At 71.8% G+C, this 57243-nt stretch carries 56 protein-coding genes and 1 pseudogene (2 of these 57 cut by a window edge); 37 read left to right on the top strand and 20 right to left on the bottom strand.

What is annotated here, in order from left to right:
* Nucleotides 1-74, top strand: the final stretch of a protein-coding gene (locus tag O7608_RS21305) for a neutral zinc metallopeptidase (RefSeq protein ID WP_289206288.1). It extends 682 nt beyond the left edge of the window; only the last 74 of its 756 coding nucleotides appear in the window; its start codon lies beyond the left edge, outside the window; the stop codon is at nt 72-74.
* 169 nt (nt 75-243) lie between these two features.
* On the top strand, nt 244-912 hold the full coding sequence (locus O7608_RS21300) for an HAD family hydrolase (protein ID WP_289206287.1): 669 nt from the start codon (nt 244-246) through the stop codon (nt 910-912).
* 85 nt (nt 913-997) lie between these two features.
* Here the strand turns inward: O7608_RS21300 and O7608_RS21295 are convergent, their stop codons facing one another.
* The 5 genes from O7608_RS21295 to O7608_RS21275 form a co-directional block, all read right to left on the bottom strand.
* Nucleotides 998-3544 (bottom strand): ABC transporter permease, encoded by a 2547-nt coding sequence (locus O7608_RS21295; RefSeq protein ID WP_289206286.1) that lies wholly within the window; start codon nt 3542-3544, stop codon nt 998-1000.
* A complete protein-coding gene (locus tag O7608_RS21290) occupies nt 3544-4317 on the bottom strand; it encodes an ABC transporter ATP-binding protein (RefSeq protein ID WP_421356830.1) in 774 nt (257 codons plus the stop codon). Before O7608_RS21290 ends, O7608_RS21295 begins: the two co-directional genes overlap by 1 nt.
* A gap of 204 nt (nt 4318-4521) precedes the next feature.
* Complete coding sequence (locus tag O7608_RS21285) at nt 4522-5220, bottom strand: response regulator (RefSeq protein ID WP_289206284.1); 699 nt, start codon at nt 5218-5220, stop codon at nt 4522-4524.
* The gene (locus tag O7608_RS21280; protein ID WP_289206283.1) at nt 5217-6554 is read right to left on the bottom strand and encodes a sensor histidine kinase; all 1338 of its coding nucleotides are present in this window, start codon (nt 6552-6554) and stop codon (nt 5217-5219) included. The genes O7608_RS21285 and O7608_RS21280 overlap by 4 nt, the downstream gene beginning before the upstream one ends.
* A 28-nt stretch (nt 6555-6582) precedes the next feature.
* Nucleotides 6583-7548 (bottom strand): RecB family exonuclease, encoded by a 966-nt coding sequence (locus O7608_RS21275; protein WP_289206282.1) that lies wholly within the window; start codon nt 7546-7548, stop codon nt 6583-6585.
* Nucleotides 7549-7678: 130 nt separating this feature from the next.
* Here O7608_RS21275 and O7608_RS21270 point away from each other — a divergent pair, with 130 nt between their 5' ends.
* From O7608_RS21270 to O7608_RS21260, 3 genes are read left to right on the top strand one after another with little or no spacing between them, the layout of a single operon-like run.
* Entirely contained in the window at nt 7679-8863 is a 1185-nt protein-coding gene (locus O7608_RS21270) for a M50 family metallopeptidase (RefSeq protein WP_289210969.1), read from the top strand.
* On the top strand, nt 8860-9843 hold the full coding sequence (locus O7608_RS21265; RefSeq protein ID WP_421356828.1) for a tRNA (adenine-N1)-methyltransferase: 984 nt from the start codon (nt 8860-8862) through the stop codon (nt 9841-9843). The genes O7608_RS21270 and O7608_RS21265 overlap by 4 nt, the downstream gene beginning before the upstream one ends.
* A complete protein-coding gene (locus tag O7608_RS21260; protein ID WP_289206281.1) occupies nt 9840-10406 on the top strand; it encodes a hypothetical protein in 567 nt (188 codons plus the stop codon). The genes O7608_RS21265 and O7608_RS21260 overlap by 4 nt, the downstream gene beginning before the upstream one ends.
* Nucleotides 10407-10448: 42 nt before the next feature.
* Here the strand turns inward: O7608_RS21260 and O7608_RS21255 are convergent, their stop codons facing one another.
* Nucleotides 10449-10778 carry a ferredoxin gene (locus tag O7608_RS21255; protein ID WP_289206280.1) on the bottom strand — a complete coding sequence of 110 codons (330 nt, stop codon included), beginning with the start codon at nt 10776-10778 and terminating at the stop codon, nt 10449-10451.
* Nucleotides 10779-10981: 203 nt separating this feature from the next.
* Here O7608_RS21255 and arc point away from each other — a divergent pair, with 203 nt between their 5' ends.
* From arc to prcA, 5 genes are all read left to right on the top strand, one after another.
* The gene (gene arc, locus O7608_RS21250) at nt 10982-12763 is read left to right on the top strand and encodes a proteasome ATPase (RefSeq protein WP_282227413.1); all 1782 of its coding nucleotides are present in this window, start codon (nt 10982-10984) and stop codon (nt 12761-12763) included.
* A 191-nt stretch (nt 12764-12954) separates the two neighbouring features.
* Nucleotides 12955-14472 (top strand): depupylase/deamidase Dop, encoded by a 1518-nt coding sequence (gene dop, locus O7608_RS21245; RefSeq protein WP_353850453.1) that lies wholly within the window; start codon nt 12955-12957, stop codon nt 14470-14472.
* Between the two features lie 94 nt (nt 14473-14566).
* On the top strand, nt 14567-14782 hold the full coding sequence (locus tag O7608_RS21240) for a ubiquitin-like protein Pup (RefSeq protein WP_282227412.1): 216 nt from the start codon (nt 14567-14569) through the stop codon (nt 14780-14782).
* A gap of 139 nt (nt 14783-14921) precedes the next feature.
* Entirely contained in the window at nt 14922-15761 is an 840-nt protein-coding gene (gene prcB / locus O7608_RS21235) for a proteasome subunit beta (protein ID WP_289206279.1), read from the top strand.
* A gap of 65 nt (nt 15762-15826) precedes the next feature.
* A complete protein-coding gene (prcA, locus tag O7608_RS21230) occupies nt 15827-16678 on the top strand; it encodes a proteasome subunit alpha (protein ID WP_289206278.1) in 852 nt (283 codons plus the stop codon).
* A 60-nt stretch (nt 16679-16738) separates the two neighbouring features.
* On the opposite strand, the gene O7608_RS21225 is transcribed toward prcA, so the two are convergent.
* The 4 genes from O7608_RS21225 to O7608_RS21210 all read right to left on the bottom strand — a co-directional run bounded on the left by O7608_RS21225 (nt 16739) and on the right by O7608_RS21210 (nt 20424).
* Nucleotides 16739-17782, bottom strand: coding sequence for a glycosyltransferase family 2 protein (locus O7608_RS21225; RefSeq protein ID WP_289206277.1), 1044 nt, complete (start codon nt 17780-17782; stop codon nt 16739-16741).
* Nucleotides 17783-17875: 93 nt separating this feature from the next.
* Nucleotides 17876-18760, bottom strand: coding sequence for a dTDP-4-dehydrorhamnose reductase (gene rfbD, locus O7608_RS21220; protein ID WP_289206276.1), 885 nt, complete (start codon nt 18758-18760; stop codon nt 17876-17878).
* Nucleotides 18757-19743 carry a dTDP-glucose 4,6-dehydratase gene (rfbB, locus tag O7608_RS21215; RefSeq protein WP_289206275.1) on the bottom strand — a complete coding sequence of 329 codons (987 nt, stop codon included), beginning with the start codon at nt 19741-19743 and terminating at the stop codon, nt 18757-18759. Before rfbB ends, rfbD begins: the two co-directional genes overlap by 4 nt.
* A gap of 12 nt (nt 19744-19755) precedes the next feature.
* Entirely contained in the window at nt 19756-20424 is a 669-nt protein-coding gene (locus tag O7608_RS21210) for a class I SAM-dependent methyltransferase (protein WP_289206274.1), read from the bottom strand.
* Nucleotides 20425-20488: 64 nt separating this feature from the next.
* On the opposite strand from O7608_RS21210, the gene rfbA reads away from it, so the two are divergent.
* From rfbA to O7608_RS21190, 4 genes are all read left to right on the top strand, one after another.
* Nucleotides 20489-21400 carry a glucose-1-phosphate thymidylyltransferase RfbA gene (gene rfbA, locus O7608_RS21205; protein ID WP_289206273.1) on the top strand — a complete coding sequence of 304 codons (912 nt, stop codon included), beginning with the start codon at nt 20489-20491 and terminating at the stop codon, nt 21398-21400.
* Nucleotides 21397-22020, top strand: coding sequence for a dTDP-4-dehydrorhamnose 3,5-epimerase family protein (locus O7608_RS21200; protein ID WP_289206272.1), 624 nt, complete (start codon nt 21397-21399; stop codon nt 22018-22020). The genes rfbA and O7608_RS21200 overlap by 4 nt, the downstream gene beginning before the upstream one ends.
* A gap of 113 nt (nt 22021-22133) precedes the next feature.
* On the top strand, nt 22134-23492 hold the full coding sequence (gene pafA / locus O7608_RS21195; RefSeq protein WP_282227403.1) for a Pup--protein ligase: 1359 nt from the start codon (nt 22134-22136) through the stop codon (nt 23490-23492).
* 18 nt (nt 23493-23510) lie between these two features.
* Nucleotides 23511-23786: a hypothetical protein gene (locus O7608_RS21190; protein ID WP_289211149.1), complete on the top strand. Its 276-nt coding sequence runs from the start codon at nt 23511-23513 to the stop codon at nt 23784-23786.
* Here O7608_RS21190 and O7608_RS21185 read toward each other — a convergent pair.
* Complete coding sequence (locus O7608_RS21185) at nt 23779-24915, bottom strand: DUF3866 family protein (protein ID WP_289206271.1); 1137 nt, start codon at nt 24913-24915, stop codon at nt 23779-23781. The genes O7608_RS21190 and O7608_RS21185 overlap by 8 nt on opposite strands.
* A gap of 81 nt (nt 24916-24996) precedes the next feature.
* On the opposite strand from O7608_RS21185, the gene O7608_RS21180 reads away from it, so the two are divergent.
* The 6 genes from O7608_RS21180 (at nt 24997) to O7608_RS21155 (ending at nt 29674) form a co-directional block, all read left to right on the top strand.
* Nucleotides 24997-25992, top strand: a complete 996-nt coding sequence (locus O7608_RS21180; protein ID WP_289206270.1) for a helix-turn-helix transcriptional regulator — start codon at nt 24997-24999, stop codon at nt 25990-25992.
* Nucleotides 25989-27017, top strand: a complete 1029-nt coding sequence (locus tag O7608_RS21175; RefSeq protein WP_289206269.1) for a helix-turn-helix transcriptional regulator — start codon at nt 25989-25991, stop codon at nt 27015-27017. Before O7608_RS21180 ends, O7608_RS21175 begins: the two co-directional genes overlap by 4 nt.
* A 9-nt stretch (nt 27018-27026) precedes the next feature.
* Nucleotides 27027-27275 (top strand): hypothetical protein, encoded by a 249-nt coding sequence (locus O7608_RS21170; protein ID WP_289206268.1) that lies wholly within the window; start codon nt 27027-27029, stop codon nt 27273-27275.
* 204 nt (nt 27276-27479) lie between these two features.
* The gene (tatA, locus tag O7608_RS21165) at nt 27480-27782 is read left to right on the top strand and encodes a Sec-independent protein translocase subunit TatA (protein WP_289206267.1); all 303 of its coding nucleotides are present in this window, start codon (nt 27480-27482) and stop codon (nt 27780-27782) included.
* A gap of 18 nt (nt 27783-27800) precedes the next feature.
* A complete protein-coding gene (gene tatC / locus O7608_RS21160) occupies nt 27801-28751 on the top strand; it encodes a twin-arginine translocase subunit TatC (protein ID WP_289206266.1) in 951 nt (316 codons plus the stop codon).
* Nucleotides 28748-29674, top strand: coding sequence for a diacylglycerol kinase family protein (locus O7608_RS21155; RefSeq protein WP_289206265.1), 927 nt, complete (start codon nt 28748-28750; stop codon nt 29672-29674). The genes tatC and O7608_RS21155 overlap by 4 nt, the downstream gene beginning before the upstream one ends.
* A gap of 37 nt (nt 29675-29711) precedes the next feature.
* Here O7608_RS21155 and O7608_RS21150 read toward each other — a convergent pair whose 3' ends face one another.
* Together O7608_RS21150 and O7608_RS21145 are read right to left on the bottom strand one after the other, a co-directional pair.
* Nucleotides 29712-30458, bottom strand: a complete 747-nt coding sequence (locus O7608_RS21150) for an SAM-dependent methyltransferase (RefSeq protein ID WP_289206264.1) — start codon at nt 30456-30458, stop codon at nt 29712-29714.
* A 29-nt stretch (nt 30459-30487) separates the two neighbouring features.
* On the bottom strand, nt 30488-31231 hold the full coding sequence (locus O7608_RS21145; RefSeq protein WP_353850577.1) for an HAD family hydrolase: 744 nt from the start codon (nt 31229-31231) through the stop codon (nt 30488-30490).
* A gap of 133 nt (nt 31232-31364) precedes the next feature.
* On the opposite strand from O7608_RS21145, the gene O7608_RS21140 reads away from it, so the two are divergent.
* Nucleotides 31365-34145: a DEAD/DEAH box helicase gene (locus tag O7608_RS21140; RefSeq protein ID WP_289206263.1), complete on the top strand. Its 2781-nt coding sequence runs from the start codon at nt 31365-31367 to the stop codon at nt 34143-34145.
* A 181-nt stretch (nt 34146-34326) separates the two neighbouring features.
* The gene (locus O7608_RS21135; protein ID WP_289206262.1) at nt 34327-35226 is read left to right on the top strand and encodes an MHYT domain-containing protein; all 900 of its coding nucleotides are present in this window, start codon (nt 34327-34329) and stop codon (nt 35224-35226) included.
* Here the strand turns inward: O7608_RS21135 and O7608_RS21130 are convergent.
* On the bottom strand, nt 35197-36204 hold the full coding sequence (locus O7608_RS21130; RefSeq protein WP_289206261.1) for a 5'-3' exonuclease: 1008 nt from the start codon (nt 36202-36204) through the stop codon (nt 35197-35199). The two genes, O7608_RS21135 and O7608_RS21130, sit on opposite strands and share 30 nt — an antisense overlap.
* A gap of 82 nt (nt 36205-36286) precedes the next feature.
* On the opposite strand from O7608_RS21130, the gene O7608_RS21125 reads away from it, so the two are divergent.
* From O7608_RS21125 to O7608_RS21110, 4 genes are all read left to right on the top strand, one after another.
* On the top strand, nt 36287-37432 hold the full coding sequence (locus O7608_RS21125) for a DUF4037 domain-containing protein (RefSeq protein WP_289206260.1): 1146 nt from the start codon (nt 36287-36289) through the stop codon (nt 37430-37432).
* Between the two features lie 81 nt (nt 37433-37513).
* Complete coding sequence (locus tag O7608_RS21120; RefSeq protein ID WP_289206259.1) at nt 37514-38656, top strand: acyl-CoA dehydrogenase family protein; 1143 nt, start codon at nt 37514-37516, stop codon at nt 38654-38656.
* 75 nt (nt 38657-38731) lie between these two features.
* Nucleotides 38732-39175, top strand: a complete 444-nt coding sequence (locus tag O7608_RS21115; RefSeq protein WP_289206258.1) for an Lrp/AsnC family transcriptional regulator — start codon at nt 38732-38734, stop codon at nt 39173-39175.
* 194 nt (nt 39176-39369) lie between these two features.
* Nucleotides 39370-39564: a CsbD family protein gene (locus O7608_RS21110; RefSeq protein WP_289206257.1), complete on the top strand. Its 195-nt coding sequence runs from the start codon at nt 39370-39372 to the stop codon at nt 39562-39564.
* 85 nt (nt 39565-39649) lie between these two features.
* Here the strand turns inward: O7608_RS21110 and O7608_RS21105 are convergent, their stop codons facing one another.
* A complete protein-coding gene (locus O7608_RS21105) occupies nt 39650-41032 on the bottom strand; it encodes a KamA family radical SAM protein (RefSeq protein WP_289206256.1) in 1383 nt (460 codons plus the stop codon).
* A gap of 138 nt (nt 41033-41170) precedes the next feature.
* Here O7608_RS21105 and kdd point away from each other — a divergent pair, with 138 nt between their 5' ends.
* From kdd to O7608_RS21060, 9 genes are all read left to right on the top strand, one after another.
* Nucleotides 41171-42220 carry an L-erythro-3,5-diaminohexanoate dehydrogenase gene (gene kdd, locus O7608_RS21100; protein WP_289206255.1) on the top strand — a complete coding sequence of 350 codons (1050 nt, stop codon included), beginning with the start codon at nt 41171-41173 and terminating at the stop codon, nt 42218-42220.
* Between the two features lie 5 nt (nt 42221-42225).
* On the top strand, nt 42226-43869 hold the full coding sequence (locus O7608_RS21095; RefSeq protein ID WP_289206254.1) for an amidohydrolase: 1644 nt from the start codon (nt 42226-42228) through the stop codon (nt 43867-43869).
* Nucleotides 43866-45458 (top strand): lysine 5,6-aminomutase subunit alpha, encoded by a 1593-nt coding sequence (gene kamD / locus O7608_RS21090; RefSeq protein ID WP_289206253.1) that lies wholly within the window; start codon nt 43866-43868, stop codon nt 45456-45458. The genes O7608_RS21095 and kamD overlap by 4 nt, the downstream gene beginning before the upstream one ends.
* Nucleotides 45442-46200, top strand: coding sequence for a lysine 5,6-aminomutase subunit beta (gene kamE / locus O7608_RS21085; protein ID WP_421361198.1), 759 nt, complete (start codon nt 45442-45444; stop codon nt 46198-46200). The genes kamD and kamE overlap by 17 nt, the downstream gene beginning before the upstream one ends.
* Nucleotides 46197-46595 carry a 3-aminobutyryl-CoA ammonia lyase gene (gene kal, locus O7608_RS21080; protein ID WP_289206252.1) on the top strand — a complete coding sequence of 133 codons (399 nt, stop codon included), beginning with the start codon at nt 46197-46199 and terminating at the stop codon, nt 46593-46595. Before kamE ends, kal begins: the two co-directional genes overlap by 4 nt.
* Nucleotides 46592-48025: a glutamate mutase L gene (locus tag O7608_RS21075; protein WP_289206251.1), complete on the top strand. Its 1434-nt coding sequence runs from the start codon at nt 46592-46594 to the stop codon at nt 48023-48025. Before kal ends, O7608_RS21075 begins: the two co-directional genes overlap by 4 nt.
* Nucleotides 48026-48524: 499 nt before the next feature.
* Nucleotides 48525-50135 (top strand): apolipoprotein N-acyltransferase, encoded by a 1611-nt coding sequence (lnt, locus tag O7608_RS21070; RefSeq protein WP_289210965.1) that lies wholly within the window; start codon nt 48525-48527, stop codon nt 50133-50135.
* Nucleotides 50132-50947: a polyprenol monophosphomannose synthase gene (locus O7608_RS21065; RefSeq protein WP_289206250.1), complete on the top strand. Its 816-nt coding sequence runs from the start codon at nt 50132-50134 to the stop codon at nt 50945-50947. The genes lnt and O7608_RS21065 overlap by 4 nt, the downstream gene beginning before the upstream one ends.
* A 58-nt stretch (nt 50948-51005) precedes the next feature.
* On the top strand, nt 51006-51527 hold the full coding sequence (locus O7608_RS21060) for an FxsA family protein (protein ID WP_289206249.1): 522 nt from the start codon (nt 51006-51008) through the stop codon (nt 51525-51527).
* 87 nt (nt 51528-51614) lie between these two features.
* Here the strand turns inward: O7608_RS21060 and O7608_RS21055 are convergent, their stop codons facing one another.
* The 3 genes and pseudogenes from O7608_RS21055 to O7608_RS21045 form a co-directional block, all read right to left on the bottom strand.
* A complete protein-coding gene (locus O7608_RS21055) occupies nt 51615-51956 on the bottom strand; it encodes an RNA polymerase-binding protein RbpA (RefSeq protein ID WP_289206248.1) in 342 nt (113 codons plus the stop codon).
* Nucleotides 51957-52197: 241 nt separating this feature from the next.
* Nucleotides 52198-53574, bottom strand: coding sequence for a serine/threonine protein kinase (locus tag O7608_RS21050; protein ID WP_289206247.1), 1377 nt, complete (start codon nt 53572-53574; stop codon nt 52198-52200).
* A 331-nt stretch (nt 53575-53905) separates the two neighbouring features.
* Nucleotides 53906-54334: pseudogene (locus O7608_RS21045) on the bottom strand (class I SAM-dependent methyltransferase); the annotation flags it as partial.
* A gap of 352 nt (nt 54335-54686) precedes the next feature.
* On the opposite strand from O7608_RS21045, the gene O7608_RS21040 reads away from it, so the two are divergent.
* Together O7608_RS21040 and O7608_RS21035 are read left to right on the top strand one after the other, a co-directional pair.
* Nucleotides 54687-55181 carry an endonuclease domain-containing protein gene (locus tag O7608_RS21040; protein WP_289206246.1) on the top strand — a complete coding sequence of 165 codons (495 nt, stop codon included), beginning with the start codon at nt 54687-54689 and terminating at the stop codon, nt 55179-55181.
* Nucleotides 55182-55213: 32 nt separating this feature from the next.
* Nucleotides 55214-55963, top strand: a complete 750-nt coding sequence (locus O7608_RS21035) for a methyltransferase domain-containing protein (RefSeq protein ID WP_289206245.1) — start codon at nt 55214-55216, stop codon at nt 55961-55963.
* Nucleotides 55964-55993: 30 nt separating this feature from the next.
* Here the strand turns inward: O7608_RS21035 and O7608_RS21030 are convergent, their stop codons facing one another.
* Together O7608_RS21030 and O7608_RS21025 are read right to left on the bottom strand one after the other, a co-directional pair.
* A complete protein-coding gene (locus O7608_RS21030) occupies nt 55994-56824 on the bottom strand; it encodes a DUF3626 domain-containing protein (RefSeq protein ID WP_289206244.1) in 831 nt (276 codons plus the stop codon).
* Nucleotides 56824-57243 carry the 3' portion of a MerR family transcriptional regulator gene (locus tag O7608_RS21025; RefSeq protein ID WP_289206243.1) on the bottom strand. Its footprint extends 339 nt past the window's final position, so 420 of the gene's 759 nt are visible here — the last part of the coding sequence; its start codon lies beyond the right edge, outside the window; the stop codon is at nt 56824-56826. The genes O7608_RS21030 and O7608_RS21025 overlap by 1 nt, the downstream gene beginning before the upstream one ends.

Below are 57243 nucleotides of genomic sequence, written 5' to 3'. Positions count from 1 at the left end.
GCACCGCGGAGCAGCGGATCGCGGCCTTCTTCAAGGGCTACGACGGTTCACTGGCCGGTTGCGACCTGAGCTGACCTGGCGGGCACTGGCCGGGTGTCCGGGCCGACCTGGCGGGCACTGGCCGGGTGTCCGGGCCGACCTGGCGGGCACTGGCCGGGTGTCCGGGCCGACCTGGCAGGATCGGTGTGGGCGGCGAGTCGATCAGGAGGTCCTACCCTGAGCACCACCCGGACACCGGCGGCGGTGCTGTTCGACATGGACGGCACGCTGATCGACAGCGAGAAACTGTGGGACGTGGCGTTGACCGAGCTGGCCGTGCACTACGGCGGCCGGCTGTCCGACGAGGCGCGACTGACGATGGTCGGGTCGGACATGGCCACGACGATGCGGCTGTTGCACGACGACCTCGGTCAGCCGGAGCGGGATCCGCAGGTCGGTGCGGCCTGGTTGACGCACCGGGTGGCTGCCCTGTTCGCGGCCGGGGTCCAGTGGCGGCCCGGGGCGGCGGATCTGCTGCGGGCGGTACGCGCCGCCGGCCTGCCCACCGCGTTGGTGACCTCCACCGAGCGGGCCCTGGTGGAGGTGGCGCTGCACACGCTGGGCCGGGCCAACTTCGATGTCGTCGTCTGTGGTGACGAGGTGACCGCCACCAAGCCCGATCCGGCGCCGTACCTGTCCGCGGCGGCCGCGCTCGGCGTGCCGGCGCGGCGGTGTCTGGCGGTCGAGGACTCGCCGGCGGGTGTCGCCAGCGCCCGTGCCGCCGGCGCGGCGGTGCTCGCCGTGCCGGCGGACGTGTCGTTCGCGGTCGCCGCCGATGTCCGGGTCGTCGACAGTCTCGTCGGGATCACCGTGGCGGACCTGGCCGCGGTGTGTTCCGGTGACCGGGCCGTGCCACGGGTGGAGGTGGGCTGACCCGCCGCCGCCAGTGGGGACGACCGGCTAACCGGTCGTCCCCACTGCCCCCGTCGGCGGGCGGCCAGCCGCCCGTCGTGTGGTGTCACTCGTAGGCGATGGCCTGCAGCACGTTGAGCCGGGACGCCCGCCAGGCCGGCCACCACGCGGCGACCACTCCGGCCAGGGCGGCGGCCACCACGAATCCGGCCAGCTGCCCGTACGGGACGCTCACCACGGACAGTACGTCCTGGCTGCGCATCGCGTACGAGGCGGACAGGCCGAGCGCGACGCCCAGTCCGACGCCGAGCAGACAGCCGAAGACCGCCATCAGCAGCGATTCGACGCGGACCATCCGGCGGATCTGCCGCCGGCTCATCCCCACCGCTCGCAGCAGGCCCAGCTCGCGGGTTCGTTCGTAGATGCTCAGGACGAGCGTGTTGATGATTCCGATGAACGCCACCAGCACGGCCAGCGCCAGCAGGACGTAGAAGATGTTGAGCAGGATGTCGACCAGTTGGTTCTGCTGCTGTACGAAGCTCGACCGGTCGCCGACGGTCACCAGCGGGTAGTCGGCCATCAGCTCCTCGGTCTGGGCGACGATGCGTGCGACGTCGGCGTCCGGCGTGGTGGCGACGAACCCCTGGTACGCCAGCGGCCCGGCGAGGTACTGCACCTGTGACCGCGGCAGGATCAGGCCGGCGGTCAGCGCGGTGCGGTAGATCCCGACGATCTCGTAGGACCGTTCGCCGCCGCGCGGCATGTCGACGACGACGTCGTCGCCGAGCGCCCAGCCGTTGGTCTGCGCGGTGTTGACGTCCACCACCGCTTCGCCGTCGCCGGCGTCGAGGCGACCCTGTTCGATCTCGAAGGCGAACATCGACCCGGCCTGGGACAGGTCGGTGGCGGAGACGATCTGGTTGGGTCGCCCGTCGGCGGTGAGTACCGCGAGGTGGTAGGCGAGGGTGCCGGTAACCCCGTCGAGGTCGGCGACCTCGTCGAGTCGCTGCGGGTCGAAACCTTCCCGTCCGGTTGGCAACTGCTGACCGTTGGTCAGGATGATGATCTCCGCGCCGAGTCCGTTCTCGACCAGGTCGGTGGTGGTCGCCTTCAGCGACGCGCCGATCACGGCGATGGTGCTGACCAGGGTCACGCCGATCATCAGCGCGGCGGCGGTTACCGCCGTGCGGCGCGGGTTACGCAAAGTGTTGCGCCGCCCGAGCCCGCTGGCCGTACCCCAGCTGACCAGGCGTCCGACGGTGCCGGCGATCGGCCGGGTCAGGGCGGGGGACAGCAGCGCCACGCCGATCATCGACAGTAGGACGCCACCACCGAGGGCGATGGCGGTCACTCCGGGTACGCCGGCGAGCCCGAGGGCGAGCCCGACGGCGCCGATGGCGGTGACGACCGCGCCGGTGATGGTGAGCGCGGTCAACGACCGGTCCGGGCGTACCACGTCGCGCATCGCCGCGATGGGCGGCACCGACGAGGCACGGATCGCCGGCACCAACGCCGCGACGACGGTCATCAGGACGCCGACCAGGTACGAGGCGAGTACCGCCGTCGGCGAGACGATCAGTCCGCCGGCGGGCAGCGACAGGGCGCTGACCGCCACGTACTGCAGACCGGCGGCGACACCGACGCCGGCCGCGAGCCCGAGGGTGGCCGCGATCAGCCCGACGACCAGCGCCTCGATCAGCACCGTGGAGGTCACCTGGGTCCAGCTGGCCCCGAGGGCCCGCAGCAGGGCCAGCTCACGGGACCGCTGGGCGACCAGGATGTTGAACGTGTTGAAGATCAGGAACATGCCGACCAGCAGGGCGATCAGCGCGAACCCGAGGAAGAACCAGTTCACGAAGGTCAGCAGCTGGGTGAACTGGGAGGCCTGCTGGTCGGCGAGTTCCGCGCCGGTCACCGCCTCGAATCCGGTCGGTACCTCGGCGGCGACCAGGCGCTTGAGCTCGTTGTCGGCGATGCCGGCGTCGGCGGTCAGCTGCGCGGCGCCGAACACCCCGGTCTCGCCGTAGAACAGCTGCTGGGCCTGTGCCACGGTGAAGGCGACCAGGGTCTCCCCGCCGAGGGTGGCCCGGCCTCCGCTGTACTCCAGCAGACCGACCACCTCGTACTCGCTGGTCTCGTAGGTGCTCGAGACGTAGACCCGCAGCCGGTCGCCGACGGTGACGCCGGCCTGCTCGGCGGTGAGCCGGGTGAGCGCGACCTCGTCGTCGGCGGCTGGAACCCGTCCCTGGGCCACCTGCAGCAGCGCGTCGTCGTCGCCGGTGTCGGCCAGCCCGATGCCCAGCTGCGGGGCCTGGCTCGGCACCGCCTTGCCGTCGGCGGCCCGGAACGGGATCACCCCGGTGGCGCTGGCGTCGCCGGAGACCGAGGCCACGCCGGGCACGGCGGCGAGCCGGTCCAGGTCCGCCTCGGTCAGCAGCGGTGGTTGCGCCTGCTGACTGGCCGGGTCGGCGGCCTGCACCTGGACGGCGACGTCGGCGTTGACCGTCTGGAACAGCCGCTCGAAGCGGTCACTGAGGCTGTCGGTGAGCACGGTGGCGCTCGACACGAACAGCACCCCGAGGATGATCGCCACCCCGGACAGCACCAGCCGCAGCTTGCGTGAGAGCAGACTCTTCAGCGTGGCGCGCAGCATCAGACGTGCTCCTGCCCGGCCGGCACGGTGACGTCGAGGTTCTTCAGCCGGTCCAGGACCGCGTCGGCGGTCGGTGCGGTCAGCTCGGAGACGATCCGGCCGTCGGCGAGGAAGACGACACGGTCGGCGTACGAGGCGGCGACGGGGTCGTGGGTGACCATCACGATTGTCTGACCGTGGTCGCGCACCGAGTTGCGCAGGAAGCCCAGGACGTCGGCGCCGGCCCGGGAGTCGAGGTTGCCGGTGGGTTCGTCGGCGAAGACGACGTCGGGTCGGGCGACCAGCGCGCGGGCGCAGGCGACCCGTTGCTGTTGCCCGCCGGACAGCTGGGTGGGCCGGTGGTGCAGGCGGTCACGCAGGCCGACGGTGTCGATCACCGTGTCGTACCAGGCGGGGTCGGGCTTACGCCCGGCGATGGCCAGGGGGAGCAGGATGTTCTCCTGCGCGGTCAGGGTGGGCAGCAGGTTGAACTGCTGGAAGATGAAGCCGACCTTGTCGCGGCGTAGGCGGGTGAGGCCGTTGTCGTTCAGGCCGGTCACGGTGGTGTCGCCGATGGTGATGGTGCCGCGGGTGACGGAATCGAGTCCGGCGAGGCAGTGCATGAGGGTGGACTTGCCGGATCCGGAGGGGCCCATGATCGCCGTGAAGTGGCCGGCCTCGAGGTCGATGCTGACCCCGTGCAGGGCGATGACCTGTGCCTCGCCCGTGCCGTACACCTTCCACACGTCCGTCGCCCGGGCCGCTGGACCCGTCGCTGTCGTCATGTCGATCATCACTCCTACCGTTGCGGACTGTCATCTCACGGTAGGCGCGGACCGGGCCGGTTCCCTCGTGCCGGGGAAGGGTTCACCGCTCGGTCACGGCGCGACCGGCCCTCCCACCTGAGAAGGAGCTGAGCGCCGCCGACGTCCGCCCAGCGGCCGACGGCGACCCCCTGCGGGTGTCGCCGCCCGGCGTCGGCCCGCTGCCGGCGCGGCTCAGAGTCCGGGCCGGACCAGCCCGGACTCGTACGCCAGCACCACGGCCTGTACGCGGTCGCGGAGCCCGAGCTTGGTCAGCACATGCCCGACGTGGGTCTTGATCGTGGTCTCACTGACCGACAACGCGGCGGCGATCTCGGCGTTGGACAGCCCCTTGGCCATCTGGACGAGCACCTCCCGTTCCCGTTCGGTCAGCACGTCCACGGTCTTCGGCGGTGCCGCGTCCGGGTCGGGCAGGGTGAGCGCGAACTTATCCAGCAGCCGGCGCAGGATCCGGGGGGCGACGACGGCCTCGCCGACGGCCACCGTACGGATCGCGGCCACCAGGTCCTCGGCGGGCACGTCCTTGGCGAGGAACCCGCTGGCGCCGGCCCGCAGCGCGCCGACCACGTACTCGTCGAGGTCGAACGTGGTCAGGATGAGCACCCGGACCGGTAGCCGGGCGTCCACGATCGCCCTGGTCGCGGCCACCCCGTCCATCCGGGGCATCCGGATGTCCATCAGCACCACGTCGGGCAGCAGCCGCCGGGCCAGGTCGACGGCTTCCGCGCCGTCCCCGGCCTCGCCCACGATGTCGAGGTCGTCCTCCGCGCCGAGCACCATCCGGAACCCGGTACGCAGCAGCGGCTGGTCGTCGGCGAGCAGGATCCGGACGGGACGGGCGGCGGACTGCGCGCCGGATGCGGGCTCGCTCACGGTGCTCCTTCTCGGTTCGCCGCGCCCAACTGCTCCATCGGCAGCTTGGCGTAGATGCGGAAGCCGCCGCCGGGTCGGGGACCGGTCCGCAGCGTGCCACCGTACAGGGCGACCCGCTCGCGCATGCCGACCAGACCGTGTCCCAACCGGGTCCGCTCCGGGGCGGGGCCCCGACCGGTGTCGAACACCTCGACGATCAGCCAGTAGATGCCGAAGCTGAGCCGTACCTCGGCGGTGGCCGGCGTGCCGGCGTGTTTCAGGGCGTTGGTGAGCGCCTCCTGCACGATCCGGTAGAGCGTCAACGTCACCCCCGGGTCGAGCTCGCCCGGTACCCCGTCGACCCGTAACGTCACCGGCAGGCCCGCCTCGCGTATCTGTTCGACAAGTGACTGGATGCCGCTGAGCCCGGGCTGGGGTGCCAGTTCGGCGCCGGCCGGTTCGGCGTCGGTACGCAGGACGTCGAGCAGTCGGCGCATCTCCCGCAGGGTGCTGCGGCTGGTCTCGGCGATCGTGCCGAGCGCCTCGTCGGCGGCGTCGGGGTCGCGGTGCAGCACCCGTCGTGCCCCGGTGGCGAGCACCCCCATCACGCTGACGTGGTGCGCCACCACGTCGTGCAGTTCGCGGGCGATGCGCCGCCGTTCGTCGGCGACGGCCTGCTCGGCGGCGACCCGCTGGTTGGCCTCGGCGACCCTGGCGCGTTCGGTCAGCGCCAGCGTCGAGGCGCGCCGGGCGTGCACCGCCCGGCCGATGAAGAAACTGACCAGCGCGGTGAGCCCGTTGATGAACACCAGGTACGGCCAGGACAGGTCGGGTGTCTGCGGATCCGGTAGCAGCAGGGCGTTGGCCGTCACGACCGGCAGCCACAGCATGGTCGTGGCGATCACGGCACCGCGCAGCGGTAGCCAGCACGCGGCGGTGTAGGTCATGATGATCAGCCCGAGCCCGATACCGGCGGGCTGGTGGCCGGTGGCCAGCGGAATCGCCAGGGTCGCGGCGCTGACCACGACCGCCGGCCAGACGAGCACCCGGCGGGCCGCGATCGGCACCGCGGCCAGGACGCCCCAGCCGACGATCGCCGGCCAGCCGAGACCGGCGTCGATCTCCGGTGGGCCGATCGCGGTGAGCGCCAGGTCGACCAGGACCATCGCCGCCGCCAGCAGCCCGTCGCGGGCCAGCAGCCCTGCGGCGGGTCCGGCCGGCCCCGCCGCCCGCGCACGGCGCCACCAGCGGTACGCCACACGGCGGACGACGGGCGTACCGGGCGTGGCGGGTGGCATGTCGCGACGGTAGCCGGTGACGTCGGACCGGTCCGCCCGCCACGGCGCGAACCTCACCTCCTCCTTCAGGAGGAGACGGCCCCTGTCAGGAGGAGACGGCCCCCGGGCCGGAGGGCGGCCCGCCCGGCACACCCGGGTCGGGGTACGGCGGCGGCGTCCCGCCGTACGACGGGCAGTACGCCTGGTAGCTGCACCAGTCGCAGAGCCGGCTGGGCTTGGGCCGGAAGTCACCGCTGCGGGTCGCCTGCAGGATCGCCCGCCACAGCGCCACGACGGTGCGTTCGAAGCGCAGCAGTTCCTCGGCGTCCGGCGTGTAGTCGCAGATCTCGGCGTCGCGCAGGTACACCAGGCGCAGCACCCGGGGGACCACCCCCCGGGTGCGCCACAGCACCAGCGCGTAGAACTTCAGCTGGAACAGCGCCCGGGACTCGAACGCCTCCCGGGGCGCGCCGCCGGTCTTGTAGTCGACCACCCGCAGGTCGCCGCTGGGCGAGACGTCGAGCCGGTCGATGTAGCCGCGGATCAGCAACTCGTCGTCGACCACAGCGTTGATCAGGGTCTCCCGCTCGGCCGGCTCCAGCCGACGGGGATCCTCGACGGTGAAGTACCCGTCCAGCAACCGGCGGGCGGCGGCGAGGAACGTCTCCTGTTGCGGGCCGACGGTGTGGCTTGCGTCGCCTGGTGCCTCCGGGCCGGTGTCCTCGCCGAGCGTGCCGGTCGTGGCCGGGTCGGCGAGGACACCGGCCAGTGCCGGATCCTCGGCGAGCAGCCGTTGCCACTGCGGTGCCACCAGATCGGCGGCGGCCTGCGGGGTCCGGTCCGGCGCGGGCAGGTCGAACAGCCGCTCCAGCACCGCGTGCACCAGCGTGCCGCGGGCCTGGTCGGCGGTGGGCCGTTCCGGCAGCCGGTCGATACTGCGGAAGCGGTACAGCAGCGGGCAGGTCTTGAAGTCGGCGGCACGCGACGGCGAGAGGGTGGCGTGCCGGGGATGTTCGGCCTCGGGTGCGCCGTCCGCGCCGATCGTCGTGCGCCGTACCGTTTCCGCTGTCATGGCAGGCAGGGTATGGCACGGGTGTGACGCCCCGGCCCGCGCCCGGGGCGTGGCGTCGGCCGGGGCGTGGGCCGACCAGAGGGGCAAACCGTGCGCGGCGGGCGACCGGGTGTTCCGTAGCATCGTGCTGATGGAGGAGACCGCGCAGCGACCTGACCGCCGTCCTGACCGGCGACCGGGGCTCAGCCTCGGCCGGGTACTGGGCTTTCCGGTCTACCTCAACGCGTCGGTGCTGCTGCTCGCGGTCCTGGTCACCGTCGTGTACGGCGAGTTCGTCCGCACCCAGCTCGACGTGCCGCCGCCGGTGCGGTACGCCGTGGGTCTGGGTTTCGTGGTCTGTCTGCTCGGCTCGGTCCTGCTGCACGAGCTGGGGCACGCGTTGACCGCCCGTCGGTACGGTATCGGGGTGCGCGGCATCACCCTGGAGATGCTCGGCGGATACACCGAGATGGACCGGGACGCGCCGACACCGAGGGTGGACCTGCTGGTGTCGCTGGCGGGTCCGGCGGTGTCGTTGCTGCTGGGCCTGGTGGCGGTGGTGGTCACCGTACTGCTGCCCGACCGTACCCTGATCGACCAGCTGGCGTTCCAGCTGGCGGTGGCGAACCTGCTGGTGGCCGCGTTCAACTCGCTGCCCGGGCTGCCCCTCGACGGTGGCCGGGCGCTGCGGGCGGCGGTCTGGGCGATGACCCGGGACCGGCACGTCGGCACCGAGGTGGCCGGCTGGGTGGGCCGGTTGGTGGCGGCGGTGACCGCCCTGGTGGTGGTGACCTTGACCGTGACGGGCCTGCTGTCGCCCTTCGGACTGATCTTCATGCTGCTGGTGTCGTTCACCCTCTGGCAGGGTGCCGGGCAGTCGATCCGGGTGGCCCGGATCGGCCGTCGGTTCCCGCTCGTCGACCTGGCGGTGTTGGCCCGTCCGATCTTCGCGGTGCCCAGCGGGACCTCGCTGGCCGAGGCCGAGCGTCGGGGCGCCGAGGCGTCCGGGTCGGGTCCGGTCGGCGCGGCGGATCGCGGTATGCCGGCGGTGGGTGTGGTGGACGCGGCCGGTCGGCTCGTGGCGTTGGTCGACCGGACGGCGGCGGCTGCGGTGCCCGCGCCGCGCCGGCCGTGGGTGGCGGTCGACACGGTGGCCCGCGGCGTGGACGGGCTGCCCCGGATCCCCGTCGGTCTCGACGGCGAGCAGGTGGTCCGTACCGTTCAGGAACGTCCGGGCGCGCAGTATCTGGTGACCCGGGACGATGAGGTGATCGGCGTCCTGCAGGTCGCCGATCTCGCCCAGTTGTTGGAGCCGAGCCGAAAGATGAATCCGTGACCCCTCCGCCGACCGCCGTGGCAACCGGCGCTGTCCCCACCACTCCGGTCTCTGCCCGGCGTGGCCCGTTCCAGCCCGGCGACCGGGTGCAGCTGACCGACCCGAAGGGTCGGATGCACACGATCACCCTGAGTCCGGGGCGGTCCTTCCACACCCATCGGGGCATCGTGGCGCACGACGACCTGATCGGGCTGCCGGACGGCAGTGTGGTGACGTCTGCGGGCGGCACCGCCTACCTGGCACTGCGGCCGCTGCTGGCCGACTACGTGCTGGGAATGCCGCGCGGTGCGCAGGTGATCTACCCGAAGGACGCCGCGCAGATCGTGGCGATGGGTGACGTGTTCCCAGGGGCGCGGGTGTTGGAGGCCGGTGCCGGCTCCGGCGCGTTGTCCTGTTCGTTGCTGCGGGCCGTCGGCGTCGACGGCGAGGTGCATTCGTACGAGATGCGACCGGACTTCGCCGACATCGCCCGGGCGAACGTCGAGGGGTTCTTCGGCGGTCCCCATCCGGCGTGGCGGTTGCACGTCGGGGACGTGGCGACCTGCCGGGAGGTGGGCTTCGACCGGATCATCCTGGACATGCTCAGCCCGTGGGAGCTGGTGGACCTGGTCTCCACCGCGCTGGTGCCCGGCGGGGTGTTCATCGGTTACGTCGCGACGACACCGCAGGTCAGTGAGCTGGTCGAGGCGTTGCGTGAGGTGGGCGGGTTCACCGAACCACGGGCCTGGGAGTCGCTGGTGCGCGACTGGCACGTCGACGGGCTCGCGGTGCGCCCGGACCACCGGATGATCGGGCACACCGCGTTTCTGGTGTCGGCCCGGCGGCTGGCCCCCGGGGTGACCGCGCCGCCGCGGCGGCGCAAGCCGAGCAAGGGCGCCGAGGCGTACGCGCTGCGTCGGCAGGACCGCACGGCGGCCCCACCGCCGGCGGTGTCCGGCACCGACGTGGTCGGGGAGTCGACCGGGGTGGAGCCGGAGTGAGTCGACCGTCGTTCGGTGGCGGCGAGCTGCCGGCCGTGTTCCCGGACTGGTCGCCGTACCTCGACCTGGACGCGGCCGCCCGTGCCTACCTGCGCGACCCGGACGTCGCCCTGGAAGCGTTGGGTGGGGTCCTGGCCGGGGCCGAGGTGCTGGCGTTCACCTTGGAACGGTTCGTCAACGAGGTCAACGGCGTCTGGCAGGAGGTGGCCGTCTGCGACGGCACCCGCGTCGTCCTCTGGCACGGTGAGGACGTACCGCCGGGTGACGGCCCGCCGGGCGCGATGACGTCGTCGTTGCGGGTGGTGCCGCTGTCGACGGTCACCGAGGTGGGGTGCCGGCGGCGGTTGACCCGGACGCCGACCGGGCAGGTCCGGGTGGACAGCGTCGACGTCTACCTGTTGCTGAGCTCACAGGACGAGTCCTCGCCGGAGGAGCAGACCGGGCCCCGGCACGACGCGTTGCGGTTCGGCAAGACCCTCGACGACGGCGGTTCCGGGCAGATCGCGCGGCTGGAGGAGTTCGCCCGGGTTGTCGCATCTGTCATCGGTCGTCCGTTGTTGTGATCCTGGCCGCGTCCGAACCCCGGTCAGGATCCTCGTCAGCTGTCAGCTGTCAGCCGCCGGACCGGCGACCTCGACCTGGTCGTCGGCGCGCACCACGTGGATGCACTCACCGGGGCAGTCCTTGGCCGCGTCGATGACGTCCAGCCGCAGGTGCGCCGGTACGGCGACCCGGGCGCCCTCGGCGACCTGCAGTTGCCCTTCGTCGTCCTTGACGTAGGCGAGCCCGTCGATGTCGAACTCGAACACGTCCCGGGCGTACTGCACGCAGAGCCCGTCGCCGGTGCAGAGGTCCTGGTCGACCCAGACCTGCAGGTGTGCGTCGGTCGGTGCCCCCGGTGCGTCGGTGGCCCGGATCTCGGCCGGGGTCGTCACGAGTGCCCTCCCTGGATGCTGACCATGGTCGCGCTCGACGGTACCCGACACGCCGGGTCGGCGGCACGCCAGCGCCCCTCCGGACCCCCGGTGACGTGAACAAAGCGATCAACGTTGTGGGACGACTGTGTTGCGTGGGTTCGAAACGTCCGGCAAACAGCTAGTGTTAGGGCAGTACGTTTTAGCCCCCGGGGAGGTGGGACGTGGCACGCAGCGACGACGCGGACTCGCGCGCCGCACGGTGGGAGAAGGAGGCCCACGATCTCTCCACCCAGGTCGCGTTTCTTCAAGAGGAACTCGCTCTGGTGCGGCGCAAGTTGACCGAAAGCCCCCGACACGTCCGGCAGCTCGAGGAACGGCTGGCGGCAGCGCAGGCGCAGCTGGCCCGACTGACCGAGAACAACGAACGGCTCGTGGCCACCCTCAAGGAGGCCCGCGCCCAGATCGTCACGCTCAAGGAGGAGATCGACCGGCTGGCGCAACCGCCCAGCGGGTACGGCGTCTTCCTGGCCCGACATGCCGACGGCACGGTGGACGTGTTCACCGGCGGCCGGAAGCTGCGGGTGGCGCTCTCTCCGTCGTTGGACGCCGACGAGCTCCAACGCGGACAGGAGGTCCTGCTCAACGACGCGCTCAACGTGGTCGACGCGTTCGGTTACGAGCGGGTCGGCGAGGTGGTGATGCTCAAGGAGCTCCTCGACAACCCGACCGGCGAGGCGAGTGACCGTGCGCTGGTCATCTCGCATGCCGACGAGGAGCGGGTGGTCCATCTGGCGGAGACGCTGGTGGGCGCCGCGTTGCGGGCCGGTGACTCGTTGATGATCGAGCCCCGGTCGGCGTACGCCTACGAGCGCATCCCGAAGAGCGAGGTCGAGGAGCTGGTGCTGGAGGAGGTGCCGGACGTCGACTACACCGACATCGGTGGCCTGCACTCCCAGATCGAGCAGATCCGCGACGCGGTGGAGCTGCCGTTCCTGCACGCGGAGCTGTTCCGCGAGCACCAGTTGCGGCCGCCGAAGGGCATCCTGCTCTACGGTCCGCCGGGTTGCGGCAAGACGCTCATCGCCAAGGCGGTGGCCAACTCGCTGGCAAAGAAGATCGCCGAGCGGCGTGGCGAGGAGAAGCACACCAGCTTCTTCCTCAACATCAAGGGCCCGGAGCTGCTCAACAAGTACGTCGGCGAGACCGAGCGGCACATCCGGTTGATCTTCCAGCGGGCCCGGGAGAAGGCCGGCGAGGGCACTCCGGTGATCGTGTTCTTCGACGAGATGGACTCGGTCTTCCGGACCCGGGGCTCCGGGGTCTCCTCGGACGTGGAGAACACCATCGTCCCGCAGCTGCTCAGCGAGATCGACGGGGTCGAGGGCCTGGAGAACGTGATCGTGATCGGTGCCTCCAACCGGGAGGACATGATCGATCCGGCGATCCTGCGGCCCGGCCGGCTGGACGTCAAGATCAAGATCGAGCGTCCGGACGCCGAGGCGGCCAAGGACATCTTCTCCAAGTACATCCTCACCGGGTTGCCGCTGCACGCCGACGATCTCGCCGAGCACGGCAACGACCCGCAGGCCACCGTGTCGGCGATGATCGACGCCGTGGTGCTGCGGATGTACTCGGAGACCGACGAGAACCGCTTCCTGGAGGTCACCTACGCCAACGGCGACAAGGAGGTCCTGTACTTCAAGGACTTCAACTCCGGCGCGATGATCCAGAACATCGTCGACCGGGGCAAGAAGATGGCGATCAAGGAGTTCCTCACCTCGGGGCGCAAGGGGCTGCGGCTGCAGCATCTGCTCGACGCCTGCGTGGACGAGTTCCGGGAGAACGAGGACCTGCCGAACACCACCAACCCGGACGACTGGGCCCGGATCTCCGGCAAGAAGGGGGAGCGGATCGTCTACATCCGTACCCTCGTCTCCGGCGGCAAGGGGACCGAGGCCGGCCGGTCGATCGAGACGGCCAGCAACACAGGCCAGTACCTCTGAGGCACGACGGCGGTGGCCCGCACCCGGACCGGGTGCGGGCCACCGCCGTCGTGCGGCTCCTACCGGCATCCCTGGTGCCGGATGTCCCGATGCGCGGTCCGAGGAGCCGACAGGCACGCCGCGTCCGGATCCGCCCCCGCGCGGACTACGCTCGACCTGACCGGCACCAAGGGAAGCGATGAGGTAACGGCATGAGTGTGCGGCGGATCATGGGCACCGAGGTGGAGTACGGCATCTCCGTACCCGGCCAGCCCGGAGCCAACCCGATGGTGACCTCCTCGCAGGTGGTCAACGCCTACGGCGCCCGGCCCGAGTTGAACCGGGGCGGCCGGGCCCGGTGGGACTACGAGGAGGAGTCGCCGCTGCGTGACGCCCGCGGCTTCACGTACTCGGGTGCGGCGTACGACCCGGCCGAGGCGCTCGCCGACGAGGACCTGGGCCTGGCCAACGTGATCCTCACCAACGGTGCCCGGCTCTATGTCGACCACGCACACCCGGAGTACTCCACCCCCGAGGTGACCAACCCGCGTGACCTGGTCCGGTGGGACAAGGCGGGGGAGCGGGTGATGGCCGAGGCGGCCCGTCGCGCGGCGACCATCCCCGGCGCCCACCCGATCCAGCTGTACAAGAACAACACCGACAACAAGGGTGCCAGCTACGGCGCGCACGAGAACTACCTGATGCGGCGGCAGACGCCGTTCGCCGACATCGTCGCGTATCTGACACCGTTCTTCGTCACCCGGCAGATCGTCTGCGGCGCGGGTCGGGTCGGCATCGGTCAGGACGGCGGGCACGCCGGGTTCCAGATCTCCCAGCGGGCCGACTTCTTCGAGGTCGAGGTCGGCCTGGAGACCACGCTGAAGCGGCCGATCATCAACACCCGCGACGAGCCGCACGCCGATGCGGACAAGTACCGCCGGCTGCACGTGATCATCGGTGACGCGAACCTGTCGGAGATCTCCACGTACCTCAAGGTCGGCACCACGTCGCTGATCCTGACCATGATCGAGGAGAAGGCGCTCGGCGCCGACCTCGGCATCGCCGATCCGGTCGCCGAGCTCAAGGCGGTCAGTCACGACCCGTCGCTGTCGCACCTGATGCGGCTGCGTGACGGGCGGCGGCTGACCGCGCTCGACCTGCAGTGGGCATTCTTCGAGCGGGTGAAGGCCTTTGTCGCCGACCGGTACGGCGACGACGTCGACGACGCCACGGCCGACGTGCTCGACCGGTGGGAGGACGTCCTGGACCGGCTCGGCCGCGACGTGCTGTCCTGCGCGTCCGACCTCGACTGGGTCGCGAAGTTGCGGCTGCTCGAGGGCTACCGGGAACGGGAAGGGCTGACCTGGGCGTCGCCGAAGCTGCAACTGGTCGATCTGCAGTACGCCGACGTCCGACCGGAGAAGGGCCTCTACCACCGACTGGTCAGCCGGGGCGCGATGCGGACCCTGCTCGACGACGCCGAGACCCGCAGCGCCATGGTCGAACCGCCGGAGGACACCCGGGCCTACTTCCGGGGCCGCTGCCTGGCCCAGTACGCCTCGGAGGTCGTCGCGGCCAGCTGGGATTCGGTCATCTTCGACGTCGGTCGCGAGTCGCTGGTCCGGGTGCCGATGATGGAACCCGAGCGGGGTACCCGGGCACATGTCGGTGCACTGTTCGACCGCTGCGCCAGCGCGAAGGACCTGCTGGAAGCGCTCACCAACAGTTGACGTCGCCGCGCTGGCGGCGGGGCGCGCGGTCACCTCGCCCGCCGCCGCCGTCGCGAGGTAAGTTTCACTCAGGCGATCGTTGAGGAGGCACCTGATGGCTACCCGTGACAACGCAGGGCAGTCCCAGTCCGGCAAGACCCGCCGGGCCGAGGAGGTCGACGAGGCGGTCACCGAGGTCGACCCCGAGGTCGCACAGCGGCACGCGGAGATCACCGAGGACGTCGACGACCTGCTCGACGAGATCGACTCGGTCCTCGAGGAGAACGCCGAGGAGTTCGTCCGGGGGTACGTCCAGAAGGGCGGCCAGTAGCCGCCGCGCCCAGCGGGTGATGATCGCGCCCGCCGGGCGCGCACGCTAGTCTGCTTCAACCACACGGCGGCCCTCGACCGGTCGGATGGCTGTGACAGCTGGCTGGTCGAGGCGTTCACGTTCTGCAGAGAGGGACCACGTGGCAGCGGGATTCGATCCATCCGGGCGCCTACCGGACGTGTTCACCAACGCGGGGACGTCCTCCTTCACCCAGTTCCTGGCGATGGCCGCACCCGAGCTGCTGCCGGGGCGCCGCCCGCTGCCGCCCGGGCTCAGTGCCGACGTCGCGCCGCACGCCACCACGATCGTCACCCTCGTCACCGCCGACGGTGTCGTGATGGCCGGTGACCGGCGGGCGACGATGGGCAACCTGATCGCCAACCGGGACATCGAGAAGGTGCATCCGGCCGACGCGTACTCGCTGATCGGCATCGCCGGCACGGCCGGCATCGGCATCGAGCTGATGCGGCTGTTCCAGGTCGAGCTGGAGCACTACGAGAAGATGGAGGGCGCGGTCCTCTCCCTCGACGGAAAGGCGAACCGCCTCGCCTCGATGATCCGCAACAATCTCGGGGCCGCCCTGCAGGGCCTGGCAGTGGTGCCGCTGTTCGCCGGCTACGACCTGGCCGCCACCGACCCCGCCACGGCGGGCCGGATCTTCAGCTTCGACGTGACCGGCGGCCCGTACGAGACGACCGGCTACGACGCGATCGGTTCAGGTTCGCTGTTCGCCAAGGCCGCGTTGAAGAAGCGCTACCGGTCCGGGCTCAGCAGCGCCGAGGCGGTCCGGCTCGCGGTCGAGGCACTCTACGACGCCGCCGACGACGACACCGCCACCGGCGGCCCGGACCTCACCCGCCGGATCTTCCCGGTGGTGATGACCGCGACCGCCGAGGGCACTCATCGGCTCACCGACGCGGAGTCCGCCGAGATCGCTGAGGCCGTCGTCGCCGCGCGTACCGAGAATCCCGGCGGCTGAGCGGTCCACCACCGACCGTCGCGTCCGCTGTCGTCGATCCACCTGGCCGAAGGAGAGCCGCCGCCGTGGCAATGCAGTTCTACGCCTCGCCCGAGCAGATCATGCGGGACCGTTCCGAGCTGGCCCGCAAGGGCATCGCCCGGGGCCGCAGCGCACTCGTGCTCAGCTACGAGGGCGGGGTCCTCTTCGTCGCGGAGAACCTGTCCAGCGCGCTGCACAAGGTGAGTGAGATCTACGACCGGATCGGGTTCGCCGCGGTCGGCCGCTACAACGAGTTCGAGAACCTGCGGCGGGCCGGGGTGCGGATGGCCGACCTCAACGGCCTGAGCTACGACCGGCGCGATGTCACCGGGCTGGCGCTCGCCAACGCGTACGCGCAGACCCTCGGTGCCATCTTCACCGAGCAGTCCAAGCCGTTCGAGGTCGAGATCTGCGTCGCCGAGGTGGGCCTGGAGCCGGCGGCGGACGAGATCTACCGGCTTACCTACGACGGCTCGGTGACCGACGAGCCCGGCTGCATGGCGATGGGTGGGCACGCCGAGGCGATCACCGGCACGCTGCGGGCGGACCATCGGGCGGACATGCCGCTGGCTGACGCGATCTCGCTCGCGGTGCGTTCGCTCGCTGGCGTCGGCGCGGAGAACGGCACGACCCGTAGCCTTGCCGCCAATCAACTCGAGGTGGCGGTGCTCGACCGGCGTCGTCGTGGGCGGACGTTCCGGCGGGTGACCGGTGCCGCGCTCACCGCGCTGCTCGACGGCGAAACGACCGCCGACCCGGCGTCGGACGACGACGAGGCGGCGAGCCGGACGGACGGCCCGCGGCTGCCCGGGTCCGCAGCGGACAAGCCGACCTCGTCGGCGGCCTCCGCCGACCTGGAGGACACGGCGGGGTCCGCCGACACCGACCAGGACTGACGCCGATCACGCGGGTCGGCGACGGCACGCCGAGCAGCCGTCGCCGACCCGCGCCGGGTGTCACACCCAGCGGCGCACCAGCCGCCAGTAGGCCGACATCGCGGCGTTGAACACCGGCGTGCCCGGTGGGTTGATCAGCGGGGTGTCCAGCCGGTCGGTGAGCACCCGCATCCAGACCCGGTCGGCGACGGTCCGTTCGGCCTGCAGCTGGGCCCGCCGGTGTCGCAGATGCCGCCGGTGCTGCCACAGCCAGCGGTAGCCACGGAGCTTGTCCCGCAACCATCCGTCCTTGGCGGCCAACGCCAGCATCGCCAACTCCAGTGCCAGCAACGGCGGGCCGAGCAGGACCAGTGAGCGGGCCCCCCACAGGGTCACGACGAACATCACCCGGTTACGTTCCACCAGGTAGAACTTGAAGCTGTTGCGGCTGAACTCGTAGCGGTGCAACGCCACCGCGTCCGGTACGTTGACCACCCGAAGGCCGACCCGCCAGGTGCGCAACGACAGGTCGGCGTCCTCGTGGTAGGCGAAGTAGTGCGGGTCGAACCCGCCGAGCCGGTCCCAGTGGGTCCGTCGGGTCACCAGGCAGGCGCCCATCGCGCCGGCCGTCTCGGTCGGTTCGGTGCGGGTCTCCCGCTGACGGAACCCGCCGATCCAGCTCAGGCCGAGCACGTGGACCTCGTTGCCGCTGGAGTTCAACAGCTCAGGCTCGTCGGCCAGGCGTACCGCCCCGGCGGCGATGCCGATGCTGGGATCGGCGAGCTCCTCGACCAGACGAGCCAGGGTGGTCGGTTCGACCACCGCGTCGCCGTTGATCAACGCCACGTACTCGCCGGTGGAAGCCTCGACGCCGAGGTTGCAGCCGGCCGAGAAGCCGACGTTCTCACCGTGGCCGACCACGCTCACCCCGGGGACCTCCCGCAGGTGGGTGACGTCGTCGGTGGTGCATCCGTTGTCGACCAGTACGACGTCGACGTCGACCTTCGCCGAGTGCAGCAGCGCCTCCACGCTGCGCCGCAGCAGCGGCTCCGCGCCCCAGGCCAGCACGATCGCGCTGACCCGTGGGAGTCCGGTGGAGTCCTGCTCAGGATTGCTTGCCGACATGTCGATGTCTCTCCTGGGGGTGGGGATCGCGGGGCGGGGAACACGACCCGCGGCGGCGGGCCGGGCCGGGCGAATCAGCCGACAGCCTGGCCGTCAGCCGACGAACCGGGGGTCACGCAGCGCAGCGGAGAGCATGCTCCGCCAGTCTGCCATGGCGGGGAGTCCGGCGAGCGCCCAACGCTGATGTCCGAGGACCGAGTACGCCGGTCGGGCGGCGGGTCGACGGAACTGACCGCTGTCGGTGGGGCGGATCCGGTCCGGGTCGAGTCCACGCAGCGCGAACGCTTCCCGGGCCAGGCCGCACCAGGTGGTCTGGCCGCTGGCCGTACCGTGGTAGATCCCGGCTGGCGCGGCTCCGGCCCGCGCCACCCGGGCCAGCGCGACCAGCCGTTCGGCGAGCGCGTACGACCAGGTCGGCTGGCCGTGCTGGTCGTCGACCACGTCGAGGTGGTCGCGCTGGCCGGCCAGCCGCAGCATCGTGGCGACGAAGTTCGGGCCGTGGGCACCGTAGAGCCAGGCGGTGCGTACGACGTAGCCGGTATCCGGCAGGAGCCGGGTGACCGCCTGCTCGCCGACGAGCTTGCTGCGTCCGTACGCGTTGACCGGCGTGGTCGGGGCGTCCTCCGGGTACGGCGACCGCCCGTCACCGGCGAACACGTAGTCGGTCGAGACGTGGACCAGGACGGTGCCCCGCTCGGCGCAGGCCTGCGCCAGATGGGCGACCCCGGTGCCGTTGACGGCGGTGGCCGCCGGCTCGGCGGTCTCCGCGCCGTCCACATCGGTCCAGGCGGCGGCGTTGATGACCACCCGGTGTCCGTCGACGGCCGCCGCGACGGCGGCCGGGTCGGTGATGTCCAGTTCGGCGCGGGTGCAGGCGGTCACCGCCACCGGGTCGGGCTGGTCGGCGAGGACGGCGAGCAGGTCGAGGCCGAGCATCCCGCCAGCCCCGGTGACCAGCCATCGGTCCGGCGCGCTCACTTCGCCACGGGCTTCTTGAGCGGCTCCCACCAGGCACGGTTCTCCCGGTACCAGCGGACCGTGTCGGCCAGCCCTTCGTCGAGGGTGACGCTCGGCGTGTAGCCGAGTTCGCGGGAGATCTTGCCGATGTCGAGCGAGTAGCGACGGTCGTGGCCCTTGCGGTCGGTGACCGGAACCACTCGGTCCCAGCCGACCCCGCAGGCGTCGAGCAGCCGTCCGGTCAGCTCCTTGTTGGTCAACTCGGTGCCACCGCCGATGTGGTAGACCTCGCCGGCCCGCCCGCCCGCCGCCACCAGTGCGATGCCCACACAGTGGTCGCGGACGTGCAGCCAGTCCCGGATGTTGCCGCCGTCGCCGTACAGCGGCACCGTGCCACCGTCGAGCAGGTTGGTGACGAACAGCGGGATGACCTTCTCCGGGAACTGGTAGGGCCCGTAGTTGTTGGAACAGCGGGTCACCACCACGTCCATCCCGTGGGTGCGGTGGTAGGCCAGGGCCAGCAGGTCGGAGCCGGCCTTGGAGGCCGAGTACGGCGAGTTCGGCGACAGCGGCCAGTCCTCCGTCCACGACCCGTCCTCGATCGACCCGTACACCTCGTCGGTGGAGACGTGGACGAACCGGCCGACACCGTGACGCATCGCCGCGTCGAGCAGTGTCTGGGTGCCGAGCACGTTGGTGGTGACGAACTCGGCCGCCCCGGAGATCGAGCGGTCGACGTGCGACTCCGCCGCGAAGTGCACCACCATGTCATGGTCTGGCAGGGCCCGGTCGACTGCGGCGGCGTCGCAGATGTCGGCCTGGACGAACCGCAGCCGCGGGTCGTCACGGACCGGGTCGAGGTTGGCGAGATTGCCGGAGTAGGTCAACTTGTCCAGCACTGTGACGCCGCTGGGGGCCACCCCCGCCGTTTCCGGGTCGGTGAGCAGCATACGGACGAATTCGGAACCGATGAAGCCGGCACCGCCGGTGACGAGGATCCTCACGGGTCACGAAGTCTACGCGACCGCACCGCGACCCGGGCCCGCACTGTCGGTAGTCCGCTCCAACGCGACCAGAACGTTCTCCCGCCACGGCGGAATCGGCGCCAGGGTGGTCCGGGTGAATTCCGGCAAAGTCCCGCCCAGCAGCGTTGCCAGCTGCGCCTCGGTCATGAACTCGACGTCGCGGTCGCCGGTGACGTAGCGGTCGGCCCAGTAGGCCAGCCGGCCCGCGACCGGCCGGTCCCGGGCCCACTCCTTGACCAGCAGGAGTCCGCCGGCGGCGGTCAGCGCGGCGGCGTGCCGCAGCACCGCTGGGCGGGCGGTGGCCGGGATGTGGTGCAGCACGTCGACGATGACGACCAGGTCGAACGGGTCGGGCTGCCCGGCCGCCAGCATGGCGATGTCCTGGCGGCGGAACTCGGCGCGGGCGGGATCGCCGCGGTAGAGCCGACCGGCGGTCGCCGCCGGGTCGATGCCGAGGTATTCGGCGGTGGGGAAGACCGTGGTGAGCCGCTGGGCCAGCGCCCCGTCGCCGCAACCGACCTCCAGGATCCGTTTCGCCGGGTGCAGCGCCGCGACGCGGCCGCCCAGGTGGTCGAGGTCGATGAAGAAGCGGCGGTACAGTTCGGCGGCCGGTATCTCCAACCGGCCCAGCCGGTGTCGGACGAAGGTGCCGATCCCCACTGGTGCCCCCGATCATGACCCGTCGACGCCCGCCCGTAGACGCCCGCCCGGTAGGCTCCCGGCCGTGCGTGGAATCCTACTCGCCGGTGGCACCGGATCGCGGTTGTGGCCTATTACCCGTGCGGTGTCGAAGCAGCTCATGCCGGTCTTCGACAAGCCAATGATCTACTATCCCCTCTCCACCTTGATCACGTCCGGCGTCAAGGAGATTCTGGTCGTCACCACCCCGGACGACCAGCCGCAGTTTCAGCGGTTGCTCGGTGACGGGTCACAGTTCGGGCTACGGTTGGCCTACCGGTCCCAGCCCCGGCCCGAAGGCATCGCGCAGGCGTTCGTCCTGGGTGCGGACTTCATCGCTGACGAGGCGGTGGCGTTGATTCTCGGCGACAACATCTTCCACGGTGTCGGCCTGGGGCGGCAGCTGTCCGACCACGGCGGCCTCGTCGGTGGGCTGATCTTCGCCTACCCGGTGGCGAATCCGCAGGCGTACGGGGTGGTCGACTTCGACGCCGCCGGCCGGGTGCTGTCGATCGAGGAGAAACCGCAGCGGCCCCGGTCGCGGTACGCGGTACCGGGGCTGTACTTCTACGACAACCGGGTCGTGGAGATCGCCGCGGGGTTGGCCCCGAGCGCCCGGGGCGAGTTGGAGATCACCGCCGTCAACGAGGCCTACCGCCGGGCCGGGCAGCTCTCGGTCACCGTCCTGGACCGGGGCACCGCCTGGTTGGACACCGGCACCTTCGCCTCGATGATGCAGGCGGCGGAGTTCGTCCGGGTCATCGAGGAGCGCCAGGGCATGAAGATCGGCTGCGTCGAGGAGGTCGCCTGGCGGGCCGGGTTGATCGATGACGGCCAGCTACGGACGCTGGCCGAGCCGCTGACCAAGAGCGGGTACGGCGACTACCTGCTGAGCCTGCTCGATGAGCGGTACGACCGTCGGCTCACCGGGGCCGATACCGGCGAGGAGGACCGATGAAGCTCCGCGAACTGGAGGTCCCGGGCGCGTGGGAGGTCACCACCGCGCAGCACGGCGACCCGCGTGGACTGTTCATGGAGTGGTACCGCTTCGAACACCTGGCCGAGGCGGTCGGCCATCCGCTGCGGCTCGCCCAGGGCAATCTGTCGGTGTCCGCACGCGACGTGGTGCGTGGCATCCACTTCGCCGACGTGCCGCCCGGCCAGGCCAAGTACGTGACCTGCGTGCGGGGTGCGGTGGTCGACGTCATCGTGGACCTGCGGGTCGGATCGCCGACTTTCGGCCGGTGGACGGCGGTACGGCTCGACGACGTGGACCGCCGGGCGGTGTACCTCAGCGAGGGGCTCGGGCACGGGTTCTGCGCCATGACCGACGACGCCACCCTGAATTACCTCTGCTCGACGACGTACAACCCGCAGGCCGAGCACGCGGTGCACCCGCTCGACCCGGACCTGGCCATCGACTGGCCGACCGGGTCGCCGCAGCTGTCCGCCAGGGACGCGGCGGCGCCGACCCTGGCGCAGGCCCGCGCCGACGGACTGCTGCCGGACTACGCGCGGTGTCAGGAGTTCGTCACCCGCTTGAACACCGAAGATTCACCGTACGCATCGCCGCAGTGACTCTACGCAGATCGGACCTCTCGGGCGGCATCTGCGGCCGCGGGCCCGCGAACATCGCCCGACAGGTCATCCGAGACTGACCATGGACCGTCCCGGGCGGCTAGTGTCTGCTCATGGAACGGCGAATCTTCGGGCTCGAAACCGAGTACGGTGTCACCTGCACCTACCGCGGCCAGCGACGGCTGTCGCCGGACGAGGTGGCGCGTTACCTGTTCCGCCGGGTGGTCTCCTGGGGGCGGTCCAGCAACGTCTTCCTCCGTAACGGCGCCCGGCTCTACCTCGACGTCGGTTCGCATCCGGAGTACGCGACCCCGGAGTGCGACTCGGTGACCGATCTGGTCGCGCACGACCGCGCCGGCGAGCGGATCCTGGAAGGCCTGCTGGTCGACGCCGAGAAGCGGCTGCACGACGAGGGCATCGCCGGCGAGATCTACCTGTTCAAGAACAACACCGACTCGGCCGGCAACTCCTACGGCTGCCACGAGAACTACCTGGTCTCCCGGCACGGCGAGTTCGGCCGGCTGGCCGACGTGCTGATCCCGTTCCTGGTCACCCGGCAGTTGATCTGCGGTGCCGGCAAGGTGCTGCAGACGCCCCGGGGTGCGGTGTACTGCCTGTCGCAGCGGGCCGAGCACATCTGGGAAGGGGTCTCGTCGGCGACGACCCGTTCCCGGCCGATCATCAACACCCGTGACGAGCCGCACGCCGACGCCGAACGTTACCGCCGGCTGCACGTCATCGTCGGTGACTCCAACATGAACGAGGTCACCACCCTGCTCAAGGTCGGCAGCGCGGACATCGTGCTGCGGATGATCGAGGCGGGCGTGGTGATGCGGGACCTGTCGCTGGAGAACCCGATCCGGGCGATCCGCGAGGTCTCCCACGACATCACCGGCCGCCGCAAGATCCGTCTCGCCTCCAACAAGGAGGTCAGCGCCCTGGAGATCCAGCAGGAGTACCTGGCCCGGGCAACGGAGTTCGTCGAGCGTCGCGGCGGCGACCAGACCGCCAAGCGGGTGGTCGAACTGTGGGGCCGGGTGCTGCGGGCCGTGGAGACCGGGGACCTCGACCCGGTGGCGAGGGAGATCGACTGGGTCACGAAGCTGAAGCTGATCGAGCGTTACCAGCGCAAGCACGACCTGCCGCTGTCGCATCCCCGGATCGCCCAGATGGATCTCGCCTACCACGACCTGCGGCGTGGCCGGGGCCTGTACGCGTTGCTGGAACGGCGCGGCCAGGTCGACCGGGTGGCCACCAACCTGGAGATCTTCGAGGCCAAGGAGACACCGCCGCAGACCACCCGGGCCCGGTTGCGCGGGGAGTTCATCCGCCACGCCCAGGAGAAGCGTCGCGACTTCACCGTCGACTGGGTGCACCTGAAGCTGAACGACCAGGCACAGCGGACGGTGCTGTGCAAGGACCCGTTCCGTGCCTACGACGAGCGGGTGGAACGGTTGATCGCGAGCATGTGACGGTAGGCTCGTCCGGTCATGGCTGACTCCACCCGACCCGGTTCCCCGCCGGATCCGTCGACGCCCGCTGGGCCGTCCGATCCGGCGGGCCCCGGCGCGTCGCCGCCACCGGCGGCCACACCGCCGTGGAGCCCGTTCCCGGCCACCGAGTCCTGGCTGGAGCGCCGACGCCGGAAGGTCGTCGAGGAGATCGCCCGTAACCGCCGTGGCGAGTACACCGTGCCGACCTGGGTGCTCGCCGCCGCGCTCGGGCTGATCCTGGTGGCCTGGGCCACCCTGATCATCGTCAGCTGACGCCGTCGCCCTCGGTGCCAGCGTCGCCGGCCGGGCCTGACGCCGCCGCCAGGGCGGCGGCGTGCCGGCCGGCCGCGGCGCAGGCCAGGAAGTAGGCGTGGTCGCCGGCCAGGTCCCGGCCCATCGTGCGCAACGGCACCGGGCTGTCCCGCAGCGCGGCGGTCAGGCCGGCGGTCGGCACCCGGACCGTCCGGTGCCGACCGGTCGGCGCGGTCAGCGGCGCCAGCGCCGCCGCCACCTCGGCGGCGATCGTCGTCGGCAGCTCCGCCGGCACCACCAGGTCCGCCGGGGCGAGCGCGACCCGCCCGTACGCGGTGACGCTGTGATGCGACACGCCGTGGTGACGTGCCCGGGGGTCCGCGTCGGAGATCCGTAGCGCGCCGACCGGCCGGCCGCCGAGGGTGGCGACCGCGTTGACCGCTTCACCCACCGCGACGCCGGAGAACCCCCACCGGGTGCCGGTGCCGAGATTGCCGGGGCCCTGGCTGACCACGGCGATGTCGGCGTGCAGCACGTGGCGGGCGGCGAGCAGACCGCTGTGCGTGGTGGTGGCCTCCAGGTCACCGCCGAAGCACTGGCCGACGGTCACCGTGCCGGCCAGGGTGCCGGCCAGCCCGTCGAGGGTGCGGGAGAAGCCGGCCGGGAGCGCACCACCGTCGGTCATCACGTACGCGATCCGCAGCGTCGGTGAGTCGGCGAGGGCGCCGGCGACGATCGCCGGCAGAGCCGAGTGCAGGTCGGCGGTGACGACCGGCATGCCGGCCAGGTCGTCGGCGTCGGCCAGCACCTGCCGGTACGGCGAGGCCTCCTCGTCGACGCCGCAGACGATCGCCTGCAGTGGGGTGTAGCGTGCCTTGACCAGGTGCCCGCCGGAGCGGTCGTCGCCGCCGGGCGGGTCGGCCGGCAGCCGCTGCGGCACCGCCACCACCAGGGCGTAACCGCCGGTGCCCAGGCCCATCGCCAGCGCGCCGACGTTGAGCAGTACCGCGTCGCCGGGCTCCGGCACGCCGACCAGTTCCGGGTAGGCCAACGCCCGTACGGTCGTGCCGTCGACGGTGACGTCGAGTTCCACCGCGCCCCGCCACCGTCGTCGGATACCGGTCACCGTGCCACTGCGCCAACGCACCATGCCCGGCACGGTAGTCAACGCGCGTACCGTCGGCCCCGGGTGGGGCGTCCGGCGTGGCGTCGGCACTGCTAGCGTCGTGCCGTGTCCCGCAACCGGACCGAACGCCTGGTCAATTTGGTGATCTGCCTGCTGTCGACCCGACGGTTCCTGACCGCCGCGCAGATCGCCGCGACCGTGCCCGGCTATGAACACGATCCCACCGACTCCCGCGACCACGAGGCGTTCCAGCGCAAGTTCGAACGCGACAAGGCGGAGCTGCGCGATCTCGGCGTACCGCTGGAGACCGGCACCGCCAGCGTCTTCGACAGCGAACCGGGCTACCGGATCGCCCGCCGCGAGTACGCCCTGCCGGAGATTCCGCTGGCCCCGGAGGAGGCGGCCGCTGTCGGTATCGCCGCCCGGCTGTGGCAGCACGCCGGACTGGCCGCCGCCGCGTCGTCCGGGCTGGCCAAGTTGCGCGCCGCCGGCATCGACGTCGACCCGCAGGCCACCCTCGGGGTGGAGCCGGTGGTCACCGTCGATCCGGCGTTCGCCGCCCTGACGGCGGCGGCCCGCGACCGCCGGCCGGTCGGCTTCGACTACCGGGTGCCCAGCGGTGACACCCCGACCCGCCGCCGGCTGCAGCCCTGGGGCGTGGTCTGCTGGCGGGGCCGCTGGTACGTGGTCGGCCACGACGAGGACCGCGCGGCGACCCGCTGCTTCCGGTTGTCCCGGGTGGTCGGCCCGGTCCGCCCGACCGGCGCTCCCGGCAGCTTCACCCCGCCCACCGACATCGACCTGATCAGCCACGTCGCCCGGTGGTCCGGCCCGGTGGAGCGCACCGGCGTGGCCACGGTGCTGGCCCGGCCCGGTCGGGCCGCCGGCCTGCGCCGCACCGCGCAGACCTGCGTCACCGGGCCCGACGGCGACCGGCTCACCCTGCGCTACGGCGAACCGGAGGCGCTCGCCGGACACCTCGCCGGGTACGGTGCCGACGTGCGGGTCCTCGATCCACCGGAGGTACGCGACCTGGTGGTCCAACGACTCAAGGAGATCGTCGCGGCGCACGAGCCGGCCGGGGCGGAGGTGCCGAGGTGACGAAACCGACCGGATCCCGGGCGTCGGCCGACCGGCTGGCCCGGCTGCTGAACCTGGTGCCGTACCTGCTCGCCCGACCCGGCGTGGAGATCGCCCAGGCGGCGGCGGACCTGGGCACCACGGACCGGCAGTTGCGGGAGGACCTCGAGCTGCTCTGGGTGTGCGGGCTGCCCGGCTACGGGCCCGGCGACCTGATCGACATGGCGTTCGACGGTGACCGGGTGACCATCACCTACGACGCCGGCATCGACCGGCCGCTGCGACTCACCCCCGACGAGGCGTTGGCGCTGGTGGTGGCGCTGCGGATGCTGGCCGAGACGCCGGGCCTGGCCGGTCGCGACGCCGTCGAACGGGCGTTGGCCAAGATCGAGGACGCGGCGGGGGAGCTGGCCGGAGCCCCGGTGGCGGTACGGCTGGTCGGCGACCCGGAGCGGCTGGACCGGCTGCGGACGGCGGCCCAGAGCGGCCGGGCGGTCCGGATCACCTACTACACGGCGACCCGCGACGAGACCACCGAACGCACCGTCGACCCGATCCGGGTGCTGATGATCGGTGGGCGCGGCTACCTGGAGGCGTGGTGCCGGCGCGCCGACGCGGTGCGGCTGTTCCGCGCCGACCGCATCGACGCACTCGTCGAGCTCGACGAGCCGGCCGCCGTACCGCCGCAGGCCGGCCGGGGCGAGCCGCGCGAGACCGCGTTCCAGCCCACGGCGGACCTGCCGGTGGTCACCCTGCGGGTGGGTCGCGGCGGGCGCTGGATCACCGAGTACTACCCGTGTGACCGGGTGGAGGTCGAGCCCACCGGCGACTGGCTGGTCACCCTGCGGGTGACCGACCTGGCCTGGGCCCGGCGGTTCGTGCTCTCCCTCGGCGCGGAAGTGACGGTCACCGCGCCGGCCGAGCTGGTCGCCCAGGTGCATGCGGCGGCGGCGCAGGCGCTGGCGGCGTACTCGGCCCCGGCGCCGGCGGCCGACCCGGTGCCGGGCCAGGAGACGTCGGCTGCGGCCCCGGTCGGTACCGGCTAGTCTGCTCAGGTGCTGACCTGGATCGTCCTCGCCGTACTGGGCTGTGCCCTGGTGCTGCTCGTCCTGTCGGTCCGTCCGGTGCTGTACCGGCTGTCCACGCTGCGCCGGGCGGTGCTGGCGCTGCAGCATCGCCAGGGCGAAGTCGAGGCGTTGGCGCTGCGGGCCGAGCAGCTGCAGACCCGGGTCGACCAGCTGCAACGCCACCTGGAGTCCGCTGAGCGCCGTCGCGCGATGGCCCGCGCGGACCGTACCGGCTGACCGCCAGACCACGCCGAGCTGGCCTGTTCGGTCATGCCGTCAGGTTCGACGCCTTCAGCTGGTGCCCGCGTGGTTGACGGGCCAGTTGATCGTGGTTGAGACTTCACCGACCAGGCCAGATTGACCCGGTCTGGCAGGTGGCGGACCCAGCGAACGCACGTACGATGGGTTCGTCACCACCGACGCACCGACTGGAGCCTTGCCATGCACATCCTGAAGCCGTGGCACATCGCCGTCCTCGTGGTCGTGCTGATCCTGCTCTTCGGCGCCAAGCGGCTGCCGGACGCGGCGCGGTCGCTTGGTCGATCCCTGCGGATCATCAAGGCCGAGACCAAGAGCCTCGCCGAGGACGACAAGGACCTCGCGGAGAAGGCCGAAGCCCAGCACGGCCGCGCGCCGTACCAGGCCGAGCCGATCATCGAGCCGACCAGCGTGCACCAGCCCGGCTACCAGCCACCTGCGGCACCGATGGCCGAGCAGCCACAGCGCGTCCGCGACGCCAACTGACCGGAAGGGCCTCCTCCCGTGGGCTTCGCCCTGCGCCGGCGCGGTCCGAGCAATTTCGACCGCGCCTCCGACGGCTCGATGACCCTGATCGAGCACTTTCGCGAGCTGCGTTCCAGGCTGTTCCGCGCTTCGATTGCCATCGTGGTTGGTATCGCGCTCGGATTTTGGTTGGCAGAGCCGGTACGTGGATTGTTGCAGCAGCCGTACTGCAACCTGCCCACCTCGATCGGGCCCGACGGACAGTGTAAGTTCGTCCAGCTGGGGCCGGCAGACGTCTTTCTGCTGAACCTCAAGGTAGCCCTTTGGGTTGGCCTTATCGTGGCGGCGCCGTTCTGGCTGTACCAGCTCTGGGCATTCATCGCTCCCGGGCTACATCGCAATGAGCGGCGGTATGCCTACATCTTTACCGCTATTGCGGCTCCCCTGTTTGCGGCCGGTGCGGTTCTTGCGTTCTTCGTGGTCGAAAAGGGCCTCGAGTTCCTGATGAACTTCGCCGGAGATGATATTAATACAACCCTCGAGGTGACGAGGTATATAACATTTGTCACGAACCTGATCTTGCTTTTTGGTGTGGCATTTGAGTTTCCGCTCGTTGTCCTGATGCTCAACTTTGTGGGGATTGCGAGTGCCAAGCGTCTCCTGAGTTGGTGGCGGGTCGCCGTATTCGTCTTCTTCCTGTTCTCTGCCCTGGTCACCCCTACACCCGACCCGTTCGGGATGACCGCGTTGGCAGCGTGTCTTTCCGCCCTGTACTTCGTCGCGGTCGGGGTGGCGTTCATCAACGACAAGCGTCGTGGCCGGGGCAAGGAGGTGTACGCCGGACTCGACGACGACGAGGCGTCGCCGCTGGACGACGATCCGCAGCCGGTGCCGGTCGCCGACCGCACCGAGACCGTCGCGCCGATCGTGCCGGCCCAGCCGGTGCCGAAACCGCTGCCGATCGAGCGTCGCTACGACGACATGACGTGAGCCTTGGACCTGCCACCACGCCGGTGACACCTGGCGCGGTGGCGGTGCTGGCCAATCCGTCGGCCGGGCGCGGCCGCCACGGCGGTCTGCTCCCGGCCGTACGGGAGCTGCTGACCGCCACCGGGCGGCCGGTGTGCCTGCTGTCGGCGGCGACCGCCGCCGACGCCGTGGCGGTCTGCCGCCGGGCGGTGGCCGCCGGTGCGTCGGCCCTGGTCACCGTCGGCGGCGACGGCACGGTGCACGCCGCGCTGCAGGCCCTGGCCACCACCGGCGTCCCGCTGGGACCGGTGCCCGCCGGCACCGGCAACGACTTCGCCCTGGCCACCGGATTCCCGGCCGATCCGACAGCGGCGGCCGCAGCCATCGCCGACGCGATCCGAGCGGACCGGACCCAGGGGGTCGACCTGGCCCGGGTCGGCGTCGCCGGCGCGCCGGACCGCTGGTACGGCGCGGTGCTGGCCGCCGGCTTCGACGCGATCGTCAACGAACGCGCCAACCGGATGCGCTGGCCGTCGGGGCCACGCCGTTACGACCTGGCCATTCTGGTCGAGCTGGCCAGGCTGCGGCCGCGCCGGTACCGCATCGTCCTCGACGGCGAACCGCACCACCTCGACGCGGTGCTGGTCGCGGTCGGCAACTGCGCCAGCTACGGCGGCGGGATGCGGATCTGCCCGGCGGCGGATCCTGCCGACGGGCTGCTCGACGTGGTGGTCGCCGGTCCGGTCGGGCGGGCCACCCTGATCCGGATCAAGCCCCAGGTCTACCGGGGCACCCACGTCGGGCATCCGCTGGTCCGCAGCTTCCGGGCCAGGCAGATCACCATCGAAGCGGCCGGGGTGGTCGGGTACGCCGACGGGGAACGGCTCGGGCCGCTGCCGTTGACCGTCACCGCCGTACCGGACGCGCTCCGGCTCCTGCGCTGACCCCCGGCTCCTGTGCTGACCACCCTAATCGGCGCGATCAGCGTCGCATCAGGGCGAAGACACCCCAGCCGAGGTACTCCCGGGTGGCGCGCACGTAGCGGGCAGGTTCGGTGGCGAGTTCCTGCCGTACGTCGTCGGCCAGGTCGTCGTCCGGGTTGCGGTCGAGCCAGCGGCGCATGGTGAGCCACTGGGCGGCGGCGTACCGGTCCCAGCTGTCCTGGTCGGCGAGCATCATCTCGACGACGTCGTAGCCGAGTTCCTGGAACTGTTCGAGCAGCTCCGGCAGTGGCCGGAAATCGGCGATGGCACCTGCGTGGCAGTCCGTCGCGGTCTGCTCGTCCGGCGGGGTGCGTCGCCAGTACGGCTCGCCGATCAGCATCAGGCCTGCCGGGCGCAGGCTGCGGCCGAGCAGCTCGGCCGTTCCGGCGACGCCGCCGCCGATCCAGGTGGCGCCGACGCAGGCGGCCAGATCGACCGGGTGGTCCGCGACGTGGCCGGCGGCGTCGCCGTGCACGAACTCGACCCGGTCGGTGACGCCGAGTTCGACGGCCCGGGCGCGGGCCTGTGCGGTGAAGACCGTGCTGATGTCCACCCCGGTGCCGGTGATGCCGTGATCGCGCGCCCAGGTGCACAACATCTCGCCTGAGCCGCTGGCCAGGTCGAGCACCCGGGTCCCGGGGGTGAGGCGGAGCGCGTCGCCCAGCGTTGCCAACTTGGCCGCCGTCAGCGGGTTGTGGATCCGGTGGCCGCTCTCGCGGATGGTGAAGATGCGGGGCAGGTCCATGACCTGGTTCCTTTCCGCCACGTCGGGGGTCAGCCGGCCGGTCCGCCGGTGGCCAGGTCCAGCACCGCGGCTAGCCCGTTGGCGCGTCCGGCCTCGGCGGCCGGCAGCACCAGCGCGGCGCAGCCGGCCCGGACGGCTCCGGCGTCGGCCGGGGTGTCACCGACCATCAGCGTGCGTTCCGGGTCGGCCCGCAGCATCCCGCAGGCGCGGTGGAAGATCGCCGGGTCGGGTTTGCAGCGGCCGACCTCGTAGGAGAGCGCCCAGGCGTCGATGAGGTCGGCGAGTCCCCAGGCGGCGAAATGGGGCCGGATGTCGAAGCCGATGTTGCTCACCACGGCCACCGGTACCCCGGCGGCGTGCAGCGCCCGCAGGGTGGCGGCGGTGTCGGCGTACGGCAGCCAGCCGTCGGCGACGAGCAACCGCTCGTAGAGCGCCTCGGCGAGTCCGTCGACGCCGCTGTCGACGGTGGCGGCCAGCCCGGTGTAGGCGGCCCGGTGCGCGTGCGGGTACAGGTCCCGCTCGGCCCAGACCTCGGCCAGTTGCGGTGGGACCCGGGCCGGCAGCGGCCCGCCGGCGCGGCCGGCGGTCAGCAGCCGGTCGGCGAGTACGGTGGCCCGCCCCCGGTCGAGGTCGACGCCGCAGCTGGCGGCCCCCTGGGTGACCCACCGTACGGCGTCCTCGACCTGGGCGAGGGTGCCGTGGAAGTCGAACAGCACCGCCTCCACCGGCCGGCTGGGTGGCCGTCCGGGGACACCCACCGCCGGTTCGTGCACGGGTCCGGCGGGTACGTCGGCGAGGGGACTTTCGGGATGCTCCGGCACGCCTGCACCCTATCGAGCCGGGTCATCCGCCCTGCAGGTTGCCCTGAGCGGTACGTCGTCGGACGGCGGGGATTAATCTTGCGGTATGTCGAGCCCCGCCGAGCGGTACGCCGCAGCGCGCCGCCGGGCCGCGCAGGCCTCCTCCTTTCCCGCGCTCGGGGAGTTCGCCCTCGATCTCGGGTTCGACCTCGACGACTTCCAGCGGTCGGCCTGCCAGGCGCTGGAGCGTGGCAGCGGGGTGCTGGTCTGCGCGCCGACCGGTGCGGGCAAGACCGTGGTCGGCGAGTTCGCGGTCCATCTGGCCCTACGGGGCGGGTCGACCGGTGACGGGCACCGGCGCAAGTGTTTCTACACCACGCCGATCAAGGCGTTGTCGAACCAGAAGTACCACGACCTGGTGGACCGCCACGGCGCGGCGAACGTCGGGCTGCTCACCGGCGACAACGCGATCAACGGTGACGCGCCGGTGGTGGTGATGACCACCGAGGTGCTGCGCAACATGCTCTACGCAGCATCGGCCACTCTGGATGGTCTCGCGTACGTGGTGATGGACGAGGTCCACTACCTCGCCGACCGGTTCCGGGGCGCGGTCTGGGAGGAGGTGATCATCCACCTGCCGTCGTCGGTCACCCTGGTGTCGCTGTCGGCGACGGTGTCCAACGCCGAGGAGTTCGCCGACTGGCTGGTCACCGTGCGGGGTGAGACGGAGGTGGTGGTCAGCGAGCACCGTCCGGTGCCGCTGTGGCAGCACATGCTGGTCGGTCGACGGATGTTCGACCTGTTCCACGACGCGGACGCGGCCCGCAAACACGACGTACATCCGGAGCTGGTGCGCTACAGCCGGGAGATGCTGCGCCGGCTCGAGCTCGGCGACGGCCGCACCCACGGGCCGGGCTGGGGCCGCTCCGGTGGGCGTGGCCCGCGCTGGCGTCCGCCGGCCCGCGCCGACGTGATCGAGCGTCTCGACCGGGAAGGGCTGCTGCCGGCGATCGTGTTCGTGTTCAGCCGCGCCGGCTGTGACGCCGCGGTCGCCCAGTGCCTGGCGTCGGGGTTGCGGCTCACGACGCCCGACGAGCGGGTGGAGATCCGCCGGGTGGCGGAGTCGCGGCTGGCCGACCTGCCGGCCGAGGACCTGTCCGTGCTCGGCTACTGGGGGTGGCTCGACGGGTTGGAGCGGGGCCTGGCGGCCCACCACGCCGGGATGCTGCCGGCGTTCAAGGAGGTCGTCGAGGAGTTGTTCGTCCGGGGCCTGATCAAGGCGGTCTTCGCCACCGAGACGTTGGCGCTGGGTATCAACATGCCGGCCCGCTGCGTGGTGCTGGAGCGGCTGGTCAAGTTCAACGGTGAGGCCCACGTCGACCTGACCCCGGGCGAGTACACCCAGCTCACCGGGCGGGCCGGTCGGCGCGGTATCGACGTGGAGGGCCACGCCGTGGTGGTGTGGTCCCCCGAGGTCGACCCGCGGCACGTCGCCGGTCTGGCGTCGACGCGTACCTACCCGCTGCGATCGAGTTTCCGGCCGTCGTACAACATGGCGGTCAACCTGGTCGGCTCGGTCGGCGCGGACGCCGCCCGCGAGCTGCTGGAGTCGTCGTTCGCCCAGTTCCAGGCGGACCGGTCGGTGGTCGGCCTGGCCCGCCAGGTGCAGCGCAACACCGAGGCCATCGAGGCGTACGGCGTCGAGGTCAGCTGTGACCTTGGTGACTTCGACGAGTACTTCGACCTGCGGGTGGCGATCGCCGACCGGGAACGGGAGTTGGCCCGCCGCAGCCAGCAGCAGCGGCGTGCGGCGGCGGCGGACTCGCTGCAGCGGTTGCGGGTCGGTGACGTCATCCGGGTGCCGTCGGGCCGTCGCGCCGGCCTGGCGGTGGTCCTGGATCCCGACACGGGCGGGTTCGGCGAGCCACGTCCGCTGGTGCTGACCCAGGACCGCTGGGCCGGCCGGGTGGCGGCCAGCGACTTCACCGTGCCGGCCGAGGTGTTGACCCGGATCCGCGTACCGAAGCACTTCAACCACCGGTCCCCGGCGGCTCGCCGGGACCTGGCGTCGGCGGTCGCCGGCACCGGCCTGCACCGCCACGGCGGTCGGCGGCGGGGCCGGGGCGGCGACGACGGGGCCGACGACCGGGTCGTGCAGCTGCGGGCCGAGCTGCGCCGGCATCCGTGCCACGGCTGCCCGGACCGGGAGGAACACGCCCGGTGGGCGGAGCGGCGGCGTCGCCTGGCCAGAGACACCGACGAGCTGCGTGACCGGGTGGCGGGCCGGACCGGGTCGCTGACCCGTACCTTCGACCGGGTCTGCGGGTTGCTCACCGCGCGTGGCTACCTCAGCGCCGACGGTACGGTCAGCGACGCGGGCCGGATGCTCGGCCGGATCTGGGCCGAGACCGACCTGCTGGTCGCGGAGTGCCTGCGCCGGGGCGTCTGGGACGGCCTGGCACCGGCGGAGCTGGCCGCGGCCGTGTCGGTGCTGGTGTACGAGGCCCGTCGGGACACCGACGAGCGGGCGGCCCTGCCCCGAGGGCCGGTGACGGCGGCGATCGAGGCGACCGCGGCGATCTGGGCGCAGTTGGAGGCGGACGAGGCCGCCGCCGGGCTGGAATCGACCCGCGAGCCGGATCTCGGTTTCGTCTGGCCGGTGTACCGCTGGGCGCGCGGTGAGCCGCTGGCGAAGGTGCTCGCCAGTGGGGACAGCCTGGACGGGGAGATGCCTGCGGGCGACTTCGTACGCTGGGCCCGGCAGGTGGCGGACCTGCTCGGGCAGCTCGCCCAGGCGCACGGCGCGTCACCCCAGCTGACCAGGACCGCCGCGCAGGCGGTGGCCGCGCTGCAACGCGGGGTGCTGGCGTTCAACACGGTCAACTGACCCTCCGTCGACAGGCCGATCGCCGTACGTGGCAGGATGGGCCGGCGGTCCGCGTCGGAACGTCACGATGTCGACACGGACCCTCGAAACAACGATCGTGCGCTTGCGGAGAGCCTTTTGGCTGCTCAGGATCGTCTGCGGGGAAGCACAGCCCGGTGAGCAGGGCCATGAAGGGGCGGACGTGGCAGAGATCAACCATTTCGAGTACGGCTTCATCACGCCGACACTGAGCTACGCGCTGTCGGTGCTCGGTTCGTTTCTGGGTCTGATCTGCGCGGTGCGGGTCCGTGAGTCGAACACCCCGGGTCGCCGGGCCTGGTGGCTGGTGCTCGCGGCGTTCGCGATCGGCGGCACCGCGATCTGGACCATGCACTTCATGGCGATGCTCGGCTTCAGCGTGGCCGGCACCCAGATCCGCTACGACATCGCGATCACCATCGCCAGCGCGGTGATCGCCATCGCCGCCGTCGGGCTCGGGTTGTTCCTCGTCGGTTTCGGCCGTCCGTCACTGGTGAAGATCCTTTCCGGCGGGGTCCTCACCGGCCTCGGGGTGGCGGCGATGCACTACACCGGAATGGCCGCGATGCGACTCAACGGCGACATCGGCTACGACGCCGGTCGGGTCGCGTTGTCCGTGGTGATCGCGGTGGTCGCCGCGACCGTGGCGTTGTGGCTGGCGGTCACGGTCCGTCGGCCGCTGGCGATGACCGGCTCCGCGCTGCTGATGGGCGTGGCGGTCAACGGCATGCACTTCACCGGAATGACCGCCATGTCGGTGCACCTGCACGAGCCGACCGGGCTGCTCAGCGGCGCCACCGCCGCGACCCTGCTGGTCCCCATCGGCGTCGCGGTGCTGCTGGTGGTGATCGGCCTGGTGTACGCGGTGCTGTCCGCGCCCACCGAGGAGGACCGGGCTGCGGCCGCCTACCTGGACGCGCGGATCGCGCAGCGGCGCAGCGCGCCGCCGCCGGCACCGGCGCGACCCACCGGCTTCACCCCGCTGCGTAGTGGATCCGCCGCCGGCACCGGTGACCGGGACTCCTCCAGCGGCTCAGGCGGATTCAACGGGTTCCAGGCCTGACCGCCGTGGCGACGGAGCCTCGGCGGTAGCCGGCCCGAGCGTCATCGCGTCGACCAGCCGCCGGCAGGATCCGGCGAGGTTCCACCGGGCCGCCAACGCCATCAGACGGTCCGGGTCCGCCGGCGCGGCGGGTAGCCGTACCGGCGGTGCCGGCACGTCGACGTCGCGGGCGACCCGGACCACCGTCGGCGCGACCGCCAGGTACTCCCGGGCGTCGGCCAGTCGCCGCCGCAGACCGGGGGCGAAGCCGGCGGCGGGATCGTCGAGCGCGGCGAGCATCCCGGCGAGGTCGCCGTAGCGTTCCAGCAGCCGGGCCGCGGTCTTGGCCCCGACGCCGGGCACCCCCGGCAGCCCGTCACTGGGGTCGCCACGCAGCGCCGCGAAGTCGGCGTACGCGTCGGCCGGCACGCCGAACCGGTCCCGCACGGCCGCGTCGTCGCAGTCCTCCAGCCTGGCCACCCCTCGGCCGACGTAGAGCAGCCGGACCGGGTGGTCGTCGTCGACCAGTTGGAACAGGTCCCGGTCACCGGAGACCACCTCCACCGGGCCACGGTGGTGGGTGGCCAGGGTGCCGAGCACGTCGTCGGCCTCGTAGCCGGCCACGCCGACGGCCGGTACGCCGAGTGCCGCCAGCACCTCCAGAAGCACCGGTACCTGCGGGGCGAGGGTGTCCGGGACGATCTCACCGCCGGCGGGCGCCACCCGGTGGGCCTTGTACGTCGCCAGCAGCTCGACCCGCCACGCCGGTCGCCAGTCGTGGTCGAGCGCGCAGATGAGCTGCCCCGGCCGGCGGCGGGTGATCAGCGAGGTGAGCATGTCGAGAAAGCCGCGCACCGCGTTGACCGGCTCACCGGCGTCGGTGCGGGCGGCGGCCTCGGGCACCCCGAAGTAGGCCCGGAAGTACAGGCTGGGCGCGTCGACCGCCAGCAGGGAGTCGTGTCGGGTCACGTGGTCCAGCCTCGCACACGCCACCGACACCGCTGAGCGCCCGCACCCACCATGCGGGCCGGACCCACCGGTTGGCCGGTCACGTCCGGCTCCGGTACGGCAGGCTGCGAACATGAGCTTCCTGCCTGGTCTGGAGCTGAGCCGGCGGTTCCACCACGACGTGGTGGAACCGGTGCTCACCACCCGGTTTCCGGGGCTGAGCTACGCCGCGGCGCGCGTCGACAACGGTTCGGAGCTGTTCGGATTCGACACGGTCCGGTCCCGCGACCACGACTGGGGTCCACGGCTGCAGATCCTCCTGCACGACGCCGGCCCCGACCTGGTCGACCGGGTGCGCGACGAGGTCGGTGCCGCCCTGCCGGAGACCTACCTGGGCTTTCCGACCCGGTTCACCCCGGACGCGTCCCGCAGCCTCGGGGTGCCGACGCTGAACGGGACCCGGCACGGGGTGACGGTGACCCGGATCGGCGACTGGTGCCGACGGGCACTGGGCTTCGACCCACTGTCCGGGGTGGCGCTGCTGGACTGGCTCGCGGTCCCGACCCAGCGGCTGGCGGAGTTCACCGGCGGGGACGTGTTTCACGACGGGCTGCCGGTGGGGCCGTCGGCATCGGGCGGTGACCGTGGCGGCGGTGGGCTGTGTGCCCGACGGGACCGGTTGGCCTGGTACCCGGACGACGTGTGGCGTTACGTCCTGGCGGCCGGCTGGTCGCGGGTCGCCGGCGAGGAGCCGTTCGTCGGTCGGTGCGGTGAGGTGGGCGACGAGATCGGCGGCGCGGTGGTGGCCGCCCGGTTGATCCGTGACCTGATGCGGCTGGCGTTGCTGGTCGGCCAGCGCTATCCGCCGTACGGCAAATGGTTGGGCACGGCGTTCGCCCGCCTGCCCGACGTCGATGGCCTGGCGGGGGTGTTGTCGGTGGCGGCGACGACGGACAGCTGGCAGGTCCGTACCGGGCAGCTGTGCCGGGCGTACGAGTTGCTGGCGGCGCGGACCAACGCCCTGGGGCTGGCCGACCCGGTGGAGCCGACCGTACGTCCGTTCCACGACCGGCCGTTCCTGGTGCTCGACGCCGGTCGGTTCGTCCGGGCGTTGCGCGCGGCGATCGGCGACGCCCGGCTGCGTGCGCTGCCGGCGCTGGGCGGGGTGGACCAGTTCGTCGACCATACCGGGCTGTTGACCGACGTGGCGTGGACCCGGCCGCTGGTGGCGACCGCGCTCGGTCTGCACTCGTCCGTCCCGCTACCAAACGAACGTTAAGCTTGCAGGGTGTCGTCGCGGCACCGCCGACCACCACCGTGGTCGGCGTCGGACCCGCTCACCACCCAGGAGCGCCCTGAGATGACCGTCGAACGGATCCTGCCCTCCCCGGAGGCGTACGACCTGATCGAGTTGACCACCGAGATCGCCGACCGGGAGCTGGCCGGTCGGGTAGACGACTTCGAGTCGCGCGGCGAGTTTCCCCGCGAGGTGCTCCGGACCTTGGGCCGCGCGGGCCTGCTGGGGCTGCCGTTTGCCGAGGCCGACGGTGGCGGTGGCCAGCCGTACGAGGTCTACCTGCAGGTGCTGGAGGTGCTGGCGAGCCGGTGGCTGGCCGTCGCCGAGGCGGTGAGCGTGCACACCCTGTCCTGCGGTCCGGTCGCCGAGTTCGGCAGCGAACGCCAGCGCAAGGCGTTGCCCGAGATGCTCGGCGGGGACCTGCTCGGTGCGTACTGCCTCAGCGAGCCGCAGGGCGGCTCGGACGCGGCGGCGTTGACCACCCGGGCGGTCCGCGACGGTGCCGACTACGTGGTGTCCGGGACGAAGGCGTGGATCACCCACGCCGCGGTGGCCGACTTCTACAACGTCTTCTGCCGGACCGGTGGTCCGGGAGCGGGCGGGATCTCCTGCCTGCTGGTTCCCGCCGGTACGCCGGGGATGGCCGCGCAGCCGGCGGAGCGGACCATGGGCCTGCGTTCGTCGCCGGTGGCGCAGTTGGTCTTCGACGACGCCCGGGTGTCGACCGACCAGGTGGTGGGCGAGCCCGGCCAGGGCTTCACGGTGGCGATGTCGGCGCTGGCGGGCGGCCGATTGGGGATCGCGGCCTGTGCGGTGGGCCTGGCCCAGGCGGCGCTGGACCACGCGGTCGGCTACGCCCGTGAGCGGGAGCAGTTCGGTCGCCGCATCATCGATCTGCAGGGCCTCGGGTTTCTGCTCGCCGACATGGCGACCCAGGTGTCGGCGGCGCGGGCGTTGACCCTGGCCGCCGCCCGGTTGCGCGACGCCGGTCGACCGTACGCGGTCGAGTCGGCGAAGGCGAAGCTGTTCGCCACGGACGTCGCGATGCGGGTCACGGTCGACGCGGTCCAGGTGCTCGGCGGGTACGGCTACGTCAGCGACCACCCGGTGGAGCGCTATCTGCGGGAGGCGAAGGTGCTGCAGATCGTGGAGGGCACGAACCAGATCCAACGGGTGGTGATCTCCCGCGCCCTCGCCCGGGACTGAGACCTGCGCGGGGGAGTCCGCTCGACGCGGGTATCGGCCTCGCGCGCACCGGGCGGCGGCGGTAGGTTTGCCGCCGTGGAGGAGACCGATCGCGCCATTGTCACCGCGTTGACCACTGACGGCCGGGTGTCGTACACCGACCTCGCCGAGCGGGTGGGTCTGTCGGTGTCGGCGGTCCATCAGCGGGTCCGGCGCCTGGAGCAGCGGGGCGTCGTCAAGGGGTACGCGGCGCGGGTGTCCTACGAGGCGGTGGGTCTGCCGCTGAGTGCGTTCGTGGCGATCCGGCCGCTCGATCCGTCGCAGCCTGACGACGCCCCGGAGCGGTTGTCGCACCTGGCCGAGATCGACTCGTGCTACTCGGTGGCGGGGGAGGACTTCTACCTGCTGCTGGTGCGGGTGGGTAGCCCGGCGGAGCTGGAACGGTTGCTGCAGGAGATCCGGACCGCGGCCAACGTGACGACCCGGACCACCGTGGTGCTGTCCACGCCGTACGAGGCCCGTCCGCCCCGGCTGACCTGACCGGCAGGTACGCATCCGGCATCGGGCCGGCGGTCACTGTGCCGATCCCCAACAACCTATCATCCTAGGATGCCTTAGAGGGCGTGCCAACCGGCACACCCTCACGACACTCGTTTGGGCAGCACTGAGCGGGGGAACTCAGGAAGCACAGGCGGAGTACCGGCCGACCCGATGCACCTGAAGGAGTGACCACCATGAGCATGACCGACAAGGCGCGCAACAAGGCCGAGGAGCTCAAGGGACAGGCGAAGGAGCGCTACGGCGCGGCCACGGACAACGAGCAGATGCGGGCCGAAGGTGCGGCGGAGGCGAGTAAGGCGCGCACCAAGCAGGCCGGCGAGCACGCCAAGGACGCTGGGCGCAACGTGAAGGACGCGTTCGGTGCCTGAGTAGGCGCGTCGATATCGAATCGGCCGGGCGGCCCCGTGACGGGGCCGCCCGGCCGATTCCGTGCCAGGCCTTCGTCCGGCGGTCTCAGGCCTGGTTCCGCTGCCGGCGCCACCACCGCTGGCCGGACTCCGGCAGCGTGTCGATCGGGTCGTAATAGGGGTAGCGGCGGTCGAGGGCGTCGTCGGTGTCGCCGTCGAGCGACGTGCGGTAGTTCTTCGTCCAGTAGGAGATGCCGTGTTCCCGGTCGTACTCGGTGTGCATGTGCACCCACCGTTTGCCGACGAGGGGGACGTCGCAGACGATCCGCGGGGTGGCATAGCCGGGCAGGTAGCCCATGATGTCGTGCTGCAGTTGCTGGGCGGCGGCGACCGGGACCCGCCAGTGTTCGGCGTTGGGGATCATGTCGCACAGGTAGAAGTAGTAGGGCAGGATGCCGGCTTCGCCCTGCAACCCGAAGCAGAGGTCGAGCAGGGAGTCGGGGTCGGCGTTGACACCGCGCATCAGCACACCCTGGTTGCGGACGTCGCGGATGCCGACGTCGAGGGCGGTCTGCGCGGCGCGGGCGACCAGTGGGGTGAGCGACTGGGCATGGTTGACGTGGGTGTGGATGGCCAGATTGACGCCGCGGCTGGCCGCGGTCCGGGCGACCCGTTCCAGGCCGGCCACGACGTCGGGTTGCAGCCAGTGCTGTGGTAGCCCCATCAACGCCTTGGTGGCCAGCCGGATGTCGCGGACGGTGTCGATGTCGAGCAGGCCCTGCAGGTAGCTCTCGAGGTGTCGCCAGGGCAGGTTCGCCACGTCGCCGCCGGACACGACGACGTCGCGTACCTGCGGGTGGGTACGCAGGTAGTCGAGTTGGGCCTGGTAGCGGGCGGCGGGCCGCAGGGTGAGCCGGAGTTTGTCGACGGTGGGGGTGGAGTTGCCGACGAGGTCCATCCGGGTGCAGTGCCCGCAGTACTGCGGGCAGGTGGCGAGGAGTTCGGCGAGGACCTTGGTGGGGTAGCGGTGGGTGAGGCCCTCGGCGACCCACATGTCGTGTTCGTGCAGCGAGTCGCGGCTGGCGTACGGGTGGGACGGCCAGTCGGTGCGGCGGTCGCTGGCCAGCGGGAGCATGTAGCGGCGGACGGGGTCGGCGCGCAGCGAGTCGGTGTCGGGGGTCCGGTCGGGGACCATCGTGTTGATCATCTGTGGGGTGATGAGCATCGACATCGTGGCGTTGCCGGTCTGGTCGGCGGCGAGGTCGGCGTAGAAGCTGTCGTCGGCCAGGTCGTCGAGGACGGCGCGTAGCTGGGCGACGGTCTTGACGCAGTGGGCCCGCTGCCACTGGGCGGAGTGCCACTCGTCGGTCGTGACGTGCCGCCATCCGGGCAGCCGGGTCCAGTCGGGTTCGACGAGGGGGCGTCGGCGGTAGGCGTACGGCTGGTGCGGGGTGGCCGAGGTGGTCGCGGCCGAGATGGGTTGCGGCATGTGTGCTCCTGCGGGCCGACCTCGAAGGCATCTGGATATCTTTTCGCTGGACCACTATTCTGCCGGAAGACTTCCCGTCTTGTCAGGTCCAGGTTGAGGTTCTTGACGGCAGGCGGGTCTGCTGCGAGGGAGGGTGCGGTGTCGTCGCCGGTCGGTCTGCATCGGGTACGCGAGCCGGTCGGCGCGTTGCCGCAGGCGGCCTGGCGGTTGGACACCGATCCCCGGATCGCCGACGACGAGATCCGGATCCGGGTGGAGCGGCTCAACCTCGACGCGGCGAGCTTCCGCCAACTGCGCGAGGCGCACGGCGGTGACGGCGCGGCGGTGCGTGCCGAGGTCGCGGGGATCATCGCGCGGCGGGGGAAGATGCACAACCCGGTGACCGGCTCCGGTGGGATGCTGATCGGCACGGTCGACGCGGTCGGTCCCCGGTCGAGCGCCGGTGTGCGGGTGGGGCAGCGGGTGGCCAGCCTGGTCTCGTTGACGTTGACGCCGTTGGTGGTCACCGACGGGCTGGCGGGTTGGGACGGTACCGGGGAGCAGGTGCCGTGTACGGGCCACGCGATCCTGTTCGGCCGTACCGTGGTGGCTCCGCTGCCGGCTGATCTGCCGGACCGGTTGGCGTTGGCGGTGTTCGACGTGTGTGGTGCGCCGGCGTTGACCGACCGGGTGGTCCGCCGGCAGGTGCCGGCGGACCCACGCGCGGGGCTGTCGGTGGCGGTGCTGGGGGCGGCGGGCAAGAGTGGCTGCCTGGCGGTGGCGGCGGCGCGGCGGGCGGGTGCCGCCCGTACGGTCGGGGTGGTGCCGACCGGGGCGGAGCGTGACCGGCTGGCGGCGACCGGTCTGGCGTCGGCGGTGGTGGTGGCGGACGCGCGGGATCCGGTGGCGGTGTCGGCCGCCGTGCGCGAGGTTCTGGGCGGCGGGGCCGATGTGACGGTGGTCTGTGTCGACGTCCCCGGTTGTGAGCACGGGGCGGTGCTGGCGACCGCCGATGGTGGGACGGTGGTGTTCTTCTCGATGGCGACGAGCTTCGCGGCGGCGGCGTTGGGTGCCGAGGGGCTGGCAGCGGATGTGACGATGCTGGTCGGTAACGGGTTCGTGCCGGGTCATGCGGAGTTCGCGGTGGGGCTGCTGCGTGCCGAGCCGGGGGTTCGGGCGTTGTTCGAGGCCCGGCTGGCGGCAGACTGATCGTCATGACGAATCCTGCGATGGTGTCCGGTGCCGATCTGCCTGCGGTGCTGTACCGGGGTGGCCGGTTGTACTGTCCGGCGCAGCCGGGGGCGACGGCGTTGCTGGTGCGCGACGGCCGGATCGCCTGGCTGGGGGTGGATGCGGACGCGCCCCGGGCCGATGTGGTGGTGGAGCTGGACCGGGCGGTGGTGACGCCGGCGTTCGTGGACGCCCATGTGCATGTGACGGACACCGGTCTGGTGTCGGGCGGGCTGGACCTGTCGGCGGTGCGGTCGCCGCAGGAGCTGCTGGACCGGGTGGCGGGGTTCGCGGCGGGGCTGCCGGGTGACGCGGTGGTGCTGGGGCACGGCTGGGACGAGTCGACGTGGGAGCGGGCGGTGCCGCCGGACGCGGGGCAGTTGTCGAGTGCGGCTGGTGGTCGGCGGGTGTATCTGTCGCAGGCGTCGATGCATTCGGCGTTGGTGTCGCAGGCGCTGCTGGCGGCGGTGCCGACGGCGCCGACGACCGAGGCGGACGTGCTGGCGGCGGGCGGGGTGTCGGGTTGGGTGCGGGCGGATGCGCATCATGCGGTGCGGGCGGTGGCGTTCGGTGCGTTGGGTGCGGTGCAGCGGGCGGGCGCGCAGCGGGCGGCGTTGGAGTCGGCGGCGCGGGCGGGGATCGCGGCGGTGCACGAGTGTGGTGGTCCGGTGATCTCGTCGGAGGCGGATTTCGCCGGTGTGTTGGCGATGTCGGGGGACGGGCTGCCGGAGGTGTACGGCTACTGGGGCGAGTTGATGGGGGTGGCGCGGGCGCGGGAGCTGGGTGCGGTGGGTGCGGGGGGTGATCTGTTCGTCGATGGTGCGTTCGGTTCGGGTACGGCGTACGTGTCGCGGCCGTATGTGGACCGGGACGGTTGTGGCCGGTGTTTCCTGACGGCGGATCAGGTGGCGGCGCATCTGGTGGAGTGCGTCCGGTCGGGGGTGCAGGGTGGGTTCCACGCGATCGGTGACGCGGCGTTGTCGGTGGTGGCGGACGGGTTCGCGGCGGCGGCGCGTCAGGTCGGCGTGGAGCGGCTGCGGGCGGGTCGGCACCGGGTGGAGCATGTGGAGTTGCCGGATCGGCGGGTGGTGGCGGCGTTCGTGGAGTTCGGGGTGGTGGCGAGTGTGCAGCCGGCGTTCGACCGGTTGTGGGGTGGTGACGGGCAGATGTACGCGGCCCGGTTGGGGGTGGAGCGGGCGTTGGCGTCGAATCCGTTCGCGGTGCTGCACGGGGTGGGGGTGCCGTTGGCGTTCGGGTCGGATTCGCCGGTGACGCCGCTGGATCCGTGGGGTGCGGTGCGGGCGGCGGCGGCGCATTTCAATCCGGCGTCGCGGTTGGCGGTGCGGTCGGCGTTCGCGGCGCATACCCGGGGTGGGTGGCGGGCGTTGCCGCCGGGGGTGGTGGACGCGTCCCGGGAGGGGGTGTTGGCGTTGGGTGCGGCGGCGACGTTCGCGGTGTGGTCGGCTCCGGCGGGGGTGTCGCCGCAGGGGTTGCCGGTGGTGCTGGCGGACGATCCGGCGGTGTGGGGTCCGGCGGATCCGACGCCGTTGCCGAGGTGTCTGCGGACGGTGTCGCGGGGGCGGGAGATCTTCGTGGCGGCGGAGCAGGTCGCGGTGGGTGCGGGGTGAGCGGGGTGTTGGGCCTGGACCCGGTGGTGGTGGCGCGGGCACGGGAGTTGGCGGCGCGGGCGGGGGCGCCGGTGGTGGAGTTGGCGCGGAGCCGTACGACGGTGTCGGTGGAGCGGGCGGTGCTGCGGTTGATGGGGGTGGCCGGGGCGGACGCGGAGGGGATTCCGTGGGTGAACCGGTTGGTGGACGCGGTGGCGGACCAGGTGGGTTTGGGGTACGGGGTGGCGGTGCCGGTGTGTGACGCGGTGCTGCGGGGTGGAGGGTCGCGGGTGGACGGGGCGGCGTTGATCCGGTTGGCGCAGGAGGCGGCGTCGGGTGGGGCGCGGTTCGAGGTGCCCTCGGGTGCGGCGGCGCGGGCGGCGCGGCGGTGGGCGCGGTCTGCGGCGGCGGTCGGGGTGGGGCGGGTGGACGCGGCGCGGCGGGATCGGGAGCGGCTGGTGGCGCGGTGGGGTGATCCGCCGCGGCGGCCGTGGGTGTATCTGATCGTGGCGACGGGGGACATCCATGAGGATGTGCCGCAGGCGCAGGCGGCGGCGCGGGCCGGTGCGGATGTGATCGCGGTGATCCGGTCGACGGGGCAGTCGTTGTTGGACTATGTGCCGGAGGGGGCGACGCGGGAGGGGTTCGCGGGGACGTACGCGACGCAGGAGAACTTCCGGTTGATGCGGGCGGCGTTGGATGAGGTGTCGGCTGAGCTGGGCCGGTATGTGCGGTTGACGAATTACGCGTCGGGTCTGTGTATGCCGGAGATGGCGGCGTTGGCCGGTCTGGAACGGCTGGACATGATGTTGAACGATTCGATGTACGGGATCTTGTTCCGGGACATCAATCCAGTGCGGACGTTCGTGGATCAGCGGTTTTCGCGGCAGGTGCATGCGCGGGCGGGCATCATCATCAACACTGGTGAGGACAATTATCTGACGACGGCGGATGCGGTGGAGGCGGCGCATACGGTGACGGTGTCGCAGCTGCTGAACGAGTTCTTCGCCCGTGAGGCGGGGTTGGCGGACTGGCAGTTGGGGCTGGGGCACGCGTTCGAGATCGATCCGTCGGTGCCGGAGTCGTTCCGGTTGGAGCTGGCGCATGCGTTGTTGGCGCGGGAGTTGTTTCCGGATGCGCCGTTGAAGTGGATGCCGCCGACCCGGCACATGACCGGTGACGTGTTCCGGGGGAATCTTTTGAACGGGTTTTTCAATTTGGCGGGGGTGTTGACGGGGCAGGGGATTCTGCTGGTCGGCATGATGACGGAGGCGGTGGCGACGCCGTGGCTGAGTGACCGGGACATCGCGTTGCAGAACGTGCGGTACGTGCTGGGTGCGGCCGGGGGGTTGGCGGAGGATTTCGTTCCGGCGCCGGGTGGGTTCATTCAGCGGCGGGCCGGGCAGGTGCTGGGTGAGGCGGTGGAGTTGTTGGAGCGGATCGTCGACGGGTCGTTGTTGTCGGCGATCGCCGACGGCACGTTCGGGGTGATGCGTCGGCCGGTGGATGGCGGTAAGGGCCGTGACGGGGTCGTGGTGCAGGCCGACGGGTACGTCAATCCGGTGTCGGAGTTGTTGGCGGAGCCGGTGGGTGGTGGTGTCGGTGGCTGAGGTGGTGCGTCCGTACGGGGACACGACCGGTGACGGGATGGTGCAGGTGTCGTTCACGTTGCCGGTGCCGGCGGGTAAGCGGGCGGAGGGCGCGGCGGCGCAGTTGGCGCAGAAGATGGGGCTGGAGGCGGTGATGGTGGTGCACGCGGCGCCGGTCGGGGAGGGGTTCACGTTCTTCGTGGTGTACGGGCGGGTGCGTCATCTGGTGGATCTGTCGGCGGTGCGGGTGGTGGAGCGGGACTTTCCGTTGTTGGCGGCCAGGGAGGTCAACGCGGCGGTGCGGGGCGGGTTGGGGCGTCGGTTGTCGGTGGTGGGGGCGTGTATCGGTACGGACGCGCACACGGTCGGCATCGACGCGATTCTCAACGTGAAGGGGATCGCGGGGGAGAAGGGTCTGGAGTACTACCGGGAGTTCGCGGTGGTGAACATGGGGGCGCAGGTGTCGGTGGCCGAGTTGGTGGAGGAGGCGGTGCGGGTGGACGCGGACGCGGTCCTGGTTTCCCAGGTGGTGACGCAGCGCGATGCGCATTTGCACAATGTGCGGGAGTTGTCGGCGGCGGTGCGGGAGGCGGTGCCGGCGTCGCGGCGGCCGTTGCTGGTGGTCGGTGGTCCCCGGTTCGACGAGCTGATGGCGCGGGAGCTGGGGGTGGACCGGATCTTCGGTCGGGGTGCGACACCGCGTGAGGTGGCGAGTTATCTGGTGCACGCGGTGGTGGCGCGGGGGCGGGTGGCGGCGTCGTGAGCGCGGTGGTCGGGTTGTCGGTGACGCATCGGCGGTACGTGCCGTACGGGCATGCGCACTACGCGGGTGGTCTGGTCGACGGCGCATACGTGCTGGGTCTGTTCGGTGACGTGGCGACGGAGTTGTGTATCCGGGGTGACGGCGACGAGGGGTTGTTCGCGGGCTACGACGAGGTGCGGTTCGTGGCGCCGGTGCGGGCCGGGGACGTGGTGGAGGCGACCGGGACGGTGGTACGGGTGGGGGTCCGCAGCCGGTCGGTGCGGTTCGAATGCGCGGTGGTGTGTCGGGGGCGGCCTGACCTGTCGGTGTCGGCGGCGCGGGTGGTGGTGCCGCCGTTGGTGGCGGTGACGGCGTCGGGGACGGTGGTGGTGCCGGCGGCGGGTGGTGCCGGATGAGCGTGGCGGTGTGTGCCGATGTCGGGTCGACGGTGACGAAGGTCGTGGTGGTCGACACGGCCGACGGGGCGTTGCTGGCGTCGGCGGCGCATCCGACGACGGTGGCCTCGGATGTGTGGGAGGGCCTCGCGGCGGCGGTGACGGCGGCGGAGGCGCGGGTGCCGGGCGGGGTGCGGGGTGCGCCGTGGCTGGTGTGTTCGTCGGCGGGTGGTGGGCTGCGGTTGGCGGTGGTGGGGTACGAGCCGTTGGTGACGGCGCGGGCGGGGGTCCGGGTGGGGTTGTCGGCGGGTGCGCGGGTGGTGCATGTGGCGGCGGGCCGGTTGGACGCGCCGGAGGTGGCGCGGCTGCGGGCGGCGGCACCGGATGTGGTGCTGCTGGTCGGCGGGACCGACGGCGGTGACGTGGAGGTGCTGCTGCACAACGCGGCGCGGTTGGCGTCGGCGGGGATGTCTTCGCCGGTGGTGGTGGCGGGCAACGTGCAGGGGCGGGCGGCGGCGGCCGCCGCGTTGCGGGCGGCGGGGGTGGCGGTGACGGTGGCGGACAACGTGCTTCCCCGGTTGGGGGTGTTGTCGCCGGCGGCGGCGCGGGCGGCGGTGCGGGAGGTGTTTCTGCGGCATGTGATCGGCGGTTCGGGGTTGTCGCGTGACGGCCGGTTCGCATCGAGGGTGCGGGCGGCGACGCCGGACGCGGTGGTGTCGGGGGTGGGGGTCCTCGCTGACCGGGTGGGGGGCGATGTGCTGGTGGTCGATGTGGGTGGGGCGACGACGGACGTGTATTCGGTGGTGGCGCCGGACGGTGAGCCGGCGGGTGCCGAGCCGGTGCCGACGCCGGAGGTGGCCGGCTGGTGGGGTCAGGCCCGCACGGTGGAGGGCGATCTGGGGGTGCGGGCGGGTGCGGCGGGTGTGGTGGCCGCGGCGGTGGCGGAGCGTCTGGTCGGTGATGAGGAGGCGGCCGTGTTGACGCCGTTGGCGGCGCGGCGGGTGGCGTGTCCGGGTCTGGTGCCGGTCGATGCGGCGGGTCGGGCGGTGGATCTGCGGCTGGTGGAGTTGGCGGCGGTGGTGGCGGTGCGTCGGCACGCGCGCGGGGGCGGGCAGGAGCCGGGCGGTGGTCGGGATCTGCGGCGGGTGCGGTGGCTGGTGGGTTCGGGTGGGGTGTTGCGGCACGCGGCGGGGGCCGACGCGGGTGGGGTGTTGCGGCGGCTGGTCGACGACCGGGGTGGCGGCTGGCTGGTGCCGCGGGCGGCGGTGCCGGTGGTCGACACGTCGTACGTGTTGGCGGCGGCGGGTCTGCTGGCGGGGGAGTTTCCGCAGGCGGCGGCGGGTCTGCTGGAGCGTCATGTGGTGGCGGTGCCGGGGGTGGCGGCCGGTGGTCGGCGGGGACACGCCGGTCGACACGCGGTAGGTGGTGGTCGATGCCCTGGGTCGGGTTGACAGCACGGGGGGTCTGGCGCGTACCGTCTTTGAGTCCTACCACGGGAAGCGGCTGATGTTCGCTTCGTTTCTTCGTCCGCTGGCCGAGCGACGTGTGTCGCAGTGCGGGTGGGCCACTTGTGGGTCAGCCACAGGTGGTGTCCGCATCGGCCAGGTCCAGTGGGCGAGGGTCGGCGAGGCGGCGCGGACCGGCCGCGACTTTCCGGTGTATGGGCAGGTGGTCGTGCAGGGCCAGTAGACAACGGCCCGTCGGGGGCAGCCAGTTCCCGGTGGGTCGGTCCGAAGGTCACTGCACGGGTGTCCTGTCGCACCGGCGGGGGCCTGGGAGTGCGGGGCGCGGCCGACCGGCCGCGCCCCGATTCTTCGTGTGCGGACGGTACGCCGTTCGCGGTGGTCGCTTGCGTCGCCGCCGGGTCCGGGTTGCCGGTAGCCTTCGTCGGACGTATCGGAGAGGCCGCCGTGGGCGGTGGCCCGCGGCGCAGTGGGGCTCGACGTGGCGATGGTGGATGCGGTGGCGGTGCCGGTGCGGTCGGGTCCGTCGGTGTCGGCGGTGCCGGGTCGGGCGGTGCCGGTTCCGGTGGCGGTGGGGTTGGCGGTGGTCGCCGGGGTGGCGCTGCTGGTGGCGTTTCCGCCGTACGACCTGTGGTGGGCGGCGCCGGTGGGGGTGGCGGCGTTGGCGGTGGCGGTGCACCGTCGGCGGTGGTGGGCGGGCGCGGGTGTCGGTTTCCTCGCCGGGGTGGTGTTCTTCGCGCCGTTGCTGAGTTGGACGAATCTGCATACCGGGAGTTTGCCGTGGGTGCTGCTGTCGGGGCTGCAGGCCAGTTACCTGGCGGTGCTGGGGGCGGCGGCGGCGTTCGTGTCGCCGGTGGTGGACCGGCGGCGGCTGGTGGTGTGGCCGGTGGTGACGGGTGTGTTGTGGGTGGGGCAGGAGGCGTTGCGGGGTCGGACCCCGTTCGGTGGGTTTCCGTGGGGGCGGTTGGCGTTCAGTCAGGGTGATTCGCCGGCGTTGGCGTGGGCGGCGGTCGGTGGTGCGCCGTTGGTGACGTTCGTGGTGGCGGTGGCCGGTGGGGTGCTGGCGGCGGCGGTGTGGCGGCGGTGGCGGGTGGGCCGGTCGGCGCTGGTGGCCGCCGGTGGTGTGCTGGTCGCGGCGGGGGTGCTGCTGGTGGGGGCGGTGGTGCCGCTGGGTGGTGGTGCGGCGGGGTCGGTGACGGTGGCGATCGTGCAGGGCAACGTGCCGCGGATGGGGTTGGATTTCAACGCGCAGCGGCGGGCGGTGCTGGACAACCATGTGCAGGGCACGGTGCGGTTGGCGGAGCAGGTGCGGGCGGGGCAGGTGCCGGCGCCGGATCTGGTGGTGTGGCCGGAGAACGCCAGTGATGTGGATCCGATGCGGGACGCGCGGGCGGCGGCGAGTATCGACGAGGCGGCGGCGGCCGTCGGGGTGCCGATCGTGGTGGGTGCGTTGGCGTACGGGCCCGGTGAGGGGGAGGTGCGCAACGTGAGTCTGGTGTGGGAGCCGGGTTCGGGTTCCGGTGGCGTCGAGCAGGTGTACGTGAAGCGGCATCCGGTGCCGTTTGCCGAGTATGTGCCGTTTCGGCGGTTGGCGCGGATGGTCACTGATCAGGTGGATCTGGTCCGGGCGGATTTCGTTGCCGGTTCGGAGCCGGGCGTGCTGCGGGTGGGGCCGGTGACGGTCAGCGGCATCATCTGTTTCGAGGTGGCCTACGACGGGCTGGTCCGCGACACGGTGACCGGTGGGGCGCAGGTGTTGGCGGTGCAGACGAACAACGCGACGTTCAACGCTGCGGAGGCGGGTCAGCAGTTGGCGATGGTGCGGCTGCGGGCGGTGGAACACGGCCGGGCGGGGCTGATGGCCTCCACGGTTGGCGTATCCGCATTCGTCGATGACAATGGGCGGGTGTCGCAGGCGACGGAGTTCAACACCGCCGCCGTCGTGGTGAGTGAGTTGGACCTGGGCTCGACGCGTACTCTTGCGACTCGGACAGGTTTCTGGCCCGAGATGGTGCTGGTGGTGGCCGCTGGGGCGGTCGTGGTCGCGGCGGCGTGGCTGCGACGGCGCTCGGGCGGCGTGGATGCGGAGGCACGGTGAGCGAGGCGGTGTCGGCAGGCGATGGCCCGGAGGGCTACCCGGGTGTCGGTCGGGTGCTGGTGGTCATCCCCACGTACAACGAGGCGGACAACGTACGGCTCATCGTGGGGCGGGTCCGGGCTGCCGTGCCGCAGGTCGACGTCCTGATCGCCGACGACAACTCGCCGGACGGCACCGGTGCGGTCGCCGACGAGCTGGCCGCCGCCGACGGGCAGGTGTTCGTGCTGCACCGCCCCGGCAAGCAGGGCCTGGGCGCGGCGTACGTCGCCGGGTTCAGCTGGGCGAAGGACCGTGGCTACGACGCGGTCGTGGAGATGGACGCCGACGGCTCGCACGCGCCGGAGCAGCTGCCGGCGCTGCTGGACGCGGCCGTGGGCGCCGACGTGGTCATCGGGTCGCGCTGGGTGCCGGGCGGTGAGGTGTTGAACTGGCCCCGGCACCGGTGGGTGGTGTCGCAGTGCGGCAACCTGTACACCCGGTTGGCGTTGGGGATGCCGGTGCGTGACGCGACCGGCGGGTACCGGGTGTACCGGCTGCCGGTCCTCGACAAGATCGACTACGGGAGTGTGTCGTCGCAGGGCTACTCGTTCCAGGTGGAGCTGACCTGGCGGGCGTACCGGGAGGGGTTCCGCATCGTCGAGGTGCCGATCACCTTCGCCGAGCGGGAGCAGGGTGCCAGCAAGATGAGCGCCGCGATCGTGCGGGAGGCGCTGTGGCGGGTCACGGTGTGGGGGCTGCGGGCCCGTCGTGACGCGGTGACCGGCGCGGGACGGCGTGACCGCGACGCGGCGTCGCCGGCGCGCTGGCCGTGACGGTACGGCGTGTCATGCTGGACGGGTGACGCCACACCGCACGTTCGCTGGAGGTGACATGCGTCGACGGGTGCGCTGGATTCCGCTGGCGCTGGTCGCCGGATTGATTCTGGAACTCGTCGTCTTCGTGTCGGTGGCCCGCCAGATCGGGTACGGCTGGGCGCTGCTGGTGGTGATCGCGGCGTCGATGGCGGGAATGGTGCTGCTGCGGCGGGAAGGTGTCCGCGCGTGGCGCAACTTCCGGGCGGCGGCGCAGGCCGGTCAGCCCCCTGGCGAGCAGGTCAGCGACGGTGTGCTCGGTCTTGTCGCCGGTCTGCTGCTGGCGACGCCCGGTCTGGTCAGCGGTGCCGCCGGCGCGGTGCTGGCGGTGCCGCCGGTGCGGCGGCTGGTGCGCCGCCGGGTCCAGGTCGCGGCGGAGCGGCGGATGTCGTCAGCGGCGGCCGGACAGGTTTTCGGCCCACGGCGGGTCCGGGTGTATCCGCCGTCGTCGACTGGTGGGCCGTCGCCGGCCGACCCGGGCACCGCCCAGCAGGCGGCGGACGGCCCGACGATCGAGGGCGAGATCGTGGATCCACGCTGATCGTGGTGTGAAACGGTGTGGGGCCCGTACGCGTCGCGTACGGGCCCCACACCGTTGCTACAGCCGGACCGGGTGTTCGCCCCCGGGTCAGACACCGCCGCGACGGTTGCGGACCTCCTGCAGACGTTCAGCCAGGATGTCCTCGAGTTCGGCGATCGACCGGCGCTCCAGCAGCATGTCCCAGTGGGTACGCGGTGGCTTGGCCTTCTTCTGCTCCGGTTCGTTGCCGTCGACCAGCCGGGCGACGCTGCCGTCGAACTTGCATTCCCAGGTGACCGGGACTTCTGCGTCGACGGCGAACGGGACCTCGAACTGGTGCCCCTTGGCGCAGAGGTACTCGCGGGTCTGGCGCGGCGCGAGCTCCGTGTTGCGGTCGGACTCGTAGCTGACTGCTCCCAGACGGCTTCCGCGCAGCATGCGCTCGCCCATGATCGGCTATCCCCTCGGTCGTGGTGCTGGTCTTCAGGTGTAACGATGTGCGCGGGGCGGGCGATTCCCGCCGTCGGTCGGCGCTGCCCCGGTGACGCCAGTCCGCGCACGACCTGTGCGAGCGTATCCGGCGGGCGCCCGTCGCCGCGTCGACACGGTCCGGCGTTGGGCATTGTCAGGCGATTGAAACGTGGCGTTAACGAAGTTTGGCACACCGGTGACGGCACGGATGCGATGTATGTCACTGTGACGAGGATGTGCCCGGCGGCGGTGCGGTCACCGGTGCGCCGGTGCCGGTCGCGCTGAGCGCGGCGAACGCCCCGGCCAGATCGCTGACCTGACGGGTCAGTTCGGCCACCCGGGCCAGCGCGGCGTCCCGTTCGGCCCGGACGGCGTCCCGTTCGGCGGTGCGGGCAGCGAGGTCGTGCTGGGCCGATTCGACGCGGGAGGCTGCGGTGACCACCTCGGTGCGGGCCTGTTCCGCTTCCTCTCTCGCGGTCTCCGCCGCCGCGCGCGCCGACGCGGCGTCGGTATCGGCGGTATCGGCCCGCCGCGTGGCCTGCTCGGCGTCGCGGCGGGCCGCGTCGGCGTCAGCCCGGACCTCCCGCAGCGTCTCGGCAAGCGCGGCGGCCTCGGCACGAGCCGTCGCGGCGTCGGCGGCGGCCTGCTCGGCCTCCTGCTGCGCCTGCCGGCACCGCAGCTGCGCGTCCGCTGCCCGCGTCGCCGCCTGTTTCGTCGCCTCGTCGGCGGCGGCAAGGTCGCGGCGCAGGGCTTCGATGGTGCGTCGGTCGTCGTCACGGGCGGCGGTGAGGGCCGCCAGCTCGGTACGGGCAGCCGCCAGGTCGGCGGCGGCCTGCTGCCGCAACGCGTCGGCGGCGGCCGCCTGCTGCTGCGCCGTCGTCTGCGCGGCGTACGCCGTGGCGGCGTCCGCCCGGGCCGCCTCGGCGGCGGACTCCGCCACCTCGGCCCGCTGCCGGGCCTGCCGGGCCTGCTCGGCGGCGTCAGCCGCGTTCCGCCCGGCGGTGGCCGCGACCTCGGCGGCGGACTCGGCCGCCTGTCTGGCGTCGTCGCGTTCGGCCTGGGCGGCGGCGAGCATGGCGGCGGCTTCGGCGCGTACCTGCGCCACGCGCCGTTCGACACCGGCGGGGGACAGTTCGGCGTGCAGGGTCTCGGTCAGGGTGCCGACCATCTGGTCGAGCCGGTCGACCAGCTCCCAGCTGCGGGCGAGCTGTCCGGCCAGGCCCGGCGCGTCGCGGTGGCGCATCCGGTTGGCGCGGGAGGCCCGCTGGCAGGCGCCGTCGTTGTCGCGGCAGTACCGGAACGGTCTGCCGGCGGCGGCCCGTTGCGGCACCGGGGTTCCGCAGTGCGCACAGGGCCGGGTCGGGGGTGCGGTGGCCGGCGGCGGGGTGTCCATCGCCGCCGAAGTGTAACGGGTGCCGCTCACCGGCCACGTCCCGCCGCAGGTGTCGTCGGCGCGAACCCTCGGCGGGCTTGTGACGAACCGGCGCGCGGCAGGTTCGTCGAAGGACAGGACGTCGCCGTTGAGCACTCGCCAGGTCTGCAGGTCGGCGTCGATGCGCTGCTGTGTCGTGGCGCGCGGTGCGGTCGCCGATGCCACCAGGTGGGCGAGGAGCCGCGCCGTCGGGGGCGGGGGTTCGTCGGCCGCAGCCGGATGGCCCGCCAGCGCCCTGGCTCATGCCGCGTTGGGGCCTCCACTGGCCGTGGCCGGTTCGACGGTGTTCACCAGGCGCGGTCTTCGGAGCAGCGGCCTCAGTGTGCTTCCAGGACGAAAAGATGAAGCAGATGAAGGCCGTCCGGCCGCCGAGGTCGGGCGGGAGCAGTTCGCGTGGGGTGTCGGGTGAGAAGGGCGGCTCACTGACGACCGCGATCCGGAAGCCGGCCCGGATGAACGCGTCGGTCATGGCATGCAGGGGACGGTGCCAGAAGGTCAGCATCGCGCGTTCCTCGCCGAACGTGTACTCGAACGAGTACGGCGTGACGGCGAAGTAGTCGGCGCTGGGGTCGCTCGACTCGAGGATGCGGGGGTGGTTGACCGACAGCAGAAGGCGGCCCCCGGGCTTGAGCACGCGCCGCAGCTCGGCCAGTGGTGCCGTCCAGTCCTGCAGGTAGTGCAGCACGAGTGAGACGACGACGTCGTCGAAGGTGTCGTCGGCGTACGGTAGCGGCAGGCTGATGTCGGCCACCTGTAGGTCGGCGTCCTCGCCCAGCTTCTGTCGTGCCAGTTCGATCATGGCAGGGCTGGCGTCGAACCCGGTCACGATGGCGCCTCTGGTGCGGAGCGCTTCGAACAGGGGCCCGGCGCCACACCCGGCGTCGAGGATCCGGCGACCGTGGACATCGCCTGCGAGTGCGAGCATCGCCGGCCGCTCGTAGTGAGCGTTGAACAGACCCGACTCGTTCTCCTGCGCGTAGCTGCGAGCGAAGCCGTCGTAGTGGTCTGCCCTCATCCCGTCCCTCGCATTCTCTGATCAGTCCGGTGGGAGCAACCCGGACGATGGTGGCACATGGTGTCCAGCGCCGACGGTGCGTGTGCACGGGGGAGATCCGCAGCGGACCAGTCGCCCGCCATCGCTTACGGCCACTACGTGACCCAATTATTGGATTGCCGATAACGACAATCCAATAATTGAGTCACCCGCCTTACCTGAGGACGCCAGACACCATAATGACAGTTATGCGGCAACAACACACAGGTTGTATGGTGCAGTAGTGGGTGACGACGTAGTGTTCTGCAGAAAATGCGGCCAGACGAAGCCGCGCACCGCCTTCTACGACCAGCTGCACTCGGCGCTGCCCCGCAGACCATGCAAGGCCTGCATCCTGGCGGACAAACGTGCCCGCTACGCGACCAAGGACGGCGACCGCGTCTCGCACGCGCAGGTCCTGCGCGAGAAGTACAACCTCACCTCGGCGCAGTACGAGCAGATGCTGGCCGACCAGGCAGGGCGGTGCGCGATCTGCGGCCAGTCCGAGACAGCGCGCGGCCGTGGCGGTGCGCCACGGCGCCTGGCGGTCGACCACGACCACCGCAGCGGAGTCGTCCGGCAGTTGCTCTGCCACCGCTGCAATCTGGTGACATGGGCGGTCGAGGAGAATCCCGCCCTGCTGGACAAGGTGCGGGCGTACCTGCAAACGCACCTTGTGGCACGGGACGCGACGTCCAACTCCGGCCCGACGGCCACGCCGCCGCCGTTATCCGGTTGAGGCCCCGACCGGCCCGACGAAAGAATCAGCCGGTGCCGACCTTCGATGAGTACGTCGCCGAGGCGACGGCGGTGCCGGTGGCCGGCTGGGACTTCACCTGGTTCGCCGGCCGGGCAACCGAGCGGCGCCCGTCCTGGGGATACTCCGCTCTGTTGGGCGAGCGGATGGCCGGCGCCCGACGGGCGGTGGACTTGCAGACCGGCGGCGGTGAGGTGCTGGCCACGGTGGCGGCACCGCCGCCCGTCCTGGTGGCCACGGAAGGCTGGCCGCCGAACGTCGAGGTGGCCCGCGAGCGGCTCACCCCGCTCGGGGCGACCGTCGTGCACGCCACCGAGGACGAGGACCTGCCGTTTCGCGACGGCGTCTTAGACCTGGTCGTGAGTCGGCATCCGACGGTGGTGCGCTGGCCCGAGGTAGCGCGGGTATTGGAACGCGGCGGGACGTACCTGTCGCAGCAGATCGGTCCGGACTCGGTCGGTGAGTTGCGGGCGGCGTTGGGTGTGTCGGTGCCGCCACGTACCGATCAGCACCCGGACCGGATCCGCGACGCCGCGACGGGGGCCGGTCTGGACGTGGTCGACCTGCGGATGGAGTCGCTGCGGATGGAGTTCTTCGACATCGCGGCGGTGATCGTGTTCCTGCGTAAGGTCGTCTGGACGGTGCCGGGGTTCACCGTCGAGCGGTACCGCGACGAGTTGGCGGCGGTGCACCGGCGGATTGTCGCCGACGGGGTGTTCGTCGCCCACTCACGTCGGGTCCTGGTGCGGGCACGGCGGCGGTGAGGCGTCACCGGCGTCGGCGCGCCGCAGGGGTCAGCCCGGGTCCGGTGCCCCGAACCGGGCGAGGTAGTGCCAGACCCGTTTGAGGTCCTGCGGGTCGTACCGGCCGGTGCGGGCGGCGTCGCCGATGATCCGTGGGGTGAGCGTGCCGTCGACGGCGAGCCGGACGCCGAGGTCGACGTACCGGGCGCCCCGGTAGTCGTGGTGGCGGCGCAGTGTGGCGACGTCCAGCTGGAAGCCGCGGTGCCATTCCAGCGGGCAGGACGACCGCCGGGCGGCGGCCTCCACCGGGGTGTCCCGGTACGACGGGTCGAGGACCAGTGCGGCGACGTCGCGGTCGAGACGGACCGGGCCGTGCACCTGAGCCTCGACGTAGGCGTCGAGCGGGTCGTCGTGTGCGGCGGCGGCCAGCAGGTCCACCAACGCGCAGGAGGCGGCGACACCGAACATGGTCGGGTCGAACACGCTGTCCGGATAGCAGAAGGTGCACCGGTCCAGCACGGTCGGCGACAGCCGCAGGTGACACGAGCCGAACCGGCGCGCCGCGCCCCCGGGCCGGTGGCGGTGGTCGAGCGCCCCGTACACCGGTCGGTGGTGCGCGGGCGCGTCGTCGTAGGCGCCGCCGAACATGGTGCTCTCCCAGCGCCACCGGTCACCGCCGGGGTGGGCGGTGAGCCCGCCGTTGCTGATCGCGGTGACGAACTGGGACAGGTACCGGCCGTCGTCGGCGAGGGCGTCGATGACGGTACGGTGCCCGGCGAGGCGGTCGGGGTGGAAGTTGACGGTGACCGGGACCGTCGGATCCAGCGGTGGGCCGACCGATCGGGCGGCGACATGGTCGATCGCGCGCTGGTAGGGGCTCATCACGACACAGGTTCCCGGGCGGCGGTGAGGGTCGACACCGTACCGAGCTCGGCGGCGGCGTCGAGCAGGGACCGGGACCGGGCGGTGATCGCGGCGTCGCGGGCCGCGAGCGCGGTACGGACGTCGGCCGACCTGCGGGCGGTCCGTAGCTGCGGCATCAGTGCGCGCAATGGCGCGACCCGGTAGCCGGCGGCCCGCAGCTGGTGCACGATCCGCGCGTCGCGGACCTGCTCCGGGGTGTACCGCCGGGTGGTGCCGGCCCGGTCGGGCACGACGAGACCTTCGGCGTGCCAGTGCCGCAGGGTCGACGGGCGTACGCCGAGGGCGGCGGCGAGTTCGGAGATGCCCATCGCGTCGGACACCCGTACGTCGGTGATCGGTTCGGCGGCGATGGCCTCGGCGGCCAGCTGGGCCCGGCG

It is taken from the genome of Solwaraspora sp. WMMA2056 (genome assembly GCF_030345095.1).
Classification (GTDB): Bacteria; Actinomycetota; Actinomycetes; order Mycobacteriales; family Micromonosporaceae; genus Micromonospora_E.
This window is presented reverse-complemented; position numbering and strand designations above follow the sequence as displayed.

Bases quoted from the DNA above. Each gene is read 5' to 3' on its own strand.
- O7608_RS21270 (WP_289210969.1), top strand. From the start codon at position 7,679: ATGGAGGAGACCGCGCAGCGACCTGACCGCCGTCCTGACCGGCGACCG.
- O7608_RS21185 (WP_289206271.1), bottom strand. From the start codon at position 24,915: ATGGTGCGTTGGCGCAGTGGCACGGTGACCGGTATCCGACGACGGTGG.
- O7608_RS21055 (WP_289206248.1), bottom strand. From the start codon at position 51,956: ATGGGCGAGCGCATGCTGCGCGGAAGCCGTCTGGGAGCAGTCAGCTAC.
- O7608_RS21060 (WP_289206249.1), top strand. From the start codon at position 51,006: ATGCGTCGACGGGTGCGCTGGATTCCGCTGGCGCTGGTCGCCGGATTG.
- O7608_RS21120 (WP_289206259.1), top strand. From the start codon at position 37,514: ATGACCGTCGAACGGATCCTGCCCTCCCCGGAGGCGTACGACCTGATC.
- O7608_RS21295 (WP_289206286.1), bottom strand. From the start codon at position 3,544: ATGCTGCGCGCCACGCTGAAGAGTCTGCTCTCACGCAAGCTGCGGCTG.
- O7608_RS21105 (WP_289206256.1), bottom strand. From the start codon at position 41,032: ATGCCGCAACCCATCTCGGCCGCGACCACCTCGGCCACCCCGCACCAG.
- O7608_RS21190 (WP_289211149.1), top strand. From the start codon at position 23,511: ATGGCTGACTCCACCCGACCCGGTTCCCCGCCGGATCCGTCGACGCCC.
- O7608_RS21125 (WP_289206260.1), top strand. From the start codon at position 36,287: ATGAGCTTCCTGCCTGGTCTGGAGCTGAGCCGGCGGTTCCACCACGAC.
- O7608_RS21275 (WP_289206282.1), bottom strand. From the start codon at position 7,548: ATGACAGCGGAAACGGTACGGCGCACGACGATCGGCGCGGACGGCGCA.
- dop (WP_353850453.1), top strand. From the start codon at position 12,955: ATGAGTGTGCGGCGGATCATGGGCACCGAGGTGGAGTACGGCATCTCC.
- O7608_RS21095 (WP_289206254.1), top strand. From the start codon at position 42,226: ATGACGAATCCTGCGATGGTGTCCGGTGCCGATCTGCCTGCGGTGCTG.
- O7608_RS21200 (WP_289206272.1), top strand. From the start codon at position 21,397: ATGAAGCTCCGCGAACTGGAGGTCCCGGGCGCGTGGGAGGTCACCACC.
- O7608_RS21030 (WP_289206244.1), bottom strand. From the start codon at position 56,824: ATGAGCCCCTACCAGCGCGCGATCGACCATGTCGCCGCCCGATCGGTC.
- tatA (WP_289206267.1), top strand. From the start codon at position 27,480: ATGCACATCCTGAAGCCGTGGCACATCGCCGTCCTCGTGGTCGTGCTG.
- O7608_RS21075 (WP_289206251.1), top strand. From the start codon at position 46,592: ATGAGCGTGGCGGTGTGTGCCGATGTCGGGTCGACGGTGACGAAGGTC.
- O7608_RS21110 (WP_289206257.1), top strand. From the start codon at position 39,370: ATGAGCATGACCGACAAGGCGCGCAACAAGGCCGAGGAGCTCAAGGGA.
- O7608_RS21140 (WP_289206263.1), top strand. From the start codon at position 31,365: ATGTCGAGCCCCGCCGAGCGGTACGCCGCAGCGCGCCGCCGGGCCGCG.
- O7608_RS21290 (WP_421356830.1), bottom strand. From the start codon at position 4,317: ATGATCGACATGACGACAGCGACGGGTCCAGCGGCCCGGGCGACGGAC.
- O7608_RS21225 (WP_289206277.1), bottom strand. From the start codon at position 17,782: ATGTCGGCAAGCAATCCTGAGCAGGACTCCACCGGACTCCCACGGGTC.
- O7608_RS21150 (WP_289206264.1), bottom strand. From the start codon at position 30,458: ATGGACCTGCCCCGCATCTTCACCATCCGCGAGAGCGGCCACCGGATC.
- pafA (WP_282227403.1), top strand. From the start codon at position 22,134: ATGGAACGGCGAATCTTCGGGCTCGAAACCGAGTACGGTGTCACCTGC.
- O7608_RS21240 (WP_282227412.1), top strand. From the start codon at position 14,567: ATGGCTACCCGTGACAACGCAGGGCAGTCCCAGTCCGGCAAGACCCGC.
- lnt (WP_289210965.1), top strand. From the start codon at position 48,525: ATGGTGGATGCGGTGGCGGTGCCGGTGCGGTCGGGTCCGTCGGTGTCG.